Source organism: Lentzea pudingi, from assembly GCF_014646255.1.
Classification (GTDB): domain Bacteria; phylum Actinomycetota; class Actinomycetes; order Mycobacteriales; family Pseudonocardiaceae; genus Lentzea; species Lentzea pudingi.
Map to the genome: position 1 here is coordinate 281,249 of NZ_BMNC01000005.1, position 55,696 is coordinate 336,944.

Annotated in this window: 59 protein-coding genes (2 of these 59 cut by a window edge); 27 read left to right on the forward strand and 32 right to left on the reverse strand. The window is 69.5% G+C overall.

All coding sequences use genetic code 11. The features are described from left to right. The 4 genes from IEY88_RS20235 to IEY88_RS20250 all read right to left on the reverse strand — a co-directional run. On the reverse strand, positions 1-538 hold the 5' portion of the coding sequence (locus tag IEY88_RS20235; protein ID WP_189156342.1) for a hypothetical protein. 26 nt of this gene lie to the left of the window's left edge; 538 of the gene's 564 nt are visible here — the first part of the coding sequence; its start codon is at positions 536-538; the stop codon falls past the left edge of the window. A gap of 41 nt (positions 539-579) precedes the next feature. Continuing rightward, positions 580-1,143, reverse strand: coding sequence for a hypothetical protein (locus IEY88_RS20240; protein ID WP_189156343.1), 564 nt, complete (start codon positions 1,141-1,143; stop codon positions 580-582). A gap of 29 nt (positions 1,144-1,172) precedes the next feature. Then, positions 1,173-1,745: a hypothetical protein gene (locus IEY88_RS20245; protein WP_189156344.1), complete on the reverse strand. Its 573-nt coding sequence runs from the start codon at positions 1,743-1,745 to the stop codon at positions 1,173-1,175. A gap of 65 nt (positions 1,746-1,810) precedes the next feature. Continuing rightward, positions 1,811-4,111: a sodium-translocating pyrophosphatase gene (locus IEY88_RS20250; protein ID WP_189156345.1), complete on the reverse strand. Its 2,301-nt coding sequence runs from the start codon at positions 4,109-4,111 to the stop codon at positions 1,811-1,813. Between the two features lie 171 nt (positions 4,112-4,282). Here IEY88_RS20250 and sftH point away from each other — a divergent pair, with 171 nt between their 5' ends. After that, complete coding sequence (gene sftH / locus IEY88_RS20255) at positions 4,283-6,625, forward strand: DEAD/DEAH box helicase (protein WP_189156346.1); 2,343 nt, start codon at positions 4,283-4,285, stop codon at positions 6,623-6,625. 248 nt (positions 6,626-6,873) lie between these two features. Then, the gene (locus IEY88_RS20260) at positions 6,874-7,644 is read left to right on the forward strand and encodes an aminoglycoside adenylyltransferase domain-containing protein (protein WP_189156347.1); all 771 of its coding nucleotides are present in this window, start codon (positions 6,874-6,876) and stop codon (positions 7,642-7,644) included. Positions 7,645-8,084: 440 nt separating this feature from the next. Here the strand turns inward: IEY88_RS20260 and IEY88_RS20265 are convergent, their stop codons facing one another. The 9 genes from IEY88_RS20265 to ssd all read right to left on the reverse strand — a co-directional run bounded on the left by IEY88_RS20265 (position 8,085) and on the right by ssd (position 14,317). Continuing rightward, positions 8,085-8,705: a bifunctional DNA primase/polymerase gene (locus IEY88_RS20265; protein WP_189156348.1), complete on the reverse strand. Its 621-nt coding sequence runs from the start codon at positions 8,703-8,705 to the stop codon at positions 8,085-8,087. A gap of 197 nt (positions 8,706-8,902) precedes the next feature. Continuing rightward, positions 8,903-9,328: an Rv3654c family TadE-like protein gene (locus IEY88_RS20270; RefSeq protein ID WP_189156349.1), complete on the reverse strand. Its 426-nt coding sequence runs from the start codon at positions 9,326-9,328 to the stop codon at positions 8,903-8,905. Then, positions 9,325-9,624 (reverse strand): TadE family type IV pilus minor pilin, encoded by a 300-nt coding sequence (locus IEY88_RS20275; protein WP_189156350.1) that lies wholly within the window; start codon positions 9,622-9,624, stop codon positions 9,325-9,327. Before IEY88_RS20275 ends, IEY88_RS20270 begins: the two co-directional genes overlap by 4 nt. Before the next feature lie 10 nt (positions 9,625-9,634). Beyond that, entirely contained in the window at positions 9,635-9,796 is a 162-nt protein-coding gene (locus IEY88_RS20280; protein WP_189156351.1) for a DUF4244 domain-containing protein, read from the reverse strand. A 9-nt stretch (positions 9,797-9,805) separates the two neighbouring features. Beyond that, complete coding sequence (locus IEY88_RS20285) at positions 9,806-10,333, reverse strand: type II secretion system F family protein (RefSeq protein ID WP_189156352.1); 528 nt, start codon at positions 10,331-10,333, stop codon at positions 9,806-9,808. Then, positions 10,330-11,100 (reverse strand): type II secretion system F family protein, encoded by a 771-nt coding sequence (locus tag IEY88_RS20290; protein ID WP_229693573.1) that lies wholly within the window; start codon positions 11,098-11,100, stop codon positions 10,330-10,332. Before IEY88_RS20290 ends, IEY88_RS20285 begins: the two co-directional genes overlap by 4 nt. Continuing rightward, positions 11,094-12,197 (reverse strand): TadA family conjugal transfer-associated ATPase, encoded by a 1,104-nt coding sequence (locus IEY88_RS20295; RefSeq protein WP_189156353.1) that lies wholly within the window; start codon positions 12,195-12,197, stop codon positions 11,094-11,096. The genes IEY88_RS20290 and IEY88_RS20295 overlap by 7 nt, the downstream gene beginning before the upstream one ends. An 894-nt stretch (positions 12,198-13,091) precedes the next feature. Further along, the gene (locus IEY88_RS20300) at positions 13,092-13,286 is read right to left on the reverse strand and encodes a hypothetical protein (RefSeq protein ID WP_189156354.1); all 195 of its coding nucleotides are present in this window, start codon (positions 13,284-13,286) and stop codon (positions 13,092-13,094) included. After that, complete coding sequence (ssd, locus tag IEY88_RS20305; protein ID WP_189156355.1) at positions 13,283-14,317, reverse strand: septum site-determining protein Ssd; 1,035 nt, start codon at positions 14,315-14,317, stop codon at positions 13,283-13,285. Before ssd ends, IEY88_RS20300 begins: the two co-directional genes overlap by 4 nt. A gap of 459 nt (positions 14,318-14,776) precedes the next feature. Between ssd and IEY88_RS20310 the strand changes: the two genes are divergently transcribed. The 4 genes from IEY88_RS20310 (at position 14,777) to IEY88_RS20325 (ending at position 20,590) form a co-directional block, all read left to right on the forward strand. Further along, entirely contained in the window at positions 14,777-15,571 is a 795-nt protein-coding gene (locus IEY88_RS20310) for an HAD-IB family hydrolase (protein WP_189156356.1), read from the forward strand. Between the two features lie 630 nt (positions 15,572-16,201). Beyond that, positions 16,202-17,857, forward strand: coding sequence for a glycoside hydrolase family 3 protein (locus IEY88_RS20315; RefSeq protein WP_229693619.1), 1,656 nt, complete (start codon positions 16,202-16,204; stop codon positions 17,855-17,857). Then, the gene (locus tag IEY88_RS20320; protein ID WP_189156687.1) at positions 17,854-19,059 is read left to right on the forward strand and encodes an exo-beta-N-acetylmuramidase NamZ family protein; all 1,206 of its coding nucleotides are present in this window, start codon (positions 17,854-17,856) and stop codon (positions 19,057-19,059) included. The genes IEY88_RS20315 and IEY88_RS20320 overlap by 4 nt, the downstream gene beginning before the upstream one ends. Before the next feature lie 7 nt (positions 19,060-19,066). Then, positions 19,067-20,590: a serine hydrolase domain-containing protein gene (locus IEY88_RS20325; protein WP_189156358.1), complete on the forward strand. Its 1,524-nt coding sequence runs from the start codon at positions 19,067-19,069 to the stop codon at positions 20,588-20,590. Here the strand turns inward: IEY88_RS20325 and pdxR are convergent. Then, the gene (pdxR, locus tag IEY88_RS20330) at positions 20,573-21,910 is read right to left on the reverse strand and encodes a MocR-like pyridoxine biosynthesis transcription factor PdxR (RefSeq protein WP_189156359.1); all 1,338 of its coding nucleotides are present in this window, start codon (positions 21,908-21,910) and stop codon (positions 20,573-20,575) included. The two genes, IEY88_RS20325 and pdxR, sit on opposite strands and share 18 nt — an antisense overlap. Before the next feature lie 50 nt (positions 21,911-21,960). On the opposite strand from pdxR, the gene IEY88_RS20335 reads away from it, so the two are divergent. The 3 genes from IEY88_RS20335 (at position 21,961) to IEY88_RS20345 (ending at position 24,306) form a co-directional block, all read left to right on the forward strand. Continuing rightward, complete coding sequence (locus tag IEY88_RS20335) at positions 21,961-22,407, forward strand: carboxymuconolactone decarboxylase family protein (RefSeq protein ID WP_189156360.1); 447 nt, start codon at positions 21,961-21,963, stop codon at positions 22,405-22,407. Between the two features lie 70 nt (positions 22,408-22,477). Further along, on the forward strand, positions 22,478-23,398 hold the full coding sequence (locus IEY88_RS20340; protein ID WP_189156361.1) for a MurR/RpiR family transcriptional regulator: 921 nt from the start codon (positions 22,478-22,480) through the stop codon (positions 23,396-23,398). Beyond that, positions 23,395-24,306, forward strand: a complete 912-nt coding sequence (locus IEY88_RS20345; protein WP_189156362.1) for an N-acetylmuramic acid 6-phosphate etherase — start codon at positions 23,395-23,397, stop codon at positions 24,304-24,306. Before IEY88_RS20340 ends, IEY88_RS20345 begins: the two co-directional genes overlap by 4 nt. On the opposite strand, the gene IEY88_RS20350 is transcribed toward IEY88_RS20345, so the two are convergent. The 3 genes from IEY88_RS20350 to IEY88_RS20360 are packed head-to-tail and all read right to left on the reverse strand — an operon-like array spanning position 24,295 to position 26,350. Beyond that, positions 24,295-25,413 (reverse strand): globin domain-containing protein, encoded by a 1,119-nt coding sequence (locus IEY88_RS20350; protein ID WP_189156363.1) that lies wholly within the window; start codon positions 25,411-25,413, stop codon positions 24,295-24,297. The genes IEY88_RS20345 and IEY88_RS20350 overlap by 12 nt on opposite strands. Positions 25,414-25,424: 11 nt before the next feature. Continuing rightward, positions 25,425-25,871, reverse strand: a complete 447-nt coding sequence (locus IEY88_RS20355; RefSeq protein WP_189156364.1) for an RrF2 family transcriptional regulator — start codon at positions 25,869-25,871, stop codon at positions 25,425-25,427. Positions 25,872-25,909: 38 nt separating this feature from the next. Continuing rightward, entirely contained in the window at positions 25,910-26,350 is a 441-nt protein-coding gene (locus tag IEY88_RS20360) for an Lrp/AsnC family transcriptional regulator (protein ID WP_229693574.1), read from the reverse strand. 105 nt (positions 26,351-26,455) lie between these two features. Between IEY88_RS20360 and IEY88_RS20365 the strand changes: the two genes are divergently transcribed. Both IEY88_RS20365 and kynU read left to right on the forward strand, forming a co-directional pair. Then, on the forward strand, positions 26,456-27,271 hold the full coding sequence (locus IEY88_RS20365) for a tryptophan 2,3-dioxygenase (protein WP_189156365.1): 816 nt from the start codon (positions 26,456-26,458) through the stop codon (positions 27,269-27,271). After that, positions 27,268-28,374: a kynureninase gene (gene kynU / locus IEY88_RS20370; protein ID WP_229693575.1), complete on the forward strand. Its 1,107-nt coding sequence runs from the start codon at positions 27,268-27,270 to the stop codon at positions 28,372-28,374. The genes IEY88_RS20365 and kynU overlap by 4 nt, the downstream gene beginning before the upstream one ends. Here kynU and IEY88_RS20375 read toward each other — a convergent pair. Beyond that, on the reverse strand, positions 28,367-29,095 hold the full coding sequence (locus IEY88_RS20375) for an oxidoreductase (RefSeq protein ID WP_189156367.1): 729 nt from the start codon (positions 29,093-29,095) through the stop codon (positions 28,367-28,369). The genes kynU and IEY88_RS20375 overlap by 8 nt on opposite strands. Before the next feature lie 259 nt (positions 29,096-29,354). On the opposite strand from IEY88_RS20375, the gene acs reads away from it, so the two are divergent. From acs to IEY88_RS20390, 4 genes are all read left to right on the forward strand, one after another. Next, positions 29,355-31,337 carry an acetate--CoA ligase gene (gene acs, locus IEY88_RS20380; protein ID WP_189156368.1) on the forward strand — a complete coding sequence of 661 codons (1,983 nt, stop codon included), beginning with the start codon at positions 29,355-29,357 and terminating at the stop codon, positions 31,335-31,337. 128 nt (positions 31,338-31,465) lie between these two features. Next, a complete protein-coding gene (gene nhaA, locus IEY88_RS20385; RefSeq protein WP_189156369.1) occupies positions 31,466-32,623 on the forward strand; it encodes a Na+/H+ antiporter NhaA in 1,158 nt (385 codons plus the stop codon). Beyond that, positions 32,620-33,060, forward strand: coding sequence for a phage holin family protein (locus IEY88_RS44330; RefSeq protein WP_229693576.1), 441 nt, complete (start codon positions 32,620-32,622; stop codon positions 33,058-33,060). Before nhaA ends, IEY88_RS44330 begins: the two co-directional genes overlap by 4 nt. Continuing rightward, a complete protein-coding gene (locus IEY88_RS20390; RefSeq protein ID WP_229693621.1) occupies positions 33,057-33,974 on the forward strand; it encodes an alpha/beta fold hydrolase in 918 nt (305 codons plus the stop codon). Before IEY88_RS44330 ends, IEY88_RS20390 begins: the two co-directional genes overlap by 4 nt. Here IEY88_RS20390 and IEY88_RS20395 read toward each other — a convergent pair. Next, entirely contained in the window at positions 33,946-35,430 is a 1,485-nt protein-coding gene (locus IEY88_RS20395; protein ID WP_189156371.1) for an FAD-dependent oxidoreductase, read from the reverse strand. The genes IEY88_RS20390 and IEY88_RS20395 overlap by 29 nt on opposite strands. Positions 35,431-35,500: 70 nt before the next feature. On the opposite strand from IEY88_RS20395, the gene IEY88_RS20400 reads away from it, so the two are divergent. After that, the gene (locus IEY88_RS20400) at positions 35,501-36,196 is read left to right on the forward strand and encodes a TetR/AcrR family transcriptional regulator (protein WP_189156372.1); all 696 of its coding nucleotides are present in this window, start codon (positions 35,501-35,503) and stop codon (positions 36,194-36,196) included. On the opposite strand, the gene IEY88_RS20405 is transcribed toward IEY88_RS20400, so the two are convergent. From IEY88_RS20405 to nth, 4 genes are read right to left on the reverse strand one after another with little or no spacing between them, the layout of a single operon-like run. Continuing rightward, positions 36,193-37,380, reverse strand: a complete 1,188-nt coding sequence (locus IEY88_RS20405) for a MarP family serine protease (protein WP_189156373.1) — start codon at positions 37,378-37,380, stop codon at positions 36,193-36,195. The genes IEY88_RS20400 and IEY88_RS20405 overlap by 4 nt on opposite strands. A gap of 15 nt (positions 37,381-37,395) precedes the next feature. Then, positions 37,396-38,055 (reverse strand): NUDIX hydrolase, encoded by a 660-nt coding sequence (locus tag IEY88_RS20410; protein WP_189156374.1) that lies wholly within the window; start codon positions 38,053-38,055, stop codon positions 37,396-37,398. After that, the gene (locus IEY88_RS20415) at positions 38,052-38,615 is read right to left on the reverse strand and encodes a TlpA family protein disulfide reductase (protein WP_189156375.1); all 564 of its coding nucleotides are present in this window, start codon (positions 38,613-38,615) and stop codon (positions 38,052-38,054) included. Before IEY88_RS20415 ends, IEY88_RS20410 begins: the two co-directional genes overlap by 4 nt. Then, positions 38,612-39,319, reverse strand: a complete 708-nt coding sequence (gene nth / locus IEY88_RS20420; RefSeq protein WP_229693622.1) for an endonuclease III — start codon at positions 39,317-39,319, stop codon at positions 38,612-38,614. The genes IEY88_RS20415 and nth overlap by 4 nt, the downstream gene beginning before the upstream one ends. A 136-nt stretch (positions 39,320-39,455) precedes the next feature. Here nth and IEY88_RS20425 point away from each other — a divergent pair, with 136 nt between their 5' ends. The 3 genes from IEY88_RS20425 (at position 39,456) to IEY88_RS20435 (ending at position 42,214) form a co-directional block, all read left to right on the forward strand. Continuing rightward, entirely contained in the window at positions 39,456-39,695 is a 240-nt protein-coding gene (locus tag IEY88_RS20425; protein ID WP_030477588.1) for a hypothetical protein, read from the forward strand. Between the two features lie 206 nt (positions 39,696-39,901). Next, positions 39,902-40,576 carry a Crp/Fnr family transcriptional regulator gene (locus IEY88_RS20430; RefSeq protein WP_030477589.1) on the forward strand — a complete coding sequence of 225 codons (675 nt, stop codon included), beginning with the start codon at positions 39,902-39,904 and terminating at the stop codon, positions 40,574-40,576. 390 nt (positions 40,577-40,966) lie between these two features. After that, positions 40,967-42,214: an MFS transporter gene (locus IEY88_RS20435; RefSeq protein WP_189156377.1), complete on the forward strand. Its 1,248-nt coding sequence runs from the start codon at positions 40,967-40,969 to the stop codon at positions 42,212-42,214. A gap of 236 nt (positions 42,215-42,450) precedes the next feature. Here the strand turns inward: IEY88_RS20435 and dnaN are convergent, their stop codons facing one another. Continuing rightward, a complete protein-coding gene (gene dnaN, locus IEY88_RS20440; protein ID WP_189156378.1) occupies positions 42,451-43,542 on the reverse strand; it encodes a DNA polymerase III subunit beta in 1,092 nt (363 codons plus the stop codon). Positions 43,543-43,602: 60 nt separating this feature from the next. Here dnaN and IEY88_RS20445 point away from each other — a divergent pair, with 60 nt between their 5' ends. After that, positions 43,603-44,028, forward strand: a complete 426-nt coding sequence (locus IEY88_RS20445) for an HIT domain-containing protein (RefSeq protein ID WP_189156379.1) — start codon at positions 43,603-43,605, stop codon at positions 44,026-44,028. Here the strand turns inward: IEY88_RS20445 and IEY88_RS20450 are convergent. Together IEY88_RS20450 and IEY88_RS20455 are read right to left on the reverse strand one after the other, a co-directional pair. Next, complete coding sequence (locus IEY88_RS20450) at positions 43,988-44,884, reverse strand: Gfo/Idh/MocA family protein (RefSeq protein WP_189156380.1); 897 nt, start codon at positions 44,882-44,884, stop codon at positions 43,988-43,990. The two genes, IEY88_RS20445 and IEY88_RS20450, sit on opposite strands and share 41 nt — an antisense overlap. 14 nt (positions 44,885-44,898) lie before the next feature. Further along, a complete protein-coding gene (locus IEY88_RS20455) occupies positions 44,899-45,255 on the reverse strand; it encodes a hypothetical protein (RefSeq protein ID WP_189156381.1) in 357 nt (118 codons plus the stop codon). A 39-nt stretch (positions 45,256-45,294) separates the two neighbouring features. Between IEY88_RS20455 and IEY88_RS20460 the strand changes: the two genes are divergently transcribed. Both IEY88_RS20460 and IEY88_RS20465 read left to right on the forward strand, forming a co-directional pair. After that, the gene (locus IEY88_RS20460) at positions 45,295-46,089 is read left to right on the forward strand and encodes an NUDIX hydrolase (RefSeq protein WP_189156382.1); all 795 of its coding nucleotides are present in this window, start codon (positions 45,295-45,297) and stop codon (positions 46,087-46,089) included. After that, positions 46,086-46,895, forward strand: coding sequence for an MBL fold metallo-hydrolase (locus IEY88_RS20465; protein ID WP_229693577.1), 810 nt, complete (start codon positions 46,086-46,088; stop codon positions 46,893-46,895). The genes IEY88_RS20460 and IEY88_RS20465 overlap by 4 nt, the downstream gene beginning before the upstream one ends. On the opposite strand, the gene IEY88_RS20470 is transcribed toward IEY88_RS20465, so the two are convergent. Genes IEY88_RS20470 through sp36 form a run of 4 tightly spaced genes read right to left on the reverse strand, consistent with a single transcriptional unit; the run spans position 46,889 to position 49,278 of the window. Then, positions 46,889-48,022 (reverse strand): hypothetical protein, encoded by a 1,134-nt coding sequence (locus tag IEY88_RS20470; RefSeq protein WP_189156383.1) that lies wholly within the window; start codon positions 48,020-48,022, stop codon positions 46,889-46,891. The two genes, IEY88_RS20465 and IEY88_RS20470, sit on opposite strands and share 7 nt — an antisense overlap. A gap of 11 nt (positions 48,023-48,033) precedes the next feature. Continuing rightward, positions 48,034-48,636, reverse strand: coding sequence for a hypothetical protein (locus IEY88_RS20475; protein WP_189156384.1), 603 nt, complete (start codon positions 48,634-48,636; stop codon positions 48,034-48,036). A gap of 34 nt (positions 48,637-48,670) precedes the next feature. Continuing rightward, positions 48,671-49,126 carry a RidA family protein gene (locus IEY88_RS20480; protein ID WP_189156385.1) on the reverse strand — a complete coding sequence of 152 codons (456 nt, stop codon included), beginning with the start codon at positions 49,124-49,126 and terminating at the stop codon, positions 48,671-48,673. Then, positions 49,123-49,278, reverse strand: a complete 156-nt coding sequence (gene sp36 / locus IEY88_RS20485) for a Sp36 family protein (protein WP_086668176.1) — start codon at positions 49,276-49,278, stop codon at positions 49,123-49,125. The genes IEY88_RS20480 and sp36 overlap by 4 nt, the downstream gene beginning before the upstream one ends. A 68-nt stretch (positions 49,279-49,346) precedes the next feature. On the opposite strand from sp36, the gene IEY88_RS20490 reads away from it, so the two are divergent. Genes IEY88_RS20490 through bagB form a run of 3 tightly spaced genes read left to right on the forward strand, consistent with a single transcriptional unit; the run spans position 49,347 to position 51,756 of the window. Continuing rightward, positions 49,347-49,598: a hypothetical protein gene (locus tag IEY88_RS20490; RefSeq protein WP_189156386.1), complete on the forward strand. Its 252-nt coding sequence runs from the start codon at positions 49,347-49,349 to the stop codon at positions 49,596-49,598. 44 nt (positions 49,599-49,642) lie between these two features. Continuing rightward, on the forward strand, positions 49,643-50,635 hold the full coding sequence (bagA, locus tag IEY88_RS20495; protein WP_189156387.1) for an ATPase BagA: 993 nt from the start codon (positions 49,643-49,645) through the stop codon (positions 50,633-50,635). Beyond that, complete coding sequence (gene bagB, locus IEY88_RS20500) at positions 50,632-51,756, forward strand: ATPase BagB (RefSeq protein ID WP_189156388.1); 1,125 nt, start codon at positions 50,632-50,634, stop codon at positions 51,754-51,756. The genes bagA and bagB overlap by 4 nt, the downstream gene beginning before the upstream one ends. Positions 51,757-51,760: 4 nt before the next feature. Here the strand turns inward: bagB and IEY88_RS20505 are convergent, their stop codons facing one another. After that, positions 51,761-52,051 carry a WhiB family transcriptional regulator gene (locus IEY88_RS20505; protein WP_189156389.1) on the reverse strand — a complete coding sequence of 97 codons (291 nt, stop codon included), beginning with the start codon at positions 52,049-52,051 and terminating at the stop codon, positions 51,761-51,763. A 237-nt stretch (positions 52,052-52,288) separates the two neighbouring features. Here IEY88_RS20505 and IEY88_RS20510 point away from each other — a divergent pair, with 237 nt between their 5' ends. Continuing rightward, entirely contained in the window at positions 52,289-54,721 is a 2,433-nt protein-coding gene (locus IEY88_RS20510) for a penicillin-binding protein (RefSeq protein WP_189156390.1), read from the forward strand. On the opposite strand, the gene IEY88_RS20515 is transcribed toward IEY88_RS20510, so the two are convergent. Next, complete coding sequence (locus tag IEY88_RS20515; protein ID WP_189156391.1) at positions 54,718-55,365, reverse strand: GntR family transcriptional regulator; 648 nt, start codon at positions 55,363-55,365, stop codon at positions 54,718-54,720. The two genes, IEY88_RS20510 and IEY88_RS20515, sit on opposite strands and share 4 nt — an antisense overlap. A gap of 52 nt (positions 55,366-55,417) precedes the next feature. On the opposite strand from IEY88_RS20515, the gene IEY88_RS20520 reads away from it, so the two are divergent. Beyond that, positions 55,418-55,696: the beginning of a haloacid dehalogenase type II gene (locus tag IEY88_RS20520; RefSeq protein ID WP_189156392.1), read on the forward strand. It continues 438 nt past the right edge of the window; only the first 279 of its 717 coding nucleotides appear in the window; the start codon lies at positions 55,418-55,420; the stop codon falls past the right edge of the window.

Consider the following 55,696-nt stretch of genomic DNA (forward strand, 5'->3'; position numbering starts at 1 on the left):
CCTTCGACCTGATCTCCGAGCACGGCTTCGACCTGCCCAGGGCGTCGGAGTACTTCGGTCGCTTCTGCAGTTCCTGGAAGGTCGCCCGGAGGTCCTCCGGGCTGCTCACGACGTTCTTGTCGGCCAGCGCCTTCTCGGCGGCTTCCAGGAACTGGGCGTCCGGTTCCAGGGCCTGGACCGGACCCTGGGCGTCCCCGTACGACTTCGAGGACTCCGAGACGAACCTCACCAGCCGTTCGTGCACGTCCTCAAGCTCTGATTCGGGCGCGCCGAGCTCCTTCAGCTTCTTCTCGGCACCGGCGAACGCGGTGGCGTTGGACGTGATCAGCCTCAGGTACGCGGCCTTGACCTCGGTGACGTTCGCCGGGTCCAGTTTCCGCAGCTCCACGCCTGCTTCGATGCCCGGCAGGAGTCCACCGCAGAACGCGTCGACCCACCGGGTCTGCGCGTCGGTGATCGGCTCGTCCGCCTCCGTCCCGCAGGCGGACAGCAGGGTGACCGCACCGGCCAGGGCGACAGCGAGCAGACGTGACCTCACCACGTCATCTTCTCCCGCCCCGGCCGGCGAGGTTCACCCGGTCAGGTCGTCGGCGCCGTCGCGGGCGCCGAGAGGCCCTTGCAGTTCGACGCCTTCTGCGCCGCTCCCGCGAGGCCCGTCTCGTCGAACTTCCTCTGCACGCCGGCGCCCGCCTTCTCCAGTTCGCCCGCCTTCCCGACCATCTCGGTGAAGGCGGTGACGACCTGGGTCGAGTCGGTGGACGAGTCCAGTTTCGACCTGGTGTCCGCGAGCAGGGTCCTGATCTGACCCATGCCGTCCCGCGCGGCGGTGGCCAGCTCCTTCGACTTCGGGTGGGGGCCGTTCTCGAGCCCCTCCAGGTCCGCGATCGACCTGTCGACCGCGCTGACCTTCGAACCGAGCCAGTCCGACAGGCCCGTCTTGAGCTTCGACGGGTCCGTCATGTCGATGGGCGGCTCGTCCGACATGGCCTTCACGGTGCCGTCGACGGCGCCGCAGACCTTGTCCATCCACGCCACCACGTCCGCCTCGCTGGCGGCGGGTGCGGGTGCGGGTGAACCTCCGCTGCTGCACGCGGTGACCGCGAGCAGGCAGCTCGTCATGACTGCGATGAGAGTGCGGCGCATGGGCCGGAAGCTACTCCGGACGGCCTCGCTCAGCTCGTCGGCATGACGTTGAGGCGCTGCATCTCCTGGCACTTCGGCGCGGACTGCGTGGCCTTCTGCAGCTCGGGGACGTCCTTGAGGTCGCGCAGCGGGTCGGCGAGCTCGGAGAGCTTGGCGATGGCCTCCCCGGCGGCCTGGAGGCCTCCGGTGGCGTTGTTGGCGTCCGCCTGCTCGACCTTGGTCTTGGCGTCGGCGAACACGGTGCCGAGCGAGGTGAACGTCTCGGCCATCCTGTTGACGGCCGCCTCACCGCCCGCGACGGGCGACGGGCCGACGTTCTTGAGGCCCTCCGCGGACTTGGTGAACGCGTCGGCGAGCTGGCCCATGTACGCGGCCATCTCGGCCTTGAGCTTGCCGGGGTCGCCCGGGTCGACCTTGGGTGCGGTCTTCTCGATCTTGGCGAACTCGGAGGCGGCGCCGCACACCTTGTCCATGTAGGAGACGGCGGCGGCGTCGGCCGCGCCGCTGGTGGGCGTCGGTGAGGTGCCGGAGTTGCCGCCGATGGCGCACCCGGCCAGCGCGAGGGCGGCTACAGCGGCGGTGGCGACGAGGCTGCGCCTCATGTCGGAACTCCTCGGTCGGGGTACGTCGGGGGAGACCCGAACGTACCCCGACCGGGGCTGTCGAACTACGCGGCGCCGTTGCTCATGGCCTCCGCGGGGGTGTCCGTGATCGACGTGCCACGGCGCTTGGACACGACCACCGCACCGACGATGATCAGGGTCGCGACCACCGCGATCGCGATCCGGATCGGGTCGGACGCGCTGTCACCGACGGAGAAGGTGATGATGGCGGGCGCGATCAGCACCGAGACCAGGTTCATGACCTTGATCAGCGGGTTGATGGCCGGACCGGCGGTGTCCTTGAACGGGTCGCCGACGGTGTCGCCGATGACCGTCGCGGCGTGGGCCTCCGAACCCTTGCCACCGTGGTTGCCGTCCTCGACCAGCTTCTTGGCGTTGTCCCAGGCACCACCGGAGTTGGCCAGGAAGACCGCCATGAGCGTGCCGGTCGCGATCGCGCCGGCGAGGTAACCGGCCAGCGGGCCGACGCCGAGGCCGAAGCCGACGGCGACCGGGGCGAGCACGGCCATCAGACCGGGGGTCGCGAGCTCGCGCAGCGAGTCCCTGGTGCAGATGTCGACGACACGGCCGTACTCCGGCTTCACCGAGTAGTCCATGATGCCGGGGTTCTCGCGGAACTGACGGCGCACCTCGAACACGATGGCACCGGCCGCGCGCGTCACGGCGTTGATCGCGAGACCCGAGAACATGAAGACGACGGCCGCACCGATGACGATGCCGACCAGGACGTTCGGCGAGAACACGACGAAGTCCGTGAAGTCCAGAGCGGTCTGCCCGGCCTTCGACAGCGCCTGGGAGATGGCGTCCTGGTAGGAGCCGAACAGCGCGGTCGCGGCGAGAACCGCCGTCGCGATCGCGATGCCCTTGGTGATGGCCTTGGTGGTGTTGCCGACCGCGTCGAGCTCCGTGAGGATCTGCGCGCCCTCGCCGTGCACGTCACCGGACATCTCGGCGATGCCCTGCGCGTTGTCCGAGACCGGGCCGAAGGTGTCCATCGCGACGATGACGCCGACGGTCGTGAGAAGGCCACAACCGGCCAGCGCGATCGCGAACAGGGAGACGACGACCGAACCGGACAGCAGGAACGCGCCGTAGACGGCGGCACCGATGACCAGTGCGGTGTAGACGGCCGACTCGAAACCGACCGAGATGCCGGACAGGATGACCGTGGCCGCACCGGTCCGCGAGGTCTCACCGACCTCCTTGACCGGCTTGTGGTCGGTGCCGGTGTAGTAGCCCGTCAGCCAGAGGATGATGCCGGCCAGCACGATGCCGATGATCACCGCGACGGACGCGATGAGCGCCGGGTTGCCGGTGTCGGACTTGACCGAGTCGCTGATGCCGTTGAGGTCCGCGAAGGAGCTCGGCAGGTACAGGAACGCGGCGATGGTGCACAGCACCGCGGAGATGACCGCGGAGATGTAGAAGGCGCGGTTGATGGCCGCGAGGCCGTTCTCGCCCGCCTTCGCCTTGGTCGTGTAGACGCCGATGACCGCGGTCAGCACACCGATCGCGGGAACGATCAGCGGGAAGAGCAGACCCTGCACACCGAACGCCGCGGTACCGAGGATCAGCGACGCGACGAGCGTCACGGCGTAGGACTCGAAGAGGTCCGCGGCCATGCCGGCGCAGTCACCGACGTTGTCGCCCACGTTGTCCGCGATGGTGGCGGCGTTGCGGGGGTCGTCCTCCGGGATGCCCTGCTCGACCTTGCCGACCAGGTCGGCGCCGACGTCCGCGGCCTTGGTGAAGATGCCGCCGCCGACGCGCATGAACATCGCGAGCAGCGCGGCACCGAAACCGAAGCCCTCCAGGACCTTCGGGGCCTGACCGGCGTAGACGAGCACGACGAGCGCCGCGCCGAAGAGGCCGAGACCGACCGTCATCATGCCGACCACACCGCCGGTGCGGAACGCGATGCGCGTCGCCTTTTCGCGACCGCCTTCTTCGTTCGCGGCGGCGGCGACACGCACGTTGGCGCGCGTGGACAACCACATGCCCAGGTAGCCGATGGTCGCCGAGAACACGGCACCGACGATGAAGAACAAAGATCGGCCGATTCGTTCGGCCAAATCATCTGCCGGTAGCGCGAACAGCAGAACGAACACGATCACGACAAAGATGCCGAGCGTGCGGAACTGCCGGTTGAGGTAGGCCGCTGCGCCCTCCTGAACCGCCTTGGCGATGTCCTGCATCTTGGGGGTGCCCTGGCCCGCGGCCAGCACCTCCTTGAGCAGCACGTACCCGACGGCGAGAGCAGCCAGGGCGACCACGGCGACCACGGCTACGACGCCGCGATCACCCCCGGAGAGCTCGAGGCCCTCCGCGAGGAAATGCCGGGACATCCGTCCTCCTGGTGAGTTGCCATGTGCAGCGCCAAGGCAGACCAGCCGCCCAGCGCGACGTGACGCATCCCTCATTGGATGCGATGAGCGGGGAGTCTAGGGGTTGGTTGCAACGAGGCAACGAAACGTCCCGATCCGTGCACACACCGTTATCTGCGCAGGAAGTCGAGCATGGCCCAGCCGGGACTGTCGGTGGTGTATGCGAAGCTCGGGTCCGTGGTGGATCAGGGACGGCGGCTGCTGGACCGCGTGCTGGCGGGTGTGCCCGCCGGGGAGTCACCCCTCACGCACGCACGTGATCTGCCGTTGCGGCAGGCAGATCACGTGGACTGGCCTGCGTGGACGGCTCCGGCGGTCGTCGAGGCGTTCGTGGAGACCGGCGTGCGCGAGCCGTGGCGGCACCAGGCCGAGGCCGCGTCGCTGGCGTGGTCGGGGCAGCACGTGGTCCTCGCGACGGGCACGGCGTCGGGCAAGTCACTTGCCTACCAGTTGCCCGTGCTTTCCACTCTTTTGGCGGACACGAAGGCCACCGCGCTCTACCTGTCACCGACCAAAGCCCTTGGGGCGGACCAGCTCCGGTCGCTCGAGGAGCTGGGGATCAAGGGGGTGCGCGCGTCGGCCTACGACGGCGACACCCCGATGGCCGAACGCGACTGGGTCAAGGCCCACGCGAACTGGGTCTTCACCAATCCGGACATGCTGCACCGCGGAATCCTTCCGCAGCACCCGAAATGGCTGCGGTTCTTCCGGCGGCTGAAGTACGTGGTGATCGACGAGTGCCATTCCTACCGCGGTGTTTTCGGTTCGCACGTGGCGTTGTTGATGCGACGCCTGCGAAGGGTCGCGCGCAAATACGGCGCGAATCCGATCTTCGTTTTGGCATCGGCCACTGTGGCTGATCCTTCCGGGTCCGCCCAGCGATTGCTCGGCGTTCCCGTTTCCGCTGTCGTGGACGACTTTTCACCGCGTGCGTCGCGCACGGTCGCGTTGTGGGAACCCCCACTGACCTCTCTGGAGGGTGAGAACGGGGCACCGGTCCGGCGCTCGGCGGGCGCGGAGACGTCGCGGATCCTGGCCGACCTCGTCGTCGAGGGCGCCCGGTCGCTGGCCTTCGTGCGCTCCCGCCGCGGAGCCGAGCTGACGGCGCTGGGCACCCAGCGGATCCTGTCCGAAGTGGACAGTGAGTTGCCTCCCCGCGTGGCCGCGTACCGGGGCGGGTTCCTGCCGGAGGAACGGCGGGCCCTCGAAAAGGCGCTGTCCACGGGCGACCTGCTCGGCGTCGCGACCACGAACGCGCTGGAGCTCGGCGTCGACATCGCCGGCCTGGACGCGGTGGTGGTGGCCGGCTTCCCCGGCACCCTGGCGTCGTTCTGGCAGCAGGCGGGCCGTGCGGGCAGGTCCGGGGACAGCGCGCTGGTCGTCTTCGTGGCCCGCGACGACCCGTTGGACACGTACCTGGTGCACAACCCGGCCGCGGTGCTGGACAGACCGGTCGAGGCGACGGTGCTGGACCCGCTGAACCCGTACGTGCTGGGCCCGCAGCTGGCGTGCGCGGCGTCCGAGATGCCGTTGACACCGGCCTGCCTCGACGACTTCGGCGGCCCTCTCGCGGAGGCCGTCCTGGCCGACCTCGTGGCGGAGAAACTGCTGCGCAAACGCCCTGCCGGGTGGTACTGGGCCTCGCACGACCGGCCGCACGCCGGTGTGGACATCCGCGGCTCCGGCGGCGAGCAGGTGGCCGTCGTGGAGGCGGACTCGGGCCGCATGCTCGGCACGGTCGACCCCGGCTCCGCGTGCTGGCAGGTGCACCCCGGCGCCGTGTACCTGCACCAAGGTCGTTCCTACGTCGTCGACGAGCTCGACCTGGACAGCGGCCTCGCGATGGTGCACCGCGAAGACCCGGAGTGGACCACGCAACCGCGCGACTGCGTCGACATCACCGTGGTCCGCGAGGTGGAACGCACCGACTTCGGCGGCGTGTCCGTGTCGCTGGGCGAGGTGGAGGTGACGACCCAGGTCGTCGGCTACCTGCGCCGCCTGCCCTCCGGCGTGGTGCTCGACCAGATCCCGCTCGACCTGCCAGAACAGACGCTGCAAACCCGAGCGGTCTGGTACTCGGTCGACGAGTCGCTGCTGCTCGCCGCAGGCGTGGAGGCCAAACGCATCCCCGGCGCCCTGCACGCGGCCGAACACGCGGCGATCGGCCTGCTACCGCTGTTCGCGACGTGCGACAGGTGGGACATCGGCGGCGTGTCGACGGCCGCACACCCGGACACGGGAATGCCGACGGTCTTCGTGCACGACGGCCACCCCGGCGGCGCGGGCTTCGCCGACCGGGGCCACTCGGCGTTGCGGGCGTGGCTCTCGGCGACACGCGCGGCGATCACCGCCTGTTCGTGCCCGATGGGCTGCCCGTCGTGCGTGCAGTCGCCCAAGTGCGGCAACGGCAACGATCCGCTGGACAAGGCCGGTGCCGTGCTGGTGCTGGACGTGGTGCTGGGCAAAATCGCCTGACTGCCTGGGCTGGTTCTGGTTACGGTGGCGGGGTGAACGCATGCGGCTGCAACTCCACCGACCGGACCCGTCGCGCCTAGGCGCGGTTGAGCGGGACGCCCGTCGTGCCACCGCGCACGGCGAGGCTTGCGCCTGTCGCGCCATCGCGCGACCGGGCCTGAGCCCGTCGTGCCCTCGCGCGCGGCTGGTCTGATCACTCCGCCGCGCCCGTCATCCCCTCATCGGCCACGGGTCCATTGGAGTCTGCCTTGTTCACACCCTTTTCCGACCTCGACGCACTGCTCACCGACCTCGTCTCGGCCCAGCGCGAGATCCTCGGCCCCACCTACGTCGGCACCTACCTCCAGGGTTCGTTCGCCCTGGGTGCCGGTGACGTCCACAGCGACTGCGACTTCATCGTCGCCTGCACCGAGCTGCCGTCCGGTGATCGTGAGGCCGGGTTGCGGCGGTTGCACGACGAGGTCCCGACCCGTCCCGGCCGCTGGTCAACCGAGATCGAGGGCTCATACGCGGACGTGGGGTCGCTGCGTTCAGTGGCGGGTCTCGGGGTTCCGTGGCTGTTCAACGACCACGGCACGCGGACCCTGGTGTGGGATCTGCACTGCAACAGCCCGCACGCCCGCTGGATTCTGCGCCACCACGGCATCGTGCTGGACGGTCCGCCGATCACGTCGCTCGTCGACGAGGTGCCGGCGTCCGTGCTGCGCTCGTCGATGCTGGCCGAGTTGCCGCACGTGCTCGACGGCATCCGTGAGTGGGCGCCGGTGGGCAACGCGTGGACACAGCGCTACATCGTCTCGGCCTACTGCCGCACGCTCTACACCATCCACACGGGAGAGGTGGAGTCCAAGCGCGGCGCCCTGGTGTGGGCGAAGAAAATGCTCGATCAGCGGTGGCACCCGCTGATCGAGCAGGTCCTGCGGGACCGGGACCTCGGCTGGGACGCCGATGCGGTTCCACGGCCCGGATCCATGGAGGAGACCCTGGCTTTCGCCGCCTACGCGGAGGGTCTCCACTGACTTTCGTGGGCGCGGCGGGGGCTCACGGGTACCCCCGCCGCGCTCTCCACGTGCCGAACACTGTGTTCCCGCCTGCTACCGCTTCGTGACCGGATCCCTTGGAACATCGGTGGAATCTGGTTCGTTCGTCTCGACAGGACACGCGGGAGGCGACGGTGTCGACTGTCTGCTGACGAACTCCGGGGAGGAGCCGGCTTCACCGACCGCGGCAGAGCGGGTGCTCTGCCACTAACGTCCCTCGGTCCGGTCACTGGTGCGGGAGGCTGTCCTTCGGGGTGCGTGTTCGGCTTTTCGCCCGTTCCTCTGCCGGCCCCCGACGTGCGGGGTGCGGAGGCCGATCATCGGACCGGGCTTGGTGGAACGGCCGTGCAGGGCATCGCCTTCGGGGTTGTCGGGGAGAGTCCACGACGACACCCAACACGGCCGGGCTTGTAGTTGTGTCAGACGGTTTCGAGCTGGTAGCTCGCCGGGGCGTGCACGGCCGCGACGAGTGCGTCCTGCACGACGTGCGCGTCCGGCAGGTTCCAGCCGCAGACCTGCGGCTTGACCCGCCAATGCACGACACCGTGCGCCATGGTGGTGGGGGGCAGCGGGATGTACTCGCCCTTGCCGTACAGGTGCACGTCCGGGTTGCCGGCCAGCTCGGTGTTGAGCGTCGAGCCGGACTTCACGAGGAACATCCAGCGGCCGGACGGGGTCGCGGCGATCGGCACGGGAACACCGATCTGCCGCAGTGCGACGGCCGCGCGGCGGCCGAGGCCGGTGCCGACCTCGATCGCGTCCACCACGTGACCGGTGGCGACGAGGAGGCTGTAGGACGCGCCTGCCCACCACGTGGCGACCTGCTCGGGACGGGTCCCGATGCGGTCCACCCAGTCGCGGTGCACCGGGATCGGGCCGTGCTGCTCGAGGCCGCTGCGGCCCGCCCACTTCGTCACGCCGTTCTCAGAACCGGCCGGGAACGTGCCGGGCAGTACGGGCCAACCGCGGAACGCGAGGCTGATCGCCTCGGCACGCAGTTCGATGCGGAAGGCCCCGCGCCAGCTGTCCGACCAATCCATCTTCCGTCGCCTTCTTCCCAGGCTCTGACTCGACATCAACGTGGTGCCGGTGTTCGTAGGGACACCGCGTCGGTGCCGCCACTACAACTAACGACACCGGCACCTGCCTCCGTAACCCCCGCTCGACAACTGGTAGCTACGGAACGGCGAACGTCCTTTGCCAGACCGAGCAACTGAACTCCGCGCGTTTGGTTCGATCACCGTTCAGCATGTCCAGGCGGGAGTGTGAGTCCGCTCACCGCTGTGAGCCGACCGCTCGTCGTGCTCCAAACGGCACGATCTTCAGCCGGACCTGCCCTGGCGCGTGCGTTCACCGGGCCGAACGGCGTAACCGCCGACACCTCCACCACCACCTCCCATCCGCTCACCGCGCAGCTCGTCAGCTCGGCCCGGTTTTCCGATGCCACGAGTTTCGCCTGCTCACAAGCACTTTCTGCGCCATCGACGAGACGAGCGGCCGCGGCCAGCGCCGCCAAATCGGCCGCACCGGTCACCTGGTGCCGCGCGACGACCACCGAACCGACGTGCGCACCGGCCACCACGACGATGATCAGCGACAACATGACCACCACACCGCTCACCGCAGCCGAACCCCGGTCGCAACCGGACCGTTCGCCGTTCATCGCGGCTCCGGTACGGCGAACGCCCGTGCGCTGAGCGGTAAGCCCAACGGCCCGCGTTTGCCGACCACGACCTCGACGGCGTCAGCTTGTTCGTTGATCACAACGTTGGCAGCGCCCACGATTCGCCCGACGGCCTCTTCCCCGCGCTGCCGTTCACCGCGTGCCGTGAGCCGCGCTGCCTCTCTCGCCGCGTCCGCGCAACGCATCTGCTCGGTGACCGCCGTCAGCCCGTTGGCCCCCAACCACATGACCACCAGCAACGCGGACACGACGATCGCCGCCTCGACCGTGACCATGCCCCGGTCGTCAGACCGACGACAGCGCACGCTGTATGACCCCTTCCATCAGCTTCTCCATGAAATCGCTGGTGACGAGCACGTACAGCAGGCCACCGAGCGCGGCTGCCGCCAACGTCCCGATCGCGTACTCCACCGTGCTCATCCCGCTGTCGTCCTGCAGCAGTTCCATCTGCTTCTCCTATCTGAGGAATTGGCCGGCCAGCCCCAGCACCACAGGCGCGACGCCGAGGCACAGGAAGGCGGGCAGGAAACACAGTGCGAGCGGTGCGGCCACCGCGACCGCGGCCTTCTGCGCCCTGGCCTCCGCGTCGTCACTCGCGGCGGCCCTGGTCCGCTCGGCGAGTTCGGCGGTCTGCCGGGCCAGCGCCGCACCGGACCGCGCCGTTCGCCGCGCGGCCCTGGCCAGCAGGGCCGTCTCCGGACTGTCGAGTGCGGACGCCCACGCCGTGACGGGGTCCGCGCCGAGCTTGAGCAACTCCGCGACCTGGCTGAGCTCCCTCATCCCGACCGCCTGGATCGCGGTGGGCACCGGCAACCCGGCTTTCAGGCAGGCGGCCAGCAGGTCCCAGGACGCCGCCCGTTCGAACGGACCGTCCGGCTTCTTCTCGTTCCGCGGCGGGTCGTGGGCTCTGGGCTTGAATCGATCGATCGATCGTCGTGGTGCCGGCGCGATGAGCACCGCCAGCGCGAGCAGGAGGAACGTCACGGCTCGACCTCCGTGATCCGCTGCGTCCACCACACTCCGGCTGCCGCGAGCACCGCGCCCAGTACCAGGAGGAACTGCCCCGCCCCGGTGCTCGTGAGGACGTGGAACGGCCTGGCACCGCTGAACTCGCCCAGCAACACGCCGAGGACCGGCAGCACCGCCAGCACCATCGCGCTGGCCCGCGGCCCGGCCATCCGCGCGTGCACCTGCCGCGCGAACGCGGCCCGTTGATCGAGATCGCGCTTGGTGGCGTCCAGAACGTCCGCCAACGCCACACCGTGCTTCGCCGACACGTGCCACGCCCTGGCCAGCTGATCGGTGGCCTTGCCGAGCAACGGCTGCTTCATCTCCCGCAACGTCCGCTCCACGTCACCGCCCAGCCTCGACGCGGCCGCCGCCGCTCGCAGCACCTCCTTCGCCGGCGCCGGGGTGTCCTCCGCCGCTCCTTCCGCCGCCTGCGCCGGGTGCGCACCCGCTCGGAGTTCGTCGATCACACCGCCGAGCCCGCTGCTCAACGCTTCCGTCGCCTGGCTGATCGCTTTGCTTCGCCTGTGCCGCTTGAGGATTCTCCGGCCGGTCGCCGTGAGCACCGCTCCGGCGATCAGTCCGCCCACACCTGCCACGAGGTAGGTGCAGGTCGCCGCCGCCGCGAGCCAGACGTACTGCGGCACAACGATTTCTCGCTTGTTCCGCGGCCTGAGTCTTCGGATCGGCTTGAGTTGTGGCCAGACGAGCAGCGCCGTCGCCAGCAGCAAAAGGCTCAGCACAGCAACTCCTTCGCCAGCCACCCGCGCTCTCTCGTCCAGGCAGGACGAACCTCCAGCTCCGGCCCGAACACGCCGATCTCGTTGAGATATCTGGTGTTGCTGTCCCGGCGCATGTGCAACAAGACCCGCACCGCCGCCGAGACCTGACTGCGCAACGCCTGCGGCGAAAGCCCGCCCAGCGCCCCCAGCGCCTCGAGCCGCGCGGGCACCTCCGCCGGAGAGTTGGCGTGCAACGTCCCGGCACCACCTTCGTGCCCGGTGTTCAACGAGGTGAGCAACTCCCGCACCTCGGCGCCGCGCACCTCGCCGACCACGATCCGGTCGGGCCGCATCCGCAGGGCCTCCCGCACCAGCTGCCGGGTGGTGACCTCGCCTGCCCCCTCGACGTTCGCCGGCCGCGCGGTGAGCCGCACGAACTGCGGATGGTCGGGGTTCAGCTCGCTCGCATCCTCGACGCACACGATGCGTTCCGTCGGCGACACACAGCCCAGCAACGCCGACAACAACGACGTCTTGCCCGACCCGGTCCCGCCGATCACCAGGAACGCCAGGCGCTGCCTGATGATCGCCTTCAGAGCGTGCGCGATCTCGGCGTCGAACGTGCCGAGTCCCTGCAGCGCCTCGAGATCGTGCGTCGCGGGCCTGAGGACGCGCAGCGACAGGCAGGTGCGGTCCGCGATGGGCGGCAACACCGCGTGCAGCCGCACCCCGCTCCCCGGTAACCACCCGTCGACACACGGGGATGCGTCGTCGAGCCGCCGCCCCGCCGCTACCGCCAGCCGTTGTGCGAGACGCCGGACCGCGTCCTCGTCGGCAAAGGTGATGCCGGTGCGGCGCAGGCCCGACGTGCCGTCGACCCACACCTGGTCCGGCGCGGTGACGAGGACGTCGGTGGTGCCGGGGTCGTCGAGCAGCGGGTCGAGGGGGCCGGCGCCGCTGAACTCCTGGCGGAGCACCTGGAGTGCTTCGAGGACGTCGGAGTCGGCTAGGACGCCGCCTGCTTCGGAGCGGACCGCGTGGGCCACCACGGCCGCGGTCATCTCCATGTCGGTGCCGGCCAGGCGGTGGCGGACCCGGTCTATGAGGGCGGAGGTCATGTCACGCACCTCGCGGGCTTGGTGCGTGGAGGTGCGGGAGGTGGGGTGGTCACGGGGTTTCCTCCTGGGGACGGCACGAGTGGGCCGGGGGCAGGGGCGCGAGCCGGCTGGCGGCTGCTGGGGAGGGCTGGGCGGCGCAAGTGGGCTGGGCGGCTGCCTGGGTGGGCTGGGCGGCTGGCCTGGGTGGGCTGGGCGGCTGGCTTGGGTGGGCTGGGCGGCACAAGTGGGCCGAGGCACGGCACGAGCGGACCGGGCGGCGACACAAGTGAGCCAGGGCATGGCACGAGCGAGCTGAGCAGCGGCACGAGTCGGCCGAGGCACGGCACGAACGGGCCGAGCGGCGGCACAAGCGAGCTAAGACACGAGTGGCTGGGGTAGGGCACGAGCCAGCTGGGCGGCTGCCCAGGTGGGCTGAGCCGCACAAGTGAACCGGGCGCGGGACGAGTGGGTTGGGGCAAGGCAACGAGCGGGCTGGGTGGCAGCACAAGTGGGCCAAGGCACGGCACAAGTGGGCTGGGCGGCGGTACGAGCGAGCCGAGGCACGGCACCAGCGAACCGGGCGCACGGCACGAGCGAGCCGAGGCACGGCACAAGTGGGCTGGGTGGCGGCGCGGTGAAGGGCTTGGGCGTCGTCACGTCAGAGGCGAGGTGCCGTCACGGTGGAAGCTTCGAACGACGTGGGCGAGGGGGCGCGGAGGTCAGGTCGCTGCCTCCGGGCGGCGGGCGTGGCGGCCGTAGGTGATCTCGCGGCCCGTGAGGCGGAGCCAGGTTTCCTGGCACCAGATGACGAAGCGGTTCACTTCGGCTCCTCCTTCTTGAAGACGTAGCGGGGTGGGTAGAGGCGGCCGTAGACGACGAGGTTGCGCAGCATCCGGCCGAGGATGCGGAGGAGGATCACGGCTGACGTCCTTGTGCGCGAAGGGATCTCGTGGCGGGGGCCAGGAGGGAAGCCGGGCCGGGGTGCGGGACCTCTGCCCTGCTGAACACCGGCACGCAACCGCACCCGACGTAGTCCGGCTCGGGCTCGGTGTCGGACAGGAAGTGCGCGAGGTAGTCGGACTCGTCGAGGTCGATGGGCGGTGCGGTCATGGGCGGAGCTCCTTCAGCACCGCTCGGGCCGCGGTGGCGAGGGGGCCCTTCGGGTTGCGGGGAAAGCGGCCCCGTTCGAGCACTTCGGCCAGGCCCGGTTCCGGGCGCATCGAGGTGAGCAGGGGGACGCCGATCACCTCGGCCATCTCGGACGGCTGGAGGTTGCCAGGGGACGGGCCTCGGACCACCAGGCGGAGGTTGCGGCCGTTGGTCAGGAGGTGGGTGGCCACTCGGCTGGCTGCCGCTGTGGCTCGCACCTCGGCCGGGACCACGAGGACTGTCAGGTCTGTGCGGTCCAGGGCTGCTGAGGCCGAGGCCGTCGGGAAGCGCGGGAGGTCGCAGATCACCGTGCAGCCTGCTCGGCGGCCCGCGTCGAGGACTGCTGCCACGGCTGCCGGGTCCGGGTCCGGGGCTGCGCGGTCGCAGGCGAGGACGCTCAGGTTGCCCGAGGTGGGGAGGGCTGCGCGCAGCGCTGACATCGGGACCCTGCCGCCGGTGGCGTGCACTCCCGGCCAGCGGGCGCCCTGGTCGGACTCGGTGCCCAGGGCCAGGTCTATGCCGCCGCCCAGCGGGTCGCAGTCGACGAGCATCGCCTCGCCGCCCAGGGCCACCGCCTCGCGGCCGCAGGCTATGGCCAGGGTCGAGGCTCCCGCGCCTCCTCGGCCGCCGATGAACGACACGACCCTGCCGCGGTCCGACGGTGGGCCCTCGCCCAGGTCGGTCAGGGCCGTCACGAGGGAGCGGCCCTCCACCGGGAGTTCCAGGACGCCGTCTGCTCCCAGGGCCACGGCCGGGGCCCAGGGCGGGTCACCTCCGTGGACCACCAGGACGCCCGTGCGGCGGGGGAGGCCCGCGTCCAGGCAGGCCGAGACCGCTGCCGGGTCGAGGAGGACCAACGGGGCCGTGTGCCACTGCGAGCGCAGCGAGGTGACGTCGGGTGCGCAGGAGAGCGGGCAGTCGGCCGCGGCGGCCACCCGGAGGACCTCGTCGAGGAGGTCCTGGTCCGTGAGCAGGGCGATGGGGTGGGTCATGGGATCGACGGTGGCGGGTCGTGATGAACGACACAACGGGGTGAAGATCCACATGTGGACAAACCGGCGGCTGTGGACAAGTCGCGATCTTGGAAGCCTTGGGAGACCGGAAGTGTCGGGGCCGTGTGCGACGCTGGAGGGTTGGGCGCACGGCACGAAGCCCAAGGCGAAGAAAAGCGGGAGAGGTCCAGTCGCACCCACGAGGAAACGGGGTCTGGATATGGGACGACCCCCGCCAGGGGGGAGGGACGGGGGTCGTCAATGGTTCAGTCCCGGGGGGTCGGACTGAACCCGTCCGTCGAACCGGACTCTCCTACTGTATCCCCATGCGCCAGTGCCGCGCGCAACTTCCGCAACAGCCGCACGCCAAGTTTCCGTAACCGTGGCGCACAAGGGTTTCGTACACGAACGAAATGCCGCCCGAACGGCCTACTGACGAGTACACCTAAGCTGAAGTACATGAGCCGGATCGCCGCCTTCTTCGACCTCGACAAGACCGTGATCGCGAAGTCGAGCACGCTGGCGTTCAGCCGACCCTTCTTCCAGGAGGGGCTGATCAACCGCCGCGCGGTCCTGAAGAGCGCATATGCGCAGTTCGTGTTCATGCTCGCCGGCGCGGACGCGGATCAGATGGACCGCATGCGCGCGCACATCACGGCGCTGGCCGCCGGTTGGGACGTCGAGCAGATCCGCAGCATCGTCAGCGAGACGCTGCACGACATCGTCGACCCGCTCGTCTACAAAGAAGCGACGCAGTTGATCGCCGACCACAAGGCGGAGGGCCACGACGTCGTCATCGTCAGCGCGTCCGGCGAGGAACTCGTCGCCCCCATCGCCCAGATGATCGGGGCGGACCACAGCGTCGGCACGAAGATGGTGATCCAGGACGGCCGCTACACTGGCGCCGTCGACTTCTACTGCGCCGCCGACAACAAGGCGGTCATGATCAAGCAGCTCGCCGCCGAGCACGGCTACGACCTCGCGAAGAGCTATGCCTACTCGGACAGCGTCACGGACCTGCCGATGCTCGAGGTCGTCGGCCACCCGACGGTCGTGAACCCGGACCGGGGCCTGCGCCGCATCGCCGCCGAGAAGGACTGGCCGATCCAGCAGTTCGTCGACCCGGTGAGCCTGCGCGGACGCATCCCCACCCCCTCGGGCAGGGCGGTCGCGGTCACGGCCATCAGCCTCGGTGCCGTCGCGGCGGCCGGAGCGGCCTGGTACGGCCTGCGCCGCAAGCGGAACAACGGCTGAAGTCAAGCCCCTGCGGGCTCGAAGCACCGAGAAGTGAGGGGTACCGGCGAGTAGCGGCAACGCCCCGCGCACGTGGTGCCCCGGTGAGTGCACGGCACCGCCCGCACGGCGGTACCCGAACGCGAATACGGCCTCACAAATCCAGAAACGCCAAGACTTTCACTACTGAACGTGGCTTGAACGGTGCACCCGTCCGAGCCCTTGCTGTGACCGGGCCCACGCACTTAAATAGGTGGTGCGGACCTCGGGTCGGCCAGGGACCAGACGAAGAGAAGTCAGGATCCACCCCGGCCAAGCTCCGTGCGCGGACTTCGAGTACCCACGCGCAGCACGCCGCGGGAGGCTTGTCGTCTAGGGCCTGCGTACCGGGACGCCGGACGCCGAGGCCAGGGTTGTACGACTGGAGTTGCACGCTTGGTAACTCGCAAGCCCGCGCTGAGGACGGGGCACCCTTTCGGGGGTGCCCCGTTCTGCATGTTTCAGTGAAAACCCTCCGAACGGCACAATGGCCACCCGTTGACCCACCCCACGGTCGTGGGTAACTTGCGAAATACGCCAGTTATCTGTGGGATCATCACCGGGAGGCACTTCCAAGTGCGGAAAATCGCCGCGTTGACGCTGGTCACTGCCATGGTCGCCCTCACGCCGGTGGCGAGAGCGGACGCCTCGGTGACCACGCTCCGCGGGATGTCGCTGGAACAGAAGGTCGGCCAGCTCTTCGTCACGTACGTCAACGGCCAGGCCGCCGACGTCCCGCACCCCAAGAACCAGCCCGACTTCGGAGTGGCGACGGCCGCGGACATGGTGCGCAAGTACCAGCCCGGCGGCGTCATCTACTTCAACAACTCGAGCCGCGACAACATCGACACGCCCAAGCAGATCGCGCGGCTCTCCAACGGCCTGCAGAAGGCCAGCAAGGTCCCGCTGCTCATCTCGATCGACCAGGAGATGGGCGTCGTCACGCGGATCGGCCCGCCGGCCACCCAGCTGCCGGGCAACATGGCCCTCGGCGCGGGCAGGAGCACCCGGGACGCCGAGGAGGCCGCGCGCATCACGGGCTCGGAACTGCGCGCGATGGGCATCAACCAGAACTTCGCGCCGGACGCCGACGTCAACTCCAACCCGGCGAACCCGATCATCGGGGTGCGCAGCTTCAGCAGCGACCCGAAGCTCGCCGCCGACATGGTCGCCGCCCAGGTCCGGGGCTACGAGGGCCGCCGCTGGTTCGACATGACCTCGGTGACCTCGACCGCCAAGCACTTCCCCGGCCACGGCGACACGTCCGAGGACAGCCACACCGCCTTGCCGGTCTCGAACCGCAGCCTCGACCAGTGGCGGCAGATCGACGCGCCGCCGTTCTCCGCCGCCATCGCCGCCAAGATCGACTCGATCATGACCGCGCACATCCAGGTGCCGCAGATCGACCCGTCAGGCGAGCCGGCCACGCTCAGCCCGAAGATCATCACCGGTCTGCTGCGCGACGAGCTGAAGTACGACGGCGTGGTCGTCACCGACTCGCTGGAGATGGAGGGCGTCCGCAAGCTGCACTCCGACGCCGAGATCCCGGTGCTGGCCATCAAGGCGGGCGTCGACCAGCTGCTGATGCCGCCGAACCTCGGCGCCGCGATCGACAGCGTCGTCAAGGCCGTCCGCAGCGGTGAGATCACCGAGCAGCGCATCGACCAGAGCGTCCTGCGCATCCTCAAGATGAAGCTCCTGCGCGGCGTCATGCTCACCGCCGACGTCGACGAGAACAAAGTCGACCAGGTCGTCGGCTCCAACACCGAGGCGGCGCAGAAGATCGCCGACCGCACCATCACCGTCGTCCGCAACGACGGCCAGGCGCTCCCGCTCAACGCCACCGCTCCCCTGGTCGTCGGCACCAGCGACGCGACCACGAGCGCCCTCGCCACCAGGCTCAAGGGCACCAAGTTCGTCACCTCGACGAGCCCCACGGCCGGCCAGATCCAGCAGGCCGTGGCCGCGGCGGCGAACGCGGACAAGATCGTCGTGCTGACGAACAACGCGAGCACCAGGCCGGCCCAGGTCGACCTGGTCAACCAGCTCGCCGCCACCGGCAAGCCCGTCGTCGCGGCCGCCACCGGCAACCCGTACGACGTCGCCCACAGCAACGCCAAGACGTGGCTCGCCACCTATTCGACGACCACGGTCTCGATGGAGGCGCTGGCCAGGGTCCTGCTGGGCGAGGTGAAGCCGCAGGGCAAGCTGCCGGTCGACGTACCGGGCCCGACCCCCTACCCGTTCGGACACGGGGTGACCTGGTGAGAAGGCGGAGCTTCCTCGCGGCAGGCGCCCTGTCCGTCCCCCTCATCGGCGCAGGCACGGCCGGCGCGACCCCGAAGCTCGCCACGGCGGCCGAACAGCTCGCACAGGACGGCTGGCGCAAGCTCAAGGGTCGCAAGGTCGGCGTGCTGACGAACCCGACGGGCATCCTCAAGGACCAGACGCACGTCGTCGACTCGATGGTCGCCCACGACGCCAAGCCGGCAGCCGTGTTCGGACCGGAACACGGCTTCCGCGGCACGGCACAGGCCGGCGGCTCCGAGGGCGACTACGCGGACCCGCGCACCGGTATCCCGGTGTACGACACGTACCAAGCCAGTCCCGCGAAGATCAAGCAGATGTTCACGAAGGCGGGCGTCGACACGGTCGTGTTCGACATCGCCGACGTGGGCGCACGCTTCTACACCTACATCTGGTCGCTGTACCAGGCGATGGAAGCGGCCGAGGGCCTGGACTTCATGGTCCTCGACCGCCCGAACCCCATCGGCGGCAGCGCGAACGGCCCGCAGCTCGACCCGGCCCACGCGACCTTCGTGGGCCTGAAACCGATCGTGCAGCAACACGGCATGACGGTCGGCGAACTGGCTCGCTTCTTCGTGGGCGAGTTCGACCTCAAGACGAAGCTCGAAGTGGTCAACGTCCGGCACTGGCGCAGGAACCAGCTCGACACGGGCCTGCCGTGGGTCCCGCCGAGCCCGAACATGCCCACCCAGGACACCGCGCTCGTCTACCCCGGCACGTGCCTGTTCGAGGGCACGGTCCTGTCCGAGGGCCGCGGCACCACCCGCCCGTTCGAAACGGTGGGTGCGCCGGGCATCGACTGGCGCTGGGCCGAAGCGCTGAACGCCCTGAGCCTGCAAGGCGTCCGGTTCCGCGAGACCTACTTCTCGCCGACGTTCAACAAGTTCCAGGGCAAGTCCTGCGGCGGTGTCACCCTGCACGTCACCGACCCGCGGAGGTTCGACGCCATCAGGGCCGCCGTGGCCATGCTGATCACCGCGAAGTCGTTGTACCCCGGCGTGTTCGCGTGGCGTCCCGACAACTGGATCGACAAGCTCAGCGGCTCCGACCGGCTGCGGAGGATGATCGACGCCCAGGCTCCCCTGGACGAGGTCACCGGCGCGTGGCACCAGGAGCTCCAGCAGTTCCGCCGCACCCGCCTGCCCTACCTGCGCTACCGGTGAGGACGCCATGCTCATCCCTGCCCTGGCCGTCGCACTCGTGACGACGGCGGTCCCCGGCCACTTCGACCAGCCCCAGGACGGTTTCGCACAGCAGTGGACGACGCTGCGCCAGTCGAACCCGTTCTGGGCCGGTCTCGACCCGGAGCCGATCAACACGGCCCTGCGCCAGCTCCGCGACTTCACAAAACCCCAGGCCAACGGCAAGCCGCTGTACGCCGGCGCCGTCACGATGTACGTGCACGACGGCAAGATCGTCACGCACGACCGCACGGGCTACGCAGTCCTCTACCAGGACCAGCAAACCCAGTTGCCAGAAGAAGAACGCGTCCCGATGAAGAAGGACACGATCTTCGACTTCGCCTCCATCTCCAAGCTCTTCACGTCGATCGCGGTGATCCAGCAGGTCGAGCAGGGCCGCGTGAACATCGACGAACGCGTCGCCACCTACCTGCCCGAGTTCGGCGTGAACGGCAAGGAGAACATCACCGTCAAGCAGCTGCTCACACACACGAGCGGCCTCGAACCGTTCATCCCGTTGTGGCAGAGGTACCCCGACGCCCCGTCACGCATCAAAGCCGTGATGGACGTGAAGCCGAAGTCCACCCCCGGCACCACGTACCTCTACTCGGACCTGAACCTGATCACGCTCGGCGAGCTGGTTTTCAAGGTCAGCGGCAAGAAGCTCGACCAGGCGGTCAGGGACGGCATCACCAAGCCGCTCGACATGAAGGACACCGGCTACAACCCGACGGCCAAGGACCGCACGGCCGCAACGGAGTTCCAGACGGCACCACCGCGCGGCATAGTCCGTGGCGAGGTGCATGACGAGAACGCGTGGTCCCTCGGAGGAGTAGCAGGCCACGCCGGTGTTTTCGGCACGGCCAAGGATCTCGCCGTCCTCGGCCAGACGATCCTCAACGGCGGCACGTACGGAGGCCGCCGCATCCTGACCGAGCACTCGGTCGAGCTGATGCTCACGAACTTCAACCAGCAGTTCCCGGACAACGCCCACGGCCTCGGCTTCGAGCTCGACCAGCGCTGGTACATGGGCGGCCTGAGCGGCCCGGGAACCGCAGGTCACACGGGCTACACCGGCACGTCGTTCGTGATCGACAAGGCGTCGCGCTCGATCGCGATCCTGCTGACCAACCGCGTGCACCCGAGCCGTGACTGGGGCAGCGTCAACCCGGCCCGCCGCGTGGCAGCCGACGGCCTCGCCAACGCACTCGCGGTGAAGTCGCACGGAAAGCAGTGGCGGGCAACGACTTCCGGCGGCACCCTCACCGCGGAACGCCCGGTCGAGGTCTTCGTCGACGTCGACAAGGGCGACAAGCTCACGATCCAGCACTGGAACGGCACGGACTGGCAGGACGCCCGCACCATCACGACGACCGGACGTCGTTGGGTGCCAACGGAATCCGTGAAGAGCAGGTTCGTCTACGCCAAGGCCGGCCAGTACAACGGCCGCGGCGTCTACGTGCACGCACGCGGCGACGTCACGGCCGAAGGCTGGTCAGTGGCACGCCGCTAGCACTTCGGTGAACAACGGCAGCGCTCGTGGAAACGCGGGCGCTCCGAAGCTCACCACGATCCCCGTGCGGTCGTCGTCGCTCTGCTCGTGCCGGAACCACGAGAGAGGGCTGACCTCGATCCCGCGTTCACGCGCGGTCTCGACGATCGCGGTTTCATGAGGCGTGTCCAGCACCGCGTGCATCCCGGCCGCGATGCCGGACACGGACGCGTACGGCGAAACAGCCTCCACGAGCCGGTCGCGCCGCCGTTGGTACTTGAGCCGCATCCGCCGCACATGGCTGTCGTACGACCCGGCCTCCAGGAAGTCGGCCAACGTCAGCTGGTCGAGCATGCTGATGTGCTGCTCACGGCCGGTCTTCAGCTCGAGGATCGGATCCACGAACCGGTCCGGCAGCACCATCCACGCGATCCGCAACGCCGGTGACAACGCCTTGCTGGACGTGCCCAGGTACACGACGTGTTCCGGGTCCAGCCCCTGCACCGCGCCGACGGGCTGCCGGTCGTAGCGGAACTCGCCGTCGTAGTCGTCTTCCAGCACAAGACCGCCCACACGCCGTGCCCATTCCACAGCCGATGCGCGCCGACGAGGGTGCAAGGGACCGCCCAACGGGAACTGGTGCGCGGGCGTTAGCACGCAGGCACGCAGGTCGTCAGGCAACTGCTCGGTGTTCGCGCCGTGGTCGTCCACCGCCAACGGCACCGTCGACGTCCACAACGACCGGTGGAAGGCGAGCCCGTACTCCTCGACGACCACAGGCGGCTGAAGCAGCCGGTCGAACATCTGCACAGCACCGCCGAAGCCCGAACACACCACGATCCGTTCGAGATCGGCCCGCACACCCCGTGCCCGCGCCAGGTACTCGGCCAGCGCCGTCCGCAGCTCGATCCGCCCCTGCGGGTCCCCCGGCCCGAACGCCTCGGAGGGCGCCGCCGTCAGCGCCCGCCGCGTCGAGCGGATCCACTCGGCGCGCGGGAACTCGGTGACGTCCGGCGTGCTCACCCTCAGGTCGAACCGCACGTCCGCGCCGGGCACCGAGCGCTTCACCGGCTGCGGTGGTGCGATCCGTTGGGCGACAACGGTCCCCGAGCCCTGGCGCGCGGTCAGCCACCCTTCGGCCACGAGTTCCGCGTACGCCTCGGCCACGGTGTTCCGCGCGATCCCCAGGTCGAGAGCGAGCGACCGCGAGGCCGGCAGCCGGGTTCCCGGAGGCAGCCGGGCCGACCGGACCGCCTCGCGCAGCGACGCCGTCAACCTGTGCCGCAGGCCACCGGGACCGGACAGGTCCAGGTGGAAGTCGAGATTGGCCCACGATTCCACGTGAAGATTGCACCATGCCTCGGGCCAATCAGGGTCATAGATTTCTTCTCATGACGAACCGCATCGACCTCGCCAAGAAGGCCCCGAAGGTCTACCGCGCCATGATCGCCCTCGACGCCGCCGCTCGCGAAGGGCTCGACGAGCAGCTCGCCGAGCTCGTCCGCATCCGTGCCTCCCAGCTCAACCACTGCGCCTACTGCCTCAACATGCACACGGTCGACGCCCGCAAGGGTGGCGAGTCCGAGGCCCGCATCTACCTGCTCAACGCGTGGGAGGAGGCCGGCGACCTCTACACCGAGAAGGAGCAGGCGGCACTGCGCCTCACCGAGGCCATCACCGTCCTGAGCAGCCACGAGTACGTCAGCGACGAGGTCTACGAGCGCGCCGCGAAGCACTTCGCGGAGGAGGAACTGGCCCAGCTCATCGCGCTGATCTTCACCATCAACTCGTGGAACCGGATCGCGGTCTCCACCCGGAAGGTGCCCGACGTCCATTAGGACCTGTCGAGAGAGTGACTTTCGGACACACTCCGTTGACCGTCGGTGTGGCGGTTAGTAAGTTTCCCACGTGTCCACTGAAAGCAGTGCCGAGTCCAGTCCACTGGTGAAGATCCGGTCGTTGCTGCCGGGTCTCGCACGCGCCGAGCAGCGCGTCGCCAAGGTGGTGCTGGAGAACCCCGGAACTGTCGCGCACCGCAGCATCACCGAGGTCGCCGAGCAGGCGGGCACCAGTGAGACGACGGTGACGCGGTTCTGCAAGGCGATCGGCGTCGGTGGGTACCCGGAGCTGCGCATCGCGCTCGCCGCCGACACGGCCCGCAGCCAGGCCAGGGCCAACCACGACATGGGTGGCGACATCGGACCGGGCGACGACCTCAAGCAGGTCGTCGGCAAGGTCGCGTTCGCCGACGCCCGCGCCGTCGAGGAGACCGCGGAGCAGCTCGACGTCGAGTCGCTCGACAAGGTCGTCCAGGCGGTCGCGGGCGCCCGTCGTGTCGACGTCTACGGCTTCGGCGCGTCGGCGTTCGTCGCGTTCGACCTGCAGCAGAAGCTGCACCGCATAGGGCTCACCTGCTTCGCGTGGAACGACACGCACATCGCGCTGACGTCGGCCGCCGTGCTGACCGAGGCGGACGTCGCCGTGGGCATCTCGCACACCGGCTCGACCGCGGAGACCGTCGAGGCCCTGCGCGTCGCCCGCGAGACCGGCGCCACGACGGTCGCGCTGACGAACTTCCCGCGCTCGCCCATCACCGAGATCGCCGACCACGTGCTGACCACGGCCGCGCGCGAGACCACGTTCCGCTCCGGCGCGATGGCGAGCCGCATCGCCCAGCTCACGGTGATCGACTGCCTGTTCATCGGGGTCGCCCAGCACCACGTCGACACGGCGAAGACGGCGCTGGAGGCGACCTACGAAGCGGTGTCCGGGCATCGGCTCGGCGCCCGACCAGACGGCCGCCGACGGCCGCGGGAGACGTCTAAATGATCTCCCCCCGGGACGGTGTGGTGGTGCGCGTGGAATCTCCGACCGAGGGGCGGAACCCGCGCACCGCGGACATCGACCGGGTGCCCACGATCGACGTGCTGCGCATGATCAACGAAGAGGACCGCACGGTCCCGGCGGTGGTCGCGGAGGCGCTGCCGGAGCTGGCCCGCGCGGTCGACCTCGGCGTCGCGGCGATCGTGTCCGGCGGCCGGGTGCACTACGTCGGCGCCGGCACGTCCGGGCGTCTGGCCACGCTGGACGCCGCCGAGCTCGTGCCCACGTTCAACGCACCGGCCGACTGGTTCGTCGCCCACCACGCCGGCGGTCCGGAAGCCCTCGTCCGCGCCGTCGAAGAGGTCGAGGACCACTCGGGCGCGGCCCAGATCCGTCGGCACGCCACCGCGAAAGACCTGGTGGTGGGCATCGCGGCGTCCGGGCGCACGCCGTTCGTGATCGGCGCGCTGCAGGAGGCGCAAGCGCTTGGCGCCCACACCGTGCTGGTCTCGAACAACGCGTCGGTGCCGTTCACGCCGGACGTCCTCGTCGCGCTGAACACCGGCCCCGAGGCCATCGCCGGCTCCACGCGGATGAAGGCGGGATCGGCCCAGAAGCTGGTCCTGACGTCGTTCTCCACGGCTGTGATGATCAAGCTCGGCCGCACCTACTCGAACCTGATGGTCAGCATGCGCGCGACGAACGCGAAGCTGCGCGGCCGGACGATCCGCATCCTGCACGAGGCCACCGGCCAGCCCGAGAACGCCTGCGAGCAGGCGCTGGCGGACGCGTCCGGTGACCTCAAGGTGGCACTCGTGCACCTGCTGTCGGGCGAACCGACCGAACGTGCGGCCGCTGCCCTCGAGGACACGAAGGGCCACGTCCGCGACGCCCTGGACCGGCTAGCGGGCTAGATCAGGCCCGAACACCTCGTAGTGGATGTCGGTGACGCCCGCTTCGAGCAGCTGCGCCCGCATCGCGCGCAGGAACGGCACCGGTCCGCACAGGTAGGCGGTCGCGTTCTCCGGAACCTCGACCCCGGCGAGGTCGACGAACCCGGTGCGCTCCGCCGGCCAGTCCCCGATCGGCCGCTCGTAGAAGACGTGCGCCCGCGCGTCTTCCAGCTTCGCGACGAGCTGGGCGAGTTCCGCGCGGAACGGGTGCGTGAGCTGGTGGCGGTCGCCGTGGATCGCGACGACCTGCCGCGGTGAGTCGGTGGCGGCCAGCTCGGCGAGCATGGAGATCATCGGCGTGCAGCCGATGCCCGCCGACGCCAGCAGCACCGGACCGTCGCCCGGCTGCAGCGTCAGATCCCCGGCCGGCTGGCTGACCAGCACGGTGCCGCCGACCGGCACGTTGTCGTGCAGGTGGCTCGACACCTCGCCGTCGCGCTTCACCGAGAACTGCAGCGCGTCGTCGGACCGCCCGGACAGGCTGTACTGGCGGATCTGCCGGGCGCCGTCGGCGAGCGGCACCTGCACCGAGACGTACTGCCCCGGCTCACCCGCGCGCACCTGCCCGTCGAGCGGCCTGACCACGAACGTCACCACGTCCTCGGTCTCCTGGAACCGGGCGATCACGCGGTGCTCCTGCTGCCCCTGCGGGAGGAACCGCTCGAGGCCGATCAACGTGTCGGCCATCAGCCAGTAGACCTCGCTCCAGGCCTGGCCCACCTCCGCTGAGACGTCGAGGACCTCGGCGACGGCCCCGAGCAGGTGCTTGTGGACGACCGCGTACTGACCGGGCGTGACGCCGACCGAGACGTGCTTGTGGGCGATGCGCCGCAGCATCCCGTCCGGTGTCTGACCGGCGAGCAGACCTGAGGCGAACGCGGCGATCGAGCCCGCCAGCGCCTGCGCCTGCGTGCCGTTGGCCTGGTTGCCGCGGTTGAACATGTCCCGCAACAACATCGGGTGCTCTTCGAACATGCGCTCGTAGAACAACGCGCTGATCTCACCGATGGCGGCGCCGACGGCGGGCAGGGTGGCTTCGACCAGTTCGGCCGACTTCGAGGACAACATCGAGGAGCTCCTCACTTCTGCCCCAGGGCGAGCAGAACGGGACCGGTGGGATCAGCGACGAGGTCCTCGACGCTCAGCGAATCGAGTGAGGCGTAGAAGGCTTCCTGGGCTTGGCGCAGCGCGCGGCGCAACCGGCAGGCCGCGGCCAACGGGCACGCCACCTCGCCTTCGCAGTCCACGACGTCGCCCTCGCCTTCCAGCCGGCGGACCAGCCACCCGACCGAGACGAGACGTCTCGTCTCGGCAAGGGCCAGGCCACCGCCACGGCCGCGGCGTGCCACGACGACGCCGAGGTGCTGGAGCTGGGCCACGACCTTCGCGGCGTGGGTGTACTGCACGCCCATGACCTCGGCGACTTCGCGCGTGGTCGGGTTTGGCGAGACGAGACGGTCCGTCTCGGCAACGGCAAGCCGCATCACGATCCGCAGCGCGATGTCGGTGCTCTTGGTCAACCTCACAAGATCGACGCTAGCTTAATTGGAATCTCAGATGCATGTTATCCAGGCAACACCGGACGCCACGGGATCGGCGTCGACAGCACCATTGCGCTGGACGTCTCCCCGTGAGCGGCCAGCCGGACCAGCAGCCGTTCCAACTCCATGATGCTCGTGGTGACGACCTTCACAACCGAGCAGATGTCCCCGGTCAGCCGCACGACCTCGACCACCTCGGGGAGGTCGTCGAGCAGCTGGGGGTGGACCGTGATGCATCGAGGGCCGTAGCACTTCATGCGCACCAGCGCGACGACCGGACGTCCGACGACGGTGGGGTCGACCACGGCGCGATAGCCGGTGATCGCACCCATGTTCTCGAGCCGGCGGACCCGCTGGGCGACCGTCGGCGGGGAGACGTGGACCCGGCGCGCGAGTTCGTTGTACGACAGGCGCGCATCTTCTTGGAGCGCCTCCAACAGGGCCTTGTCCACCTCGTCCAACATGAACGCAAAGCTACTCGGCGATCTGTTTTGCGTTTGGAAGAAGTTCGGCGCGAACGCCTTTCGTCGCCCATTCAGGTGATGAGGCTCAGCGGCGACGATTGAGGCATGAGCTGCCCCGTGTCCCCCAAGCTGGATTTCGGCGGCACCACGCCGTACGAGGACTACGTGCACGCGTCGGTGTTGCACACCCTTCAACAGCAGTGGTCCAAAGATCCCCGTGAGATGTCGTTCCTGGTCATCACGCAGGTGATGGAGCTGTACTTCGGTCTGCTGTGCTTCGAGTGGCGCCAGGCCCAGAGCGAACTGCGGGCCAACGACCTCCGCGCCGCCGTGCAGACCCTGCGGCGCTCCGACCTGCACCTCCAGGCGCTGTCCGCGGCCTGGCGGCCGATCGCGCGGATGACGCCGACCGAGTTCAACTCGTTCCGCGACGCGCTCGGCGAGGGCTCCGGCTTCCAGAGCGGCATGTACCGCGAGATGGAGTTCCTGCTCGGCGAGAAGTCCGCGTCGATGCTCGTGCCGCACCGCGCGGTGCCCGCGATGCACGACCAGCTGGAGAAGTCGCTGGCGCTGCCGTCGCTCTACGACGACGTGCTGGCGGCGTTGCGGCGCAGGGGTTTCGACATCCCGCAGGCCGTCCTGGACCGCGACCTGACCAAGGCCTACGAGCCGTCGGCCGAGGTCGAGCAGGTGTGGGCGGCGATCTACCGCGGCAACGACCGCGACCTGCTGGAGCTGGGCGAGGCGCTGACCGACATCGCCGAGGAGTTCGCGCGCTGGCGTTACGACCACCTGCTCGCGACCCGCCGGTCGATGGGCTCGAAGGTCGGCACCGGCGGGTCGGCTGGTGTTGCATGGCTGGAGAAGCGCACCCAACGGGCGGTGTTCCCCGAGCTGTGGACCGCGAGGAGTTACGTGTGAGGCGCGAGCTGTTCGACATCCCCGAAGGTGTCATCTACCTCGACGGCAATTCCCTTGGCGCGCTACCGAAGCACGTCGCCGCGCGCATGCAGGAGGTGATCAGCCACCAGTGGGGCACGCGGCTGATCCGGTCGTGGAGCGAGGGCTGGTGGGAGGCGCCGCAACGGATCGGTGACCGCATCGGCCGCTTGATCGGCGCGGCCGAGGGACAGGTCGTCGTCGGTGACTCGACGTCGGTCAACGTCTTCAAGGCGTTGATGGCCGCAGTGAAGGGCACTACGCGGTCGGAGATCGTGGTCGACGAGTCGACCTTCCCGACCGACGGCTACATCGCGCAGTCCGTGGGAGAGCTGACGGGGCTGAAGGTCCGCGCCGCTCAACCGTCCTCTTTGGACATCAACGAGGACACCGCCGTGGTGCTGCTCAACCACGTCGACTACCGCACCGGCGCGATGCTCGACATGGCGGAGCTGACCGGGCAGGCCCACGCCGCCGGAGCGCCGGTGGTCTGGGACCTCTGCCACAGCGCGGGCGTGATCCCGATCCGGTTGGACGAGCTCCAAGTCGACTACGCGGTCGGCTGCAGCTACAAGTTCCTCAACGGCGGACCGGGCGCACCGGCGTTCATATACGTGCCGAAGCACAAGCAGGCGACGTTCGAGAACCCGCTTTCCGGCTGGAACGGCCACCGCGCGCCGTTCGCGATGGAGGCGAGCTACGACCCCGACCCCGGCATCGCGCGCGCACGCGTCGGCACGCCGGACATCCTGTCGATGCTGGCCCTCGACGCGGCGCTGGACGTGTGGGACGACGTCGACATGCAGGTCGTGTGGAAGTGCGGACTGAGCCTGACCGCGCAGTTCCGCACGCACGTCACCAGACTGACGTCGCTGGAGATCATCACGCCGGACGAGATCCCGCGCGGCAACCAGATCTCGATCCGCTGCGCCGACGCCAAGAACGTCATGGACGAGCTCATCGCCCGTGGCGTGATCGGCGACCACCGGCCGCCGGACGTCCTGCGGTTCGGATTCGCCCCGCTCTACGTCACGAGCGGCGACGTCCTGCGCGCCGCCGAGATCCTGGCCGAGATCGTCAACTAGCGAGTGCGGCGTCCGCGATGCTGCGAGCCTCGCGGGCGCCCGCCTCCAGTGACGAGCACACGAACAGGATCCACTCGGCCAGGCCTTCGAGAGACCCCGACGCGAACGCCACGGACGCGGCCTCGTACGCGGCCGAACGCCGCAGGCACGCCACTTCGGGCACGCCGAGGCCCTTGGGGTCGAGGCCGGTGGAGATCGATGTCATCCGCGCGGCCGCACGCGCGACCACCCCGTTGGCGACGCCGAACGGCGCCAGCCCGAGCAGTTCGCCGTGCACGACCGCAACGACGATCGGTGCCGGCACGGACGTCCCGCCGGTGACCAACGAGCCGAGCATGTCGAGCCGTTGCGACACGTCCTCGGCGACGCGCGGCCGTCCGACGTCGGTCGTGAGGTCCGCGGCGGCGAGAACGTGCAACCGCGCGAGAGCCTGCAACGGCGCGCGCTGCCATGTGGCGACGAGTCCGCCCAGCGCTTCCGCGGCCCGCAACGACCCGGCCAGCACGGGATCCGAGACCTCGCCGGACTCGGGGATCTCGGTCGGACCGCCCTCCAGAGCGGCCGACGCACGGGCCGCGCGGACGGACGCCTCCGCCGCCGTCGTGGCCCAGCCGCGCAGGTTCACCCGATGGCGGTGCACCTGGAAGACGGCGTCCTTGGCGGCGTTCGCGGCGTCCGCCACGCCGGGCAAGGAAAGCAGCGGAGCGAGAGGATCGGTCACGGTCGCGCAGAGTACCTGACCAGGTGAAACGCGTGACCCAGCTCACTGACCCAACCGCTGAGCGCGCAACTGCGCCCGTTCAACGCGCCACACGTGCCTGGACCAGACGAAACGGGCTACACAATGACAGCCGTGTAACCGACCTCCCAACATTGGTCTGAACCTTTTGAGGGAGGAGCCTGTTGGAAGTGAGCTGGCTCGCACTACGGTCAGTACCCGCATCCCCAACCGGTCTGGACATTCCAGGAGGTCTCGCACCATGACCCAGTCGCCAGGCCAGGGCAACGCCCTGGACAACCTGCTCACGGAGAGCAGGACGTTCCCGCCTTCCGAAGAGTTCGCGGCACAGGCGAACGCACAGCCCGCGCTGTACGAGGAGGCGAAGGCCGACCGCGAGGCGTTCTGGGCGAAGCAGGCGGAACGGCTGCACTGGGAAACCAAGTGGGACCAGGTGCTCGACTGGTCCGGCGCGCCGTTCGCGAAGTGGTTCGTCGGCGGCAAGCTCAACGTGGCCTACAACTGCGTGGACCGCCACGTCGAGTCCGGCCACGGCGACCAGGTCGCCATCCACTGGGAGGGCGAGCCCGGCGACAGCCGCGCCATCACCTACGCCGAGCTGCAGCGCGAGGTCTCCAAGGCCGCGAACGCGTTGACGTCGCTGGGAATCGGTGCCGAGGACCGCGTCGCGATCTACATGCCGATGGTCCCCGAGGCGATCTTCGCGATGCTCGCCTGCGCCCGTGTCGGCGCGATGCACAGCGTCGTGTTCGGCGGGTTCTCCGCCGAGGCGCTGCGCACCCGCATCGAGGACTCCTCGTGCCGCCTCGTGATCACGACCGACGGCCAGTACCGCCGCGGCAACCCGGCGCCGCTCAAGCCCGCCGTGGACGAGGCCGTCGCCGGCGCGCCGTCGGTGGAAAAGGTCATCGTCGTCAAGCGCACCGACACCGAGGTCGCGTGGACGGACAAGGACGTGTGGTGGCACGAGCTGGTGGACTCGCAGTCCGACCAGCACACCCCCGAGGCGTTCGACTCGGAGCACCCGCTCTTCATCCTCTACACCTCGGGCACCACGGGTAAGCCGAAGGGCATCCTGCACACGTCCGGCGGCTACCTCACGCAGGCGTCGTACACGCACAACCACGTGTTCGACCTCAAGCCGGACACCGACGTGTACTGGTGCACCGCGGACATCGGCTGGGTCACCGGCCACAGCTACATCGTCTACGGCCCGCTGTCGAACCGCGTGACGCAGGTCGTCTACGAAGGCACGCCGAACACCCCGAACGAGGGCCGGCACTGGGACATCGTGCAGAAGTACGGCGTCTCGATCTACTACACGGCGCCGACGCTGATCCGCACCTTCATGAAGTGGGGCGCGGACATCCCGGCGAAGTACGACCTGTCCTCGCTGCGGGTGCTGGGTTCGGTCGGCGAGCCGATCAACCCCGAGGCGTGGATCTGGTACCGCGAGAACATCGGCGGCGGCAAGGCCCCGATCGTCGACACGTGGTGGCAGACCGAGACCGGCGCGATCATGATCTCGCCGCTGCCCGGCGTCGTCTCGACCAAGCCCGGTTCGGCGCAGCGGCCGCTGCCCGGCATCGGTGCGAAGGTCGTCAACGACGAGGGCGTCGAGGTGCCGCACGGTGGCGGTGGCTACCTGGTGCTCGACGAGCCGTGGCCGTCGATGCTGCGCGGCATCTGGGGCGACGAGGAGCGCTACCGCGACACGTACTGGTCGCGGTTCTCCGACCAGGGCTTCTACTTCGCCGGTGACGGTGCGAAGTACGACAACGACGGCGACATCTGGCTGCTCGGCCGCGTCGACGACGTGATGAACGTGTCCGGGCACCGCATCTCGACCACCGAGGTCGAGTCGGCGCTCGTGTCGCACCCGACCGTGGCCGAGGCCGCCGTCGTCGGCGCGTCCGACGAGACGACCGGCCAGGGCATCGTGGCGTTCGTGATCCTGCGCGGTGGCGCGGGTGCCGACGCCGGTGGCGCGGACGCAATCAAGGCGCTGCGCGACCACGTCGCGAAGGAGATCGGCCCGATCGCGAAGCCGCGGCAGATCATGGTCGTGCCGGAGCTGCCGAAGACGCGCTCGGGCAAGATCATGCGCCGCCTGCTGCGCGACGTCGCCGAGAACCGCACGGTCGGCGACGTGACGACGCTGGCCGACTCGTCGGTCATGGACCTGATCTCGGCGGGTCTGCAGTCGGGCAAGGCCGAGGACTGATTTCCGCGTCAAACGTGACGGGCGTCCTCACCTGAGGGCGCCCGTTCGCGTTAAGATCACATCCAGGTGAGCCGGGAAGTCTGGTCGGCACGAGTATTCGTGTACCTGTCGACCGCCCTGGGAGCCCTGTGTCCGCCAAGATCGCTGACTTCGCCCGTTACCTCCGCACCGAGACCGTCGGTGGCATGGTGCTGCTCGGCGCCACGGCCGTCGCACTGGTGTGGGCCAACTCGCCTCTTTCTCCCGCGTACTTCGGCCTGAGGGATCTTCACCTCGGACCGTTGAGCATCGGCGACTGGGCCAAGGACGGGCTGCTGGCGATCTTCTTCTTCGTCGCGGGGCTCGAACTGAAGCGCGAGCTCGTGGTCGGCGAGCTCTCGAACTTCAAGGCCGCGGTCCTGCCGATCATCGCCGCGATCGGCGGCATGATCGTGCCCGCGCTTTTCGCGCTGGGAATCGGCTGGGGGCAGCCGGGGATCGAGAAGGCGTGGGCCATTCCGGTCGCTACGGACATCGCGTTCGCGCTCGGGGTGCTGGCGCTGACGGCGTCCGGGCTGCCGTCGAGCCTGCGGGTGTTCCTGCTCAGCCTGGCCGTGGTGGACGACCTGGGGGCGATCGTCGTGATCGCGATCCTGTTCACGGCGAAGTTCAACCTGCTCGCGGCGGGCGCGGTCGTGCTGCTGCTGGCGCTGTACTGGTTCCTGCAGCACAAGCGGATCACCAGCGCCTGGATCTACGTCCCGATCGCACTCGCCACCTGGTGGTTCATGCACGAGTCGGGCGTCCACGCCACGATCGCGGGCGTCGCGCTGGCGTTGCTGACGCGGGTGAGGCGCGACCCGTACGAGCAGGACGCTCCGGCGGTCAGGCTGGAGCACCGGCTGCAGCCCTGGTCGGCCGGAGTGGCGGTGCCGGTGTTCGCGCTCTTCGCGGCGGGTGTGCCGGTGGGTGCGGAGGCGTTGGGGAAGCTCTTCGACGACAAGATCGCGATCGGCGTGATGGTGGGTCTGGTCGTCGGCAAGGTGGTCGGGATCGTCGGGGCGTCGGCGCTCGCCGTGTGGTTCAAGGCGGCGGTGTGGCCGTCCGGGGCGGGGCCGCGCGACATCGTGGCGGTGGCGACGCTGGGCGGCGTCGGGTTCACCGTCAGCCTGCTGATCGCGGACCTCTCGCTCGACGAACCGGAGACCGCGAAGGCGGCCGTTCTGCTCGCTTCGATGATCGCGTCGCTGCTCGCCGCGGTGTTGCTCATTCGTCGCAGCCGGGCGCATGGCACCATGTCCGGGTGACCACCAGGGAGCACATCGCGTCGATTCCGCTGACCGCAGACGACCCCACCGCCGAGGCCTCGATCGGCGGCCTCGTGCGCGACGCGACCGCGCACGTGTCGACCTTGGTCAGAGCAGAGGTCGAGCTCGCCAAGGGCGAGATCAAGGCCGAGATCAAGAAGGGCGTGAAGGGCAGCGTCTTCTTCATCGTCGCGCTGACGATCCTGTGCTTCAGCCTGTTCTTCCTGTTCATGGCGCTCGGCTTCGGTTTCGCCGAGTGGTTCGGGTGGGGCTACTGGGCGGGCTTCGGGCTCGTGTTCGGCGTGATGCTGCTGACCGCCGTCCTGTTCGCCTTCCTCGGCTACCGCAAGGTCAAGAAGATCAGGGCACCCGAGAAGTCGATCGCGGCCGCGAAGGACACGGTCGCGGCCCTCACGCGCAGGGGCGACGACAACTGAGCCGCAAACCCGACCCGTCCGTCGTGCGGGTCGCAGGGCCGTGGACGCACCGCGACGTCTCGGCCAACGGAATCCGCCTGCACGTCGCCGAGCTGGGCGAGGGCCCGCTCGTGCTGCTGCTGCACGGGTTCCCCGAGTTCTGGTGGTCGTGGCGGCACCAGCTGACCGCACTGGCCGAGGCCGGCTATCGCGCCGTGGCCGTCGACCTGCGCGGCTACGGCGACTCGGACAAACCCCCGCGCGGCTACGACGGCTTCACACTCGCGGGTGACGTCGCGGGCCTGATCAAGGCACTCGGCGCCCAGCGCGCGCACCTCGTGGGTCACGCGTGGGGCGGCGCCACGGCGTGGACGGTCGGCGCCATGCATCCGCGCGTGGTCTCGTCGATCTCCGTGCTGTCCGCACCGCACCCGCTGGTGACGCGCCGGACGTTCCGCAGGCATCCGCGGACGAACTCGCACGTGCTGCGCTTCCAGCTGCCGATCTACCCGGAACGCTGGCTGACCGGCGAGAACGGCCTGCAGGTCGCCAAGCTGCTGTCCGCGTGGTCCGGCCCGAAGTGGCGCTCCGCGCCCGAGTTCGACGAGGTCATCCGCCGCTGCCGGCAGGCGATGACGGTGCCGGGTGTGGCCCACAGCGCGCTGGAGTACTACCGCTGGGCGGTGCGCTCACAGCTGCGCAGCGACGGCCGTCGGTTCGCCGAGGCCGTCGACAAGCCGATGCAGGTGCCGGTGCTGCAGATCCACGGCTCGCTGGACCCGATCGTCCGGGAGTCCGCCGCGCGTGACTCGCTGCCGTGGCTCGGGCCGGAGTCCGACTTCCGCTACCTGCCCGAGGTGGGGCACTTCCCGAACCAGGAAGCGCCGCACACCACGAGCAGGCTGATCACCGAGTTCCTGCAGAAGCTGAGCTGAACGCCGCTTCGAGCGCGGCCCGCGGATCGTCCGGCAAGTCGGCCGAGCGCCAGGCGATGTAGCCGTCCGGCCTGATCAGCGACGCGCCCTTGGCGGACAGCCCGAAGAGCTCCAGCTGCTCGACCCGTTCGTACCGCACGGCCAGGTCCGCCGTCGCCTCCTCCCACTGCGGGTGGTCGGCGACGAGCACCCAGCCGCGCTGGAACAGGTCCAAAGTGGACTTGCCCGGCTCGATCCACGCGTGCGGGGCACGTGTGCCCGGCTGGCCGTTCCACTGCTCGGGGAGCTGTGCGGGCGGCAGGTCCTGGCCGGCGCCGAGCACCGCCGCCGAGCGGTAGAGGACGCCGTAGTGCATCGCGTTGTTGTCGATCAGCGGCCCGTCCTCCAGTTCACCGTCGCGGTTGTGGCCGTCGTTGCGGGCGAAGATCTGCTGGTGGCAGAGCAGGGCGACCGGGCGCCGTTCGGCGTCGTAGGTGTCCAGGAGGGACGGTCGCGACTCGCCGCCGAGCACGGCCGCGAGCTTCCACGCGAGGTTGTGCGCGTCCTCGATGCCGACGTTCGCCCCGAACCCGCCGCGGCTCGGCGGCAACGTGTGCGCGGCGTCGCCGGCCAGGAAGACCCGGCCCTGCGAGAACCGGTCGGCGACCGCGGCCGAGATCGTCCAGCGGCCCGTTGTGATGATCTCGATCTCCAGGTCGTCGCGGCCGATCGCCTGGACGATCTTCTCCCGCAGTTCGGGCTCGGTGTACTCGCGGTCGTCGAGCATCAGGACCCAGCGGCCGTCGCCGTAGGTGGTCAGGAAGCCGACGCCGTCGACGATGAACTGGCCGATGCCGTCCTTGAGGTACTCTTCGAGCGGCGCGCGGAACAGCACGCTGCGCGAGGTGTGCATGTACCCGCGGCCGCTGCGGGTGATGCCGAGCTGTTCCCGGACCGGGCTGCGGTGGCCGTCGGCCGCGACCAGGTAGTCGGCGCGGATCTCGTACGGCTCGCCGTCGCCCTGCACGAGCGCCGTGACGCCGTCGTCGTCCTGCGCGAACTCCAGCATCCGGGTGCTCATGCGGATGTCCGCGCCGAGCTCACGGGCCTTGTCTCGCAGGAGCGGTTCCATCCTGTCCTGGGCCACGCCGACGCCGGTCGACGGCGAGTACTCCGTGGCCGAGACCTCGGAGGGCGGCGTCCAGAACGTCTCCTCGAACCGTTCCCCGACGAGGCTCGCCACCCGGACCCGCCGGATGCCGAACCCCTTCGCCATCCGGCTCGCCGGCAGTTCCGCTTCCAGCCCGACGGCACGCAGCATCTCGCCCGTCCGCGCCGTGAACCCGACCGCCCGCGGGTGCGGTGAGCTGCCCGGATGCTTCTCCACCAGCACCACGTCCACCCCGCGCCACGCCAGGAACAAGGCGGCCGACGTCCCCGCCAGCCCTCCCCCGACCACCAACACCGAAGTCCTCATCACTTACCTCCCAATACGCTGTATTGCTCAATACAATGTATCGAGATGAGACGCTGTATTGTCCAGTCCGATGTCGAAAGAAGCCGTGTGGGACCGCCCAGAGCCGCCCAGCAAGCCGTCCCCGACCCCGCTGAGCAGGGAACTGATCGTGGGTGCCGCGATCAGGCTCGCCGACGAGGGCGGCCTCGACGAGGTGTCGTTCCGCAAGGTCGCCGCCGCCCTGAACGCCGGCCCGATGCGCCTGTACGGCTACGTCGAGACCAAGGACGAGCTGCTCGACCTCATGGTCGACGAGGTCTACGGCGAGATCACGCCACCGGGGAAGTCAGCGGACTGGCGCGAGGGACTGCGGCACGTCGCCCACGGCATCCGGGACGCGGCGAAGCGGCACGAGTGGTTCATCGACCTGCTGAGCAACCGCCCGCACCAGGGCCCGCACGCGCTCACCCACATGGAGACCACGCTCGCCGCTGTCCGATTCGCGAACATCGACCAGGTGCTCGACGTGGTCGGCGCGGTGATGGCGTACGTCTTCGGGGCCGTCCGCGGCGAGATCACCGAGCTGCGCGCGGAGCGCTCGTCGGGCATGACCGAGGAGCAGTGGCAGCGCGCGTCCGGCCCGTACATGCAGCGGATGCTCGCCACCGGCCGGTTCCCGACGCTGGCCAGGGTCATGCACGAGTCCAGCGACCGCGACTCCGCGGCGAGGTTCGAGACGGGCCTCGACTACGTCCTCGACGGCGTCGCGGCCCGTCATTCCCTCTAGCTGGCGCAGCCCTGGGTGGAGGCACGGCGGGTCAGCGTCGGCGCCTTCTGCACCATCGCCTGCACCTGCTGGGCCGTGAGCACGAAGCCCGTCTCCGGGTCGTCGACCGCGGCGCCGAAGACCACGCCCATCACCCGGCCGTTCGGGTCGACCAGCGGGCCGCCCGAGTTTCCGGAGCGGACCTCGGCGCGCACCGTGTAGACGTCGCGCGTGACCGTCTGGGCGTCGTAGATGTCCGGACCGCGCAAGAGCGGGATGCGCTCGCGGACACGGGCCGGCGATGCCTTGTACGGGCCGTCGAGCGGGTAGCCGAGCACGATGCCGTCCTCGCCCGGCTGCACCTCGTCCGAGCGGAACTGCAGCGGCGTGGCCTCCAGGTCCGGCACCGCGAGCACGGCGATGTCCGTGCGCGGATCGTAGGAGACGACCGTCGCGTCGAACTGGCCGCGGCCTACCTCGACCGTCACCTCGTTCGTGCCGGCGACGACGTGCGCGTTGGTCATGACCCGCTCCGGCGCGATGACGAAACCGGTGCCTTCCAGGGCGCGCGAGCACGACGGCGCCCGGCCGCGGACCTTCAGCACCGAAGCTTGCAGCCGCTTCGCGACCGGGGACTCCGCGAGCTGGTTGTTCGGCGGCTCGACGTCCTTGAGCGGCGTGCGGTTGAACGGGTCCATCGCCTGCGGGAAGCCGGAGACGTCGAAGAGCTTCTGCAGGTCGTTCGACAGGACCCTGGCGGCCTGCGGCATGGTGTCGTTGACCTTGCCGAGGATCACCGACTGGTTGAGCGACGACGTGAGGTTCGGCAGGCCGACGACCGAGGTCAGCGGCAGGGCGATCATCCACGCCACGATGAACACGACCATGCCCTGCACGATCGCGCCCAGGGCGTTGTCCGCGCCCTTGAGCGGCGACGCGTTGACTCTGGCCTTGATCGTCCGGCCGATGTAGACGCCGATCGTCTCGCCGAGCGCCACGAGCAGCACGACGATGCCGACCGCGAACACGACCTTGGTGACGACGTTCTCGAACTGGGAGACGAGCAGCGGTGCGATCTGCGTGCCCAGGACCAGGCCGACGAGCACGCCGACGAACGCGGGCAGCGCGACGACCATGCCCTGCCTGGCCCCGGAGACCGCGGCGATCGCGGCAAGGCCCAGCACCAGCAGGTCAACCCAGTTCAACCCGAAACCTCCGCCTCACTGTGTAGCGCGCAACGCTAGTTCAAGGTCACGCACATCGGTCGCATCCCACGGCTGTTCCCAGCCGCCGAGTGCGATCAGGCCGTTGATCAACCCCGCGGTGAAGCCCCACACCAGCATGCCCGGCGCGGAGAAGGCCGCTCCGACGTAGCCCGCGGGGTGGCGCACCCGGAACCTGTTGGCAGGATCGGCGAGGTGCGCGACCGGCACCCGCGCGACCGCGGCGGTCTCCGCCAGGTCGACAGGTGCGACGGGGCTCGGCTGTTCCCAGTAGGCGAGCACGGGCGTGACCACGAACCCCGACACCGGCACGTACAGCTCCGGCAGCGTCGCCAGTGGTCTCACTCCTGACTCAAGTACACCGGTCTCCTCGTAAGCCTCGCGTAATGCCGTGCCCACCGGCCCGTCGTCCGTGTCGTCCTGCGCCCCGCCGGGGAACGCGACCTGGCCTGGGTGCGAGCCCAGCGTGTCCGAACGGCGCAGCAGCAAGATGTCCGGCCCGTGCTGCTCGGACTCGCCGAACAGCATGAGCACGGCCGCCTTGCGCACGCCTTCCTCCGGCGCCCGCGGGACCCGCATGAACGTGGTCGCGTCGATCTCCTCGGTGGCCTTGGCCAGGCGCTGCATCCAGTCGGGTGGCTCTGCCGCCTCCGTCATCGAACCGCCTTCTCCACCTGTTCCGGCGCGGTGAAGTACGGCGGATCGGTGATCTGCCGGACTTGACCGTCCGCTGTTACGTAATACGTAGCGGGAAGCGTCATCGGCGCCTTGACCGTCCTGCGCAGCTCGTCGGCGACGTCGTGGACGGACGGCAGTCGCACGCCGAGCCGGGCGAGCAGCTCCAGGCCGTCCGCCTCCCTGCTCTCCACGAGAACCGGGACGACCGGCACGGCACCTGGTCGCTTCGCGTAGGAATCCAGCACGGGCAGCTCCTCCTGGCACGGCTGGCACCAGGTCGCCCAGAAGTTGATCAGGAGTGGGCCCTTCAGCGCGACGGCCGTCCGGGTGCCGTCACCCAGGCACGTCACGCCGACGCCTTCTTGCGCCCCCTGCACGCACGGCCGGAGCTGGGCCTGCGCGCGCAACGCGGCCATGTCCTGCGTCGGGCGGGTGGACGTGGGTGGTGGCCCCGGTGATTCGTCACGGGGCCACAGCGCCACGACACCCGCCACGCCGAGGACGAGCACGACGGCGAGCCAGCGCGTGCGGTTGTTCACCCGACCAGTTTGTCACCGGCCCGGACCCGCTCGGCGAGCTCGATCAGGTGGGGCTTCTCGTCGCCCTTCACGAGCTTGGCCGCCTTGTCCGGATCCTCCGGGCCGAGGCCGTACGACGGGCAGTCCTTCATCAGCAGGCAGGCGCCGCACGCAGGGGTTTTGGCGTGGCAGACGCGGCGGCCGTGGAAGACGATCCAGTGCGAGGCCATCGTCCAGTCGCGCTTCTCGATCAGCTCGCCGATGGCGTGCTCGACCTTCACGGCGTCTTCGAGCTCGGTCCAGCCCCAGCGGCGGACGAGACGACCGAAGTGGGTGTCGACTGTGATGCCGGGCACATCGAACGCGTTGCCGAGAACCACGTTGGCCGTCTTGCGTCCTACACCGGGGAGCTTGACCAGCTCCTCCATGTTGCCCGGCACCACCCCGTCGTGCTGCTCCACGAGAGCGGCACCGAGACCCAGCAGAGACGTTGCCTTGTTCCGGAAGAAACCGGTGGGGCGGAGCATCTCTTCGAGTTCCGTCCGGTCGGCGCCGGCGTAGTCGGCGGCCGTCGGGTACTTCGCGAAGAGGGCGGGGGTGACCTCGTTGACCTTCTTGTCGGTGCACTGCGCGGACAGGATGACCGCCACGACGAGCTCGAGCGGAGTGGTGAAGTCCAGCTCGCAGTGCGCGTCGGGGTATCCCTCGGCCAGCACGCGGACCATCCGGCGGGCCCTTCGGGTCAGGCCGAGCTTGGTTTCCGGTTTCTTGGTTGCGGGCACTGATCCAGAGTAGTCAACACGCCGGAACCGACCCCTAGATCCGCACTCGAATCCCTCATGCGCCACACTTCGGAGCATCATGACTGCCTGGCTTGTGATCGTCGTTCCGATCGTGATCATGTTCTTCGCGCTCTTCATGGAGCGCGTGGAAGCGAAGCTCCGGCACGTTGCCGTGCAGGAGAACGAGGTCGAGGAGTTCCTGGAGTCCGCCAGGCCCGAAGAGGTCAAGGCGCTCTACGGACACGGCATCGGTCGCGCGCTCGACATGTTCCGCCTCCGTCGCCGCGGCCGTGGTGGTGCGCGCAAGCGCGTCCGCTGATGGCGTGGTGCTGACCGACACCCAAATGGCGTAGGCTGGCTCGTTGGGCTCTGGATCGAGCCAGCCGGGTTGTTCCTAGTAAGACGGCGAGCCGAGCGGCGATCCACAAGAGAGCCCTTAGACTGCAACGCAGTGATCGGCGGCACGGCGCTGACTCCACCAAAGATGGTGGTAGGCGTGCCGTCGCGTCGATTAGGAGGGACGAGGTGGACGAGACCCTGGCGCGAGCGGGCATCTTCCAAGGGGTGGACCCAGCAGCTGCAGAGGCGCTGGCGACGACCCTTGAGACGGTGGAGTTCCCGCGTGGCCATGTCATCTTCGCGGAGGGTGAGCCGGGCGATCGCCTGTACATCATCCAGTCCGGCAAGGTGAAGATCGGCCGCAAGTCGCCGGACGGCCGCGAGAACCTGTTGGGGATCTTCGGACCTTCCGACATGTTCGGCGAACTGTCCATTTTCGATCCTGGCCCCCGCACGTCGACCGCGACGACGGTGACCGAGGTGCGCGCGGTGTCCATGGACCGCCCCGCGCTCCGGCAGTGGATCACCAACCGGCCGGAGATCGCCGAGCAGCTGCTGAGGGCCCTGGCCCGCAGGCTGCGCCGGACGAACTCCATGCTGGCCGACCTGATCTTCACGGACGTGCCCGGCCGCGTCGCCAAGGCGTTGCTGCAGCTCGCGCAGCGCTTCGGCTCGCAGGAGGCCGGTCTGCTCCGCGTCACGCACGACCTGACGCAGGAGGAGATCGCCCAGTTCGTCGGCGCGTCCCGCGAGACCGTGAACAAGGCTCTGGCCGACTTCGCGCACCGCGGCTGGCTGCGGCTCGAAGGCAAGAGCGTGCTGATCCTGGACCCGGAGCGCCTCGCGCGCCGCGCCCGCTAGCCGGTGACCCGCCGGTCGTCCGCCCCGTCTCTGCGTCGGGCCGACGGCCGGCGAACACCGCTCTTCACGCACAAAGGACCGGGCGCCACCCCCGACGTGGCGCACCGGTCCTTTGTGGTGCACGGCCCATCCCCCGACGAACCGTGCCTTCCCTTCCTCTGGCGCGCAGGCCCCGACCCTCTGGCCAGAGGTTGGTCTCTCGATCGACGAGTCAACTTTCGCATGTCAGCACCCCGGCTGCTCAAGCCCTTTCACCCTCAAGGACCTCGGGTGTGGCTGATTCGTTGCATGTTTCACCCGGTCATCCCATTCCTGTGACCCAATCGCAACCATCGTGACCCTGCGCACCCGATCTGGTACATCCGTACCAACTTTGGCATACTGGTACACATGTCCCACTCCGCTCGTCTCTCCGACTACCGTGCTGCCCTGACGACTCCCGGCATGCGCGGCCCCGTGGTCGCGTCTCTGCTCGCCCGCCTGCCCATCGCGATGGTCGGGCTCTCGCTGCTGCTCTACGTCGAGCGCGCGACGGGGTCGTTCGCGGTCGCCGGCATGGTCTCGGCGGCGGCACTGGTGGGCGTGGCACTCGGGTCCGTCGTCCAGGGCCGGTTGATGGACCGCTTCGGACCCACCCGCCCCCTGGCCTGGGTGATCGGGATGTTCGCCTTCTTCGTCACCGTGTCCGTGCTCGCCGTCGAGGCGGGCGCGTCGGTGTTCCTGCTGGTCCCGCTGGCCCTCGGCGTCGGCATGACCGAGCCGATGGTGGGCTCGGCGTCGCGTGCGCTGTGGGAGCGGATGGTCCCGGCCGGCCCGACGCGGATGGCGGGCTACGCCTACGAGGCGATCAGCATGGAGGTCTTCTTCATCCTCGGACCGGGTCTCGCCGGCCTGCTGCTGGCCGCACCGTGGGCGGGCACCGGCGTCGTCGTCGGCGCCGTGCTGATGGTCGTCGGCGCGCTGTGGTTCGCGTTCAACCCCGTCGTGCGCGCGTGGGGCCCGGTCGAACAGGCACCGCGTCCGTTGCTCGGCGCGTTCGCCTACCCCGGCATGCGCACGGTGGCGCTGGCCGCACTCGGCTTCGGTGTGACGATCGGCTTCGTCGAGGTGGCCGTGCCGGCGTTCGCGAAGGCCGCGGGCCACGCCTCGATGGGCGGCCTGATGCTGTCGCTGTGGTCGATCAGCTCGGTGGTCTTCGGCGTGCTCTACGGCATGCGCCCGTGGCCGCGCCCGATGCACCTGCGCCTGCCGGTGCTGCTGGGCGGCTTCGCGCTGCTGGCGTTCCTGCTCGCGATCCCGGCCACGCTGATCGGCCTCGCCGTAGCGCTGTTCCTCGTCGGCACGCTGATCACGCCGCAGTCGACCGCGCACTCGGCGGCGATCGAGCAGGTCACGCCGAACGGCATGGCCGCGGAGGCGTTCGGCTGGGTGATCACCTCGGTGACCGTCGGCCTCGCCATCGGGCAGGGCCTGTCCGGCCAGCTGATCGAGCACTTCGGCACGCGGCCCGCGTTCATCGCGTCGGGCGTCGCCGGGTTGCTGATCGCGCTGGCGGTCTGGCTGCTGCGCGGCACGGTGCAGCGCGGTGTGCCCGCCGAGGTGCCGGCGCGTTCCGAGATGGAGCTCGCTTCGCGCTAGAGACGTGACGTGGGAGGCCGGCCTGGAGTGGGCCGGCCTTTCGCGTTCTTCGGGCTTGGCGGTTGACGCCTCGCGCTGAGGACGAACGAGGCGGAAGGCCGGTCCGGCGCGGGCCGGCCTTCCACGCTTCTCAGACCACAGGACGAGGTGCGTGACGGCACGAGACGACCTGGGTGGGTTCGGTCCGGCGGACCTGAACCTGTTGAGTCCCAGGCAGTTCCGCGGTCCGCCCCTTCTCAGGCCACCGAACGCATCGGCACCACGAGGTAGGTGAGTTCGACGCCGTCCTCGAGCGGTGGCGACGTCAGCACCGTCGAGCGCAGGCCGTCCTGGATCTTCAGCTCGATCCGCCTGCCCGCGAACGCCTTCAGCGCGTCCGCGAGGTAGCGGGCCTGGAACGTCTTGGTCAGGCGGTCGCCCTCGACCGTGGCCTTGACGAACTCCTCCGACTCGCCCTGCTGCGGGTCGCTGCCCTTGACCCTGACCTCCGAGTCCTCGACCTGGATGGTCACGGCCTGGTGCGGGCCGCCGTAGGGCGTGGCTCTGCGGACGGCGCGTGCCAACGCGTCTGCGTCCACGAGCACCGTGCTGTCGATGACTGCCTCCAGGAGTCGGCGCGCCCGGTCGTCCGGGAACGGAGCGGCCAGCAGTGCGGTGGAGATCGAGTTGTGGCCCCAGGCGAGGCCGATGCGGTCCTCGTTCGCGTGCAGGGCGACACGGCCTTCGGCCTGCCGGGCTGCTTCGACGAGCGCCTTCGCAGGTACCAACAGGTCCAGTTGACCTTGTTGTTCCCACGGCAGTGTGGCGTACGCCATGCGGTAGCGATCAGTGGCCATGACGTGCAGCTTCTGCTCGTCGGACTGGATGCGGATGCCGGTGAAGATCGGCAGCGCGTCGTCCTTGCTCGCCGCTCCCGCCACCGCCGCGATCAGCCTGAGCTTCGCGGCGTCGACGTGCCCCTGCAGCCGCGGCAGCTCCGGGATGCCGGGGTGGTGGGGGAGGTCCAGCAACGGGATCGCGAACCTCGAGCTCGGCGTGCGGATCGCGAGCCGCTGGCCCTCGACCTTGAGCCGCACCTGCGGGTCGTCGAGCGCCTGGAGGGTCGCGGCCAGCGGCTTCGCCGGCACGAGCACCTCGCCCTCGGTGTGCACCGTCGCGGTGATGCTCAGGCGCACGCCGTGCTCCTGGTCGCTGCCCGCGATCTCGACGTCCGTGCCCGCGCGGAGCCTGACGCCCGCCAGCACCGGGTCGAGCACCCTGGTCGGCAGCAGCCGCGCCACCTCGGCGGCGGCACCGGCGAGCTCGGCTGTCGTGGCGGTGAGGTCCATGGTTCTGGACGCTAGCGGGCACCCCTGACAATTTTGGACGGTCAGCGAGGGGGTGGGGTCGTGGAGTGCCTGATCTGCGCCAAGCACGACGGCGACGGGCCGCTGGCCGGGCCGGTGGTGTTCGCGGACGAGCTGGTCGTCGTGTCGCACCGGACCGGTGGCGCGCTGGGCTACCTGTTCGTCGAAACGCGCCGCCACGTCGCCACCCTCGACGCGCTCACCGTCGCCGAAGCGGAGGCCGTGGCGCGGGCGGCACGGCTGGCGGCCGCGAGCCTGCGCGCCGAACTGGACCCCGAGTTCGTGTTCACGTTCGTCGCGGGACGGTCTCACGCCCACTTCCACCAGCACGTGTTCGCCCGGCATCGGGGGACACCGGACGAACTGCCGTGGCACGCCGAGTGGGCCGGAGCGCCCACGGGTGACGCGGCTGAGCTGTGCGCGAGGCTCAGCCCGTACTTCCCGCCTTGCTGCGCGCCAGGTCGATGATCCGCTGCAGGTGCAGCCCGCGCCGCACATCGCACTCGTGCGTGGTGGTGCCGCTGTGCACCATCGCCACGAAGTCGTCGAGCAGGTTCGTGAAGCACTCCAGCGCGGGGGTGTCGCGGTTCGTCAGGGTGCGGTGGCCGTTCACCCCGAACACCGTGAGGTCCGCGAACGCCGGCTGCAGCGGCAGCGACAGGCACAGCGAGACGGTGCTCGTGGCGCCGCCGGAGTGCTGCAGGATCAGCTGCCACAGCCCGGTGTCCGACACGTTCGCGGCCACGACGTCGGTGACCTCGCCCAGGGCGGCGTCGAGCAGGTCGAACGCGTGCGGGCCCACGTCGTCCAGCGCGCCCTTGTCGTGGCGCCACGGGGAGTTCGAGAACGGGCCGTCGAGCAGCGCGCCGGAGATCCAGCGGCTGTCCGCGCCGGTCCAGCCGCCCGTGCGGTGCAGCTGGGCCAGCATCTCCTTGGTCTCCGGGGCGTAGCGGCGGGTCAGCACGACCAGGGACGCGACGCCGGCCTCCGCGACGGCGCCGGCCAGTTCCGACGCCACCTCGACGGACTCCGCGATCGGCTTCTCCAGCACGAGGTGCTTGCCCGCGCGGGCCGCCTCGATCGCCATCGGGCCCTGCACGCCCGGCGGCACGCAGAACGCCACGGCGTCCACAGTGGACAGCATCGCGCGGTAGTCCTCGAACGGTTCCGCGCCGAAGGAACCGGCGAGTTCCGCCGCCGCGTCCGGACGCCGGGCCCACACGCCGGTGAGCCTCGTGCCGGGGTGGTTCGCGATTCCGGGGGCGTGGATCATCCGGGCCCACGGGCCGGCACCGACAAGTCCTACGCGCAGCTGTTCGTCCACTCGCCCATCCTGCCTCAGGAGTAACTGGCCTTGGGGACGAAGATCTCGCCGCCGTTGCCGAACTTCAGGCGCATGCCTTCGGGACCGGACTCCCGTCGCGGGTCGTGGTCCCACCCGGCGGGCACCGTCACGACGTGGCCGCGGTCCGGCGTCGGGCCGAGCCAGATCTCGTAGTGCGTACCGCCGACGAGCTGCTCGACCTTCTTCACGTACACGCCCGGCGCGTCCGAAGTCGGATCCACGCTGATCACGGTCGTGCGGTCGGGCACGAACATCACCACGCCCGCCACCGCCGTGAGCCCTGTGCCCAGCACGGCTCCCAGCAGGAACAGCAGGGTCTGCATCAGACAACCGGAGACCTTCGTCGCCATCACACCATCCTCGGGTTAGCGCGGTCGTACGCTCGGAGGATGCCCGACGACATGACCTTGCCGGGGAACCTGGTACCCGCGAAGCCGGTCTCCCAACCCGCCGAGGCCCGGGACGCGGTCACCGTGGTCCTGCTCCGCGACGGCGCCGAGGGCCTCGAAGCCTTCCTGCTGCGCCGCGTGAAGGGCATGGCGTTCGCGGGCGGCATGAGCGTCTTCCCCGGCGGGGGCGTGGATCGGCGCGACGCCGACACGTCCGTCGCGTGGGCCGGTCCGCCGCCGGAGTGGTGGGCCGAGATCTTCGACGTCGACGCGGGAACGGCGCGCGCGTTCGTGTGCGCCGCCGTGCGCGAGACGTTCGAGGAGTCCGGCGTGCTGCTCGCGGGCCCCGACGCCACGTCGGTCGTCGCGGACACGGCGGAGTACTCGCAGGCGCGGCAGCAACTCGTCGACCGCGACATCTCCCTGGCCCAGTTCCTGGCGGCCAACAACCTCGTGCTGCGCGCGGACCTCCTGCGACCGTGGGCGAACTGGGTGACGCCGTACGAGGAGCCCCGCCGCTACGACACCCGCTTCTTCGTCGCCGCACTGCCGCAGGGCCAGAACGCGGACGGCGAGACGACCGAGGCGTCCGACGCTTCCTGGCAGACGCCCGCAGAGGCTATTCAGGACGCGCAGGAGGGCCGCCGCATGCTCATGCCGCCCACCTGGCGCACGCTCGACGAGGTGGGTGCCCTGGGCAGCGTCGAGAAGGTCATGGCCGAGGAACGCAGCGTCGAGAAGATCATCCCCAAGCTGATCCGCGACGGCGACGTCATCCGGGTGGTGTTCCAGTGAGCGGCTCACCGCTGATCGGCGCCCGCGCGGAGCACCCGCGCTACGGCGAACTCCGCCAGGTCACACCGCACGCGGCCGTGCTGCTCGCGGACAACCCGTCGCCGATGACGCTCGACGGCACCAACACGTGGCTGCTCAAGGCCCCGGACGCGACGTCGTACGTCGTCGTCGACCCCGGCCCGCTCGACGACGCACACCTCAAGCGCATCGCTGCCGTCGGCCCGATCTCGGAGATCCTGCTGACCCACGGCCATCCCGACCACTCCGAGGGCGCGCGCCGGTTCGGAGAGCTCGTGAAGGCACCGGTGCGCGCACTCGACCCGACGTTCACGCACGGCTCAGAGGGCCTCACGGACGGCGCCGTGATCACCAGTTCCGGCCTGGAGCTCCGCGTCCTGGGCACGCCCGGCCACACCAGCGACTCGCTGTGCTTCGTGATCGACGGCGAGGCCGTGCTGACCGGGGACACCGTCCTGGGCCGCGGCACGACGATCGTCGCCCACCCGGACGGCAGGCTCGGCGACTACTTCGAGTCGTTGGAGCTGCTCGCCGAACTGCCGGAGGGCACCGCGGTGCTGCCCGGTCACGGCCCCGAGCTCGCCGACGCCGGAGAAGCCGCGCGCAGGTACCTGGCCCACCGCACGCAACGCCTGGAACAGGTCCGCAGGGCCGTCGAGCAGCTCGGCGGCGCACCGACGCCACGCCAGGTCGTCGAGGTCGTCTACGCGGACGTCGACAGGGTGCTGTGGCCCGCCGCCGAGTGGTCGGTGCGGGCCCAGCTCGAATACCTGCGGACCGGTTACTGAGGCTGGTGGCCGTTGTTCGAGGCCCCGAACGCCGACTGGCGCGACGACGAGCGGTCGATCTGCCAGCGGCCGCTGTCGGACCCCGGTGACCCGGTCTGCTCCCGCTGCGCCAGCTCCTCGTGCAGCTGCTGCAGCAGGGCCCGCTCGCGTTCGCTGAGGTTCGCGTCCACGGAGGACGGTTCACCGGCCGGCTCGGCGAGAGCGGCCTGCAGGGCCGCCAGCTCGTCGGGCTTGAGCTCGGTGGTGATCTCGGCGCGGTTGATCGGCACGGGCTCGGGCAGCACCTCGGGCTCGGGCTCCGCCGCGACCATCGGGAGGCGCTTGACGGGCTTGGGCGGGAAGGGCTGCGAGCCCTCCAGCGCCGTCGGTGTGGAACGTGTGCGTCGTGAGCCGGTCTCTTCCAGTTGCTCCGGCGCCGGTGTCGGCTCGGCCACCGGCGCCGGAGCGGGAAGCTCCTCGGCCGGCTGGTCGAACCAGGCCTGCTGCTGGGCGACGTGGTCGGCCATCGGCGACGCGGCCGGGGCACCGGAGATCGGCACCGCGCGCGACGACGTCACCGCGGCGGCGTGGTAGTCGCTGAGCTGCACGCCGGTCGTCATGACCTCGACGGCGGCACGGACGCCCGCCTTGCGCAGCACGGAGTCGACCCGGTAGGCGGTCGCGGGCGCGAAGCCCTGCGGACCGATGTCCACCAGCACCACTCGCTGCGGTAACGGACCCGGCGTGGATCCCGTCGGCGACGAACGCCAGACGCACCGCACCGCGCGGATGTCCGGCAGCACCGACACCGCACGCGTCAGGTCGGCGGCGATGTCCGAGGCCGGGTCGGTCTCGGAGGTGAAGCGGTGCCGGATGAACGGCAGCATCTCGACCACCGGCAGGCGGTCGGTCAGCGACGCGTCCGAGCGGACCTCGTGGAGGATCCACGTGATGGCGGCGCGCTCGTCCGGCAGCACCGGGATGCTGCCCGCGAGGAGCGTGCCGACGATCAGTTCGATCGAGCGGTCCAGTTCTCCGACCGCGAGGAACTCGCGGGCCTGCGACAGAGCGGCGTCGTCCACGCGCCCGGCCATCGACAGCAGGAGATCGTGGAGACGGACCGGCAGGCCGACACCGTCGTTCGTCACGTCAGTTCTCCTTAGCTCAGCACCAGGTGCTGATCGGACTCGGCGCCGGCGCACACCAGCTCCGATGCCGCCAGCGCCGCCCGGTGGTAGGGCGGCAGGTCCATGCCGGACGACACGACCTCGACACACGGGTCGTGCTCGCCCAACGCCCGCAGAACGCGCTGCAGCTCGCCGGTCAGCCGGGCGTGGCCGGTGCTGGCCGCCACCAGCAGGACGCGGTTGATCCCGGTGGGACCGATGCGCCAGCAGGAGCGAACTTCACCGACCCCGTGCCGGCCTCGCAGCGTGGCACCGAGGACGACGGTCGCGGAATCCCCCATCACCACCCGATCGGGTGATTCCGGGGAAAAGGTGTAGTCGGTGGCAGGCAGTTCGTCCAGTCCTTTGACCGAACTGAGGTATCCCGGTTCCGCCCCGTAGGGCACGAGCGCGTCCTGCAAAAGGCGCAGTTCGTGATCCGTCAGAGGGATGCGGCCGTGCAGAAGGGTGCGCGGCAACGAGCGCGCGAGCACCGCGTACGCGTCCGAGGCGGCCCAGTCCCGGTACCGCCACAGCAGGTCGTCCGGAAGGCGTCCGGCGAGCCGCAGCAGCAGTTCGTGGCACGTGTCCGACATGTCACACCCTTCAGCAAACGCCAGAGCCCGGAACTCAGACCTCGACGATCAGTTCGATCTCCACCGGAGCGCCGATCGGCAGCTCGGCCACGCCCACGGCGGACCGGGCGTGCTTGCCCTCGTCACCGAAGATCTCGCCGAGCAGCTCGGAGGCGCCGTTGATGACACCCGGCTGGCCGGTGAAGCCCTCGGCGGAGGCCACGAACCCGACAACTTTCACGACTCGCTTGATCGAGTCAATCCCCACGAGCGCGTGCACCGCCGCGAGAGCGTTGAGGATGCACGTCGCGGCGTACTGCTTCGCCTCCTCCGGGGAGACGTCGGCGCCGACCTTGCCGGTGGCGGACAGCTTGCCCTCGACGAACGGCAGCTGGCCGGACGTGAACACCCACGGACCGCTCTGCGTGGCGGGCACGTAGGCGGCGAGCGGGGCGGCGACGCCGGGCAGCTCGATGCCGAGCTCCTTCAGGCGGTTGCTCCAGGTGGTCATGCCTTCACCCGCTTCAGATACGCGACGTGCTGCTCACCGGTCGGGTTCGTCAGCACCGTGACCAGCTCCCAGCCGTCCTCGCCCCACTGGTCGAGGATCTGCTTCGTGGCGTGGATCAACAACGGCACGGTCGCGTACTCCCACTTCGTCATGCGCGGAGCCTAACTTGCCACCCAGGCGGCGCCTGCGCGGTTCCGCCGGTTGGAGCTACCTTGATCACATGGAGACCTGGCGGATCATCGCCACCGGCCTGTTCGCGGTGGGTGGGCTGGTGATGGTGCTCGTCGCCATGGCCCAGGTGCGTGACCGCAAGCACAGTCAGCGCACCCAGGTCTGGCAGGCCGGGCTCATCGGACTCGTGGTCGTGGTCATCCTCACGGCGAGCATCGCGCTGTGGTTGCCGTCGGTCGTGGCCTGGGCACTGGTCGCCGCCACCGCCATGGCAGTTCTCTTCCTCACCATGGTGGATTGACCGACCGATCCACCTCCGACCGGTTTCACACATAGTCTGGACGTGTGACGTCGTGGACCGAGGAGCTGACCCGAGCCCGTCTGCACGTGGTCTCCGGCAAGGGCGGCACGGGCAAGACGACAGTCGCGGCCGCGCTGGCGCTCGCCCTGGCCACCGGTGGCCGCCGGGTGCTGCTGGTGGAGGTCGAGGGCAGGCAGGGCATCGCCCAGCTCTTCGACCGGGCCCCGCTGCCCTACTCGGAGGAACGGATCGCGTCCGCGCCGGGCGGCGGTGAGGTGCACGCGCTCGCGGTCGACGCGGAGGCCGCGCTCCTCGAGTACCTGGCGATGTTCTACAACCTCGGCTTCGCGGGCCGGACGCTGCGCAAGATGGGCGCGATCGAGTTCGCGACCACGCTCGCGCCGGGCCTGCGCGACGTCCTGCTGACCGGCAAGGTCAAGGAGTGCGTGAACCGCACCGGGCCGGACGGCCGCCACCTCTACGACGCCGTCGTGCTGGACGCGCCGCCCACCGGGCGCGTGGTCAAGTTCCTCGACGTCACCAAGGCCATGGCCGACCTCGCCAAGGTCGGGCCGATCAAGGGGCAGAGCGAGGGCGTCGTGCGGCTGCTGCACTCCGGTGACACGGCGGTGCACCTGGTCGCGTTGCTGGAGGAGATGCCGGTGCGCGAGACGCTGGACGCCGTCGCCGAACTGGACGGCGCCGACCTGCGTCCGGGCGCGGTGCTGGTGAACCGGGTCCAGCCGACGCGGCTGCCCGCCCGTTCGCTGCCGGTCGCCGCCGAGGGCAGGCTCGACGAGTCGCGGGTGCGCGCGGGGCTCAAGACCGCCGGGCTCGACCTCGACGAGTTCACCCTCGAAGGCCTGGTCGACGAGACGGTGGAGCACGCCATCCGGGTGCGGTCACAACAGGATGCCGCGGAATTGCTCGGCCAGTCGGACCTGCCGACGCTGGAGCTGCCCGACCTGACGGACGGGGTGGACGTGGCCGCGCTCTACGAGCTGGCCGAGGTGCTGGTCGCGGCGGGAGTTCGATGAACAGGCTCGATTTCGACCCGTTGCTCGACGACCTGGAGACGCGCGTCCTCGTGTGCTGCGGCTCCGGCGGGGTCGGCAAGACGACGACCGCGGCGGCGCTGGCGTTGCGCGCGGCCGAGCGCGGCAGGCGCGTGGTCGTGCTGACGATCGACCCGGCGCGGCGCCTCGCGCAGTCGCTGGGCCTGCGGGAACTGGACAACCACCCGCGCGAGGTCGTCGTGGACGGCTTCGAGCCCAAGGGTGAGCTGTTCGCGATGATGCTCGACATGCGTCGCACGTTCGACGACATGGTGCTGACCCACGCGGGCCGCGACCGGGCCGACCAGATCCTGTCGAACCCCTTCTACCAGACCATTTCCTCGTCGTTCTCCGGCACGCAGGAGTACATGGCGATGGAGAAGCTGGGCCAGCTGGTGGCGCAGGACGAGTGGGACCTGATCATCGTCGACACCCCGCCGTCGCGGTCGGCGCTCGACTTCCTGGACGCGCCGCAGCGGCTCTCGACGGTGCTCGACGGCAGGTTCATCCGGATGCTGTCGGCACCCGCGCGTGCTTCGGGTCGCGGGTTGTTGAAAATTGTAGGAACCGGCTTCAGCCTTTTCACGCGCGCCGTCTCGACGATCGTCGGCGGCCAGCTGTTGCAGGACGCTTCAACCTTTGTTCAGGCTTTCGACAGCATGTTCGGCGGATTCCGCGAGCGCGCCCAGCGCACGTACGAACTGCTCCGCTCGCCCGGAACCGGGTTCGTGGTGGTGGCCGCGGCCGAACCCGACGCCCTGCGCGAGGCGAGCTATTTCGTGGAGCGGCTCAGCGCCGAGAAGATGCCGTTGTGCGGGCTCGTCGCGAACAGGACGCACCCCGTGCTGGCGGCGGACCTGCCCGCGGCGAAGGCGCTCGCCGCAGCGGACGACCTCGACCGCTCCGGTGACGCGCCGCTCGCCGCGGCAGTGCTCCGGCTGCACGCGGACCGGGTCGCAGTCGCCGATCGTGAGAAGCGGCTGCTGGCCCGGTTCACGCGTGCCCACCCCGGCGTTCCGCTGGTCGGCGTGCCCGCCCTGCCTGCTGACGTGCACGACCTCGACGGCCTCAGAGAGATAGGCCGTCGCCTCGCCGGCGAGTAGGTGGTTACCCGACCCGGGTGTCCTCGACGTGGTCCTGACGGGCGTTGTCGAGAAGCTCGAGCCACGAGTCGACGTCCGGACGGCGGCGCAGCAGAGCACGGCGTTCGCGCTCGGTCATGCCTCCCCAGACCCCGAACTCGATCTTGTTGTCGAGCGCTTCGGCCAGGCATTCCATGCGCACCGGGCAACCCAGGCACACGAGCTTCGCCTTGCGCTGCTCCGCACCACGAACGAAGAGCTGGTCCGGCTCCTCGTCACGACACGAAGCGTTGATACGCCAATCCCCCTGGTTCATATCCCCCACTCCTCAGTGCTGTCCAAATGTGGAAATCCGCCACACCCCTGCCACGGATGCCGTAGCGTTCGAGCTACGGCTGCATTCCTTGGACGTTGACGGACTGTAGTGCCGTTCGGTTCCCTGTCCAAGCCTGGGTCACCCGACTGTTACCTGTCGTGCGTATGACTACTCATGCTGAGTAACGACACTTACTGATCACCTTCACCCGTTCGTGTACGGCGTACGCTGACCTGCGTGCGAGTCAGGAATGGCGTGCTCAAGATGCTCGGCCTGTGCCTGCTGGCTGGGGTTCTCCTCGCCGGCATGCTGTTCCCAGTCGTGGGTGCGACAGGCCTCGTCTCGAACAGGGCCAGCGACACGGTGGACAGCATCTCGGCCGACCTCGTGACGACGGATCCTCCGTTGATCACCACGGTCACGGACAAGGAGGGCGCCCCGATCGCCTACCTGTTCGACCAGTACAGAGTGCTGACACCTCCCGAGAAGATCTCGCCGACCATGAAGGCGGCGCTGATCTCGGTCGAGGACCGCCGGTTCTACGAGCACCAGGGCGTCGACTGGAAGGGCACGATCCGTGCGGGTCTGACGAACCAGGTCAGCGGCTCGGTGTCGCAGGGCGCGTCGACGCTGACCCAGCAGTACGTCAAGAACTACCTGGTCCACGTGGTCGCCAGGAACAACAAGCTGGAGCAGGCCAAGGCCCAGGAGCAGACCATCGCGCGCAAGATGCGCGAGGCCCGGATCTCGTTGCAGCTGGAGCGCAAGCTCGGCAAGGAGGAGATCCTCGCCCGCTACCTCAACGTCGTTCCTTTTGGTTCGACCATTTACGGCATCGCGGCGGCGGCGCAGGCTTACTTCAACACGACTCCGGACAAGTTGACGGTTCCCCAGTCGGCGATGCTCGCGGGAATGGTGAACAGTCCGTCAGCGCTCGACCCCGAAGCGTATCCGGACAAAGCGATGGACCGCCGCAACAAAGTGATCGACAGGATGGTCGAGAACGACAAGCTGTCGCGCGACGCGGGTGAGGCGGCGAAGAAGGAGGGACTGGGGCTCGCGACTCCGGTCCGCACCCCGCCGAACGGCTGTGTCGGTGCCGGTCCGGAAAACGGCTTCTTCTGCTCGTACGTCGTGAATTACCTGCAGCGCGCGGGTTTCAGCGAGGAGCAGCTGCGCACCGGCGGCTACGTCATCCAGACCACTTTGGACCGTGCGGTCACCTCCCAGGCCAAGGCGGCGGCCGAGGCGGGTGTCGGCAAGACCATCGACGGCATCGCGAACACGATGGCGGTCGTCAAGCCCGGCAAGGAGCGCCACGACGTGCTGGCGCTGGTCGCGAACCGCGACTACGGCCTGAAGTCCGATCTGCGCCAGACGACGTACGACCTGCCGAGCGGCGTGGAGAACAAGTTCGGCGCGGGTTCGATCTACAAGGTCTTCACGGCCGCGGCGGCGCTGGAGAAGGGTCTCGGCATCGAGAACGTCATCCCGACACCGACCTCGCACACGTCGCGGGTCTTCAAGGGTGGCGCCCAGCGCTGCCCGAGCACCGGCGAGCCCGGCACGCGCTGGTACTGCCTGTCGAACTTCGACTCGAGCTACCCGTCGTCGATGACGCTGCAGCAGGCCCTCGCCACGTCGCCGAACACCGGCTTCGTGATCCTCGAGGAGCAGACCGGCATGGACGCGGTCGTGGACATGGCCTCGCGCCTGGGCATGCGCGAGACGATGGCGACGAACCTGCAGGGCACGAGGCCGGACCCGAAGGCCAAGGACAAGCAGAACCGCATCTCGCAGACGGAGTTCTACAAGCAGAACGGCGGCAACGCGTCGTTCACGCTCTCCCCGGCCCCGGTGTCCACTTTGGAGCTCGCGAACGTGGCGGCGACCATCGTGAGCGGCGGCAGGTGGTGCCCGCCCACGCCGATCGCGAAGGTGCTGGACCGCAACGGCAAGTCCGTCCCCGTCAACGAGGCGCCGTGCGAGCAGGTCGTCGCCGAGGGACTCGCGAACGGCCTGGCGGTCGGCATGAGCAAGGACGACGTCGGCAACGGCACCGCGGCCCAGGCCGCCCGCAACGCCAAGTGGACCCGTCCGATGATCGCCAAGACGGGCACCACCGAGGAGTACAAGTCGGCGGCGTTCATCGGCGCGACCCCGGACTTCGCGGGCGCCGTGCAGACGTTCAACGACGGCACCTCGCCCCGTCCGATCTGCCTCGGCGCCCAGCCCCGGCTGTGCGGCAGCGGCAACATCTTCGGCGGCACGATCCCGGCCAAGACGTGGTTCGAGACGATGACGAAGGTGCACGGCGCCGCGCCCGCGTCCCCGCTGCCGCAGGTGGAACAGCGCTACCTCAAGGGCGGCCGCGAGATCCAGGTGCCGGACGTGGTGGGCAAGCAGATCAACGACGCCACGCGGATCCTGGACCAGGCCGGCTACAAGGTGAGCCAGCAGTCGGTGAACTCGGAGCAGCCGAAGGGGACGGTCGTCAGCCAGTCGCCGCGCGGCAACGCGTTGCGCGGCACGGTGATCACGCTGTCGGTGAGCTCGGGGTACGTGCCGCCGCCGGTGGCCTCGGAACCGCCGGCCCAGCCGCCGCCGAACCCCGGCAACCCCGGTAACCAGCCGCCACCGGTCACGCTGCCGACCGAGCCGAACCGCTAGCCCAGCATCGCGTTGAGGCGCTTCACGCTCACGTCGACGTGAGCGCGGATCTCGGCGACCGCCGTGTCGCGGTCGCCGAGGCGGAGGGCGTCGAGGATGGCGCGGTGCTCGGCGATCACCTCGTCCGGCGTCTCCTGCTTCGAGAGCACCGTGAGGTAGAAGCGCAGTTCCTTGGTCAGCCCGGCGAAGAACTCGTCCAGCCTGGTGCTGTCGAGCAGCGCGACGATCGCCTGGTGGAACGCGAGGTCGCGGTCGACGATCTGGCTCCCGTCGTTCTCGGCGGCCTCGACGAGCGCGTCGAACGCGTTGGTGATCGCTTCGAGCTGCTCCGGACGCGGGGTGCGGGCGAGCGCGGCGGTCTCCAGGCGTTCGCGGGCCGTGTAGAGGGCCTCGATCTTCTCCCGCGTGGGCGCGATGACGACGGCGCCGCGGTTGACCTCGTAGCGCACCAGGCCGGTCAGCTCGAGGATCCGGACGGCCTCGCGGATGGTGTTGCGCGCGACGCCCAGCTCGGCCGCGATCGCGCTCTCCCTGAGCCTGTCACCAGGGCCGAAGGCGCCCGCCATGATCCGTTCGGACAGGCCGTCGGCGAGCTGCTGGGCCGTGGTGGTGCGGCGCACTTCGAGGCCGTCGAGGGCTGACATGGGGCCAGTTTACCCAGTTGCCCTACAGTTGAACTGTACTACAGTTTGGGTCATGGACCTGACGACGTTCAAGGCGCTCAGCTTCGACTGCTACGGCACGCTCATCGACTGGGAGACCGGCATCACCGCCGTGTTCTCGCCGTGGGCTCGCGAACAGGGCCTCGACCTCTCGAACGAGGAACTGCTGCTGGCGTACAGCAAGGAGGAGGCGGCCGTGGCGGCGGAGGAGCCGTTCCGGTTGTACCCGGACGTGCTCGCGGAGGCGTTCCGGCGCACGGGTGAGAGCTTGGGCCGCGAGGTGAGCGACGAGTGGGCGCGGCGGCTGGGTTCG

Coding starts and splice junctions, on each gene's coding strand:
- IEY88_RS20250 (WP_189156345.1), bottom strand. CDS start 4,111: ATGTCCCGGCATTTCCTCGCGGAGGGCCTCGAGCTCTCCGGGGGTGAT.
- IEY88_RS20350 (WP_189156363.1), bottom strand. CDS start 25,413: ATGTTGTCCTCGAAGTCGGCCGAACTGGTCGAAGCCACCCTGCCCGCC.
- IEY88_RS20335 (WP_189156360.1), top strand. CDS start 21,961: ATGACGAACCGCATCGACCTCGCCAAGAAGGCCCCGAAGGTCTACCGC.
- sp36 (WP_086668176.1), bottom strand. CDS start 49,278: ATGACGAAGTGGGAGTACGCGACCGTGCCGTTGTTGATCCACGCCACG.
- nth (WP_229693622.1), bottom strand. CDS start 39,319: ATGGTCCGCGTGCTGGCCGAGGGATACCCCGACGCGCACTGCGAGCTG.
- IEY88_RS20345 (WP_189156362.1), top strand. CDS start 23,395: ATGATCTCCCCCCGGGACGGTGTGGTGGTGCGCGTGGAATCTCCGACC.
- IEY88_RS20505 (WP_189156389.1), bottom strand. CDS start 52,051: ATGAACCAGGGGGATTGGCGTATCAACGCTTCGTGTCGTGACGAGGAG.
- dnaN (WP_189156378.1), bottom strand. CDS start 43,542: ATGGACCTCACCGCCACGACAGCCGAGCTCGCCGGTGCCGCCGCCGAG.
- IEY88_RS20395 (WP_189156371.1), bottom strand. CDS start 35,430: ATGAGGACTTCGGTGTTGGTGGTCGGGGGAGGGCTGGCGGGGACGTCG.
- IEY88_RS20365 (WP_189156365.1), top strand. CDS start 26,456: ATGAGCTGCCCCGTGTCCCCCAAGCTGGATTTCGGCGGCACCACGCCG.
- IEY88_RS20400 (WP_189156372.1), top strand. CDS start 35,501: ATGTCGAAAGAAGCCGTGTGGGACCGCCCAGAGCCGCCCAGCAAGCCG.
- IEY88_RS20265 (WP_189156348.1), bottom strand. CDS start 8,705: ATGGATTGGTCGGACAGCTGGCGCGGGGCCTTCCGCATCGAACTGCGT.
- IEY88_RS20280 (WP_189156351.1), bottom strand. CDS start 9,796: ATGGAACTGCTGCAGGACGACAGCGGGATGAGCACGGTGGAGTACGCG.
- sftH (WP_189156346.1), top strand. CDS start 4,283: ATGGCCCAGCCGGGACTGTCGGTGGTGTATGCGAAGCTCGGGTCCGTG.
- IEY88_RS20515 (WP_189156391.1), bottom strand. CDS start 55,365: ATGTCAGCCCTCGACGGCCTCGAAGTGCGCCGCACCACCACGGCCCAG.
- IEY88_RS20275 (WP_189156350.1), bottom strand. CDS start 9,624: ATGGTCACGGTCGAGGCGGCGATCGTCGTGTCCGCGTTGCTGGTGGTC.
- IEY88_RS20240 (WP_189156343.1), bottom strand. CDS start 1,143: ATGCGCCGCACTCTCATCGCAGTCATGACGAGCTGCCTGCTCGCGGTC.
- bagB (WP_189156388.1), top strand. CDS start 50,632: ATGAACAGGCTCGATTTCGACCCGTTGCTCGACGACCTGGAGACGCGC.
- IEY88_RS20315 (WP_229693619.1), top strand. CDS start 16,202: ATGGTCGCCCTCACGCCGGTGGCGAGAGCGGACGCCTCGGTGACCACG.
- IEY88_RS20310 (WP_189156356.1), top strand. CDS start 14,777: ATGAGCCGGATCGCCGCCTTCTTCGACCTCGACAAGACCGTGATCGCG.
- IEY88_RS20480 (WP_189156385.1), bottom strand. CDS start 49,126: ATGACCACCTGGAGCAACCGCCTGAAGGAGCTCGGCATCGAGCTGCCC.
- IEY88_RS20460 (WP_189156382.1), top strand. CDS start 45,295: ATGCCCGACGACATGACCTTGCCGGGGAACCTGGTACCCGCGAAGCCG.
- IEY88_RS20295 (WP_189156353.1), bottom strand. CDS start 12,197: ATGACCTCCGCCCTCATAGACCGGGTCCGCCACCGCCTGGCCGGCACC.
- IEY88_RS20325 (WP_189156358.1), top strand. CDS start 19,067: ATGCTCATCCCTGCCCTGGCCGTCGCACTCGTGACGACGGCGGTCCCC.
- IEY88_RS20490 (WP_189156386.1), top strand. CDS start 49,347: ATGGAGACCTGGCGGATCATCGCCACCGGCCTGTTCGCGGTGGGTGGG.
- ssd (WP_189156355.1), bottom strand. CDS start 14,317: ATGACCCACCCCATCGCCCTGCTCACGGACCAGGACCTCCTCGACGAG.
- IEY88_RS20245 (WP_189156344.1), bottom strand. CDS start 1,745: ATGAGGCGCAGCCTCGTCGCCACCGCCGCTGTAGCCGCCCTCGCGCTG.
- IEY88_RS20455 (WP_189156381.1), bottom strand. CDS start 45,255: ATGGCGACGAAGGTCTCCGGTTGTCTGATGCAGACCCTGCTGTTCCTG.
- IEY88_RS20435 (WP_189156377.1), top strand. CDS start 40,967: ATGTCCCACTCCGCTCGTCTCTCCGACTACCGTGCTGCCCTGACGACT.
- IEY88_RS20300 (WP_189156354.1), bottom strand. CDS start 13,286: ATGACCGCACCGCCCATCGACCTCGACGAGTCCGACTACCTCGCGCAC.
- acs (WP_189156368.1), top strand. CDS start 29,355: ATGACCCAGTCGCCAGGCCAGGGCAACGCCCTGGACAACCTGCTCACG.
- IEY88_RS20360 (WP_229693574.1), bottom strand. CDS start 26,350: ATGTTGGACGAGGTGGACAAGGCCCTGTTGGAGGCGCTCCAAGAAGAT.
- IEY88_RS20270 (WP_189156349.1), bottom strand. CDS start 9,328: ATGAACGGCGAACGGTCCGGTTGCGACCGGGGTTCGGCTGCGGTGAGC.
- IEY88_RS20475 (WP_189156384.1), bottom strand. CDS start 48,636: ATGTCGGACACGTGCCACGAACTGCTGCTGCGGCTCGCCGGACGCCTT.
- IEY88_RS20410 (WP_189156374.1), bottom strand. CDS start 38,055: ATGACGGAGGCGGCAGAGCCACCCGACTGGATGCAGCGCCTGGCCAAG.
- IEY88_RS20425 (WP_030477588.1), top strand. CDS start 39,456: ATGACTGCCTGGCTTGTGATCGTCGTTCCGATCGTGATCATGTTCTTC.